This is a genomic window from Kitasatospora sp. NPDC053057, from assembly GCF_044546945.1.
Lineage (GTDB): Bacteria > Actinomycetota > Actinomycetes > Streptomycetales > Streptomycetaceae > Kitasatospora.
In genome coordinates this window covers 113,127-168,906 of record NZ_JBITZP010000017.1, presented here as the reverse complement: position 1 = coordinate 168,906, position 55,780 = coordinate 113,127, and the positions used below count along the sequence as shown (strand labels likewise).

At 72.9% G+C, this 55,780-nt stretch carries 50 protein-coding genes and 2 pseudogenes (2 of these 52 only partly in view); 22 read left to right on the top strand and 30 right to left on the bottom strand.

Annotation, left to right across the window (positions count from 1 at the left end; all coding sequences use genetic code 11):
• Window positions 1-1,148 carry the 3' portion of a glutamate synthase subunit beta gene (locus ACIG5E_RS19855; protein WP_396534949.1) on the top strand. Its footprint begins 367 nt before the window's first position, so only the last 1,148 of its 1,515 coding nucleotides appear in the window; the start codon falls outside the window, past its left edge; its stop codon occupies window positions 1,146-1,148.
• 39 nt (window positions 1,149-1,187) lie between these two features.
• On the opposite strand, the gene ACIG5E_RS19850 is transcribed toward ACIG5E_RS19855, so the two are convergent.
• Window positions 1,188-1,757 (bottom strand): hypothetical protein, encoded by a 570-nt coding sequence (locus tag ACIG5E_RS19850; RefSeq protein WP_396534947.1) that lies wholly within the window; start codon window positions 1,755-1,757, stop codon window positions 1,188-1,190.
• 421 nt (window positions 1,758-2,178) lie between these two features.
• On the opposite strand from ACIG5E_RS19850, the gene ACIG5E_RS19845 reads away from it, so the two are divergent.
• The 3 genes from ACIG5E_RS19845 (at window position 2,179) to ACIG5E_RS19835 (ending at window position 6,786) form a co-directional block, all read left to right on the top strand.
• Window positions 2,179-4,893, top strand: a complete 2,715-nt coding sequence (locus ACIG5E_RS19845) for a hypothetical protein (protein ID WP_396534945.1) — start codon at window positions 2,179-2,181, stop codon at window positions 4,891-4,893.
• A 73-nt stretch (window positions 4,894-4,966) separates the two neighbouring features.
• Complete coding sequence (locus ACIG5E_RS19840) at window positions 4,967-6,175, top strand: hypothetical protein (protein WP_396534943.1); 1,209 nt, start codon at window positions 4,967-4,969, stop codon at window positions 6,173-6,175.
• A 224-nt stretch (window positions 6,176-6,399) separates the two neighbouring features.
• Entirely contained in the window at window positions 6,400-6,786 is a 387-nt protein-coding gene (locus ACIG5E_RS19835; RefSeq protein ID WP_396534941.1) for a hypothetical protein, read from the top strand.
• A gap of 8 nt (window positions 6,787-6,794) precedes the next feature.
• Here the strand turns inward: ACIG5E_RS19835 and ACIG5E_RS19830 are convergent, their stop codons facing one another.
• Window positions 6,795-7,031, bottom strand: a complete 237-nt coding sequence (locus tag ACIG5E_RS19830; RefSeq protein ID WP_396534939.1) for a hypothetical protein — start codon at window positions 7,029-7,031, stop codon at window positions 6,795-6,797.
• On the opposite strand from ACIG5E_RS19830, the gene ACIG5E_RS19825 reads away from it, so the two are divergent.
• Both ACIG5E_RS19825 and ACIG5E_RS19820 read left to right on the top strand, forming a co-directional pair.
• Window positions 7,026-7,424: a TetR/AcrR family transcriptional regulator C-terminal domain-containing protein gene (locus tag ACIG5E_RS19825; RefSeq protein WP_396534937.1), complete on the top strand. Its 399-nt coding sequence runs from the start codon at window positions 7,026-7,028 to the stop codon at window positions 7,422-7,424. The genes ACIG5E_RS19830 and ACIG5E_RS19825 overlap by 6 nt on opposite strands.
• Complete coding sequence (locus tag ACIG5E_RS19820; RefSeq protein ID WP_396534935.1) at window positions 7,421-7,933, top strand: isochorismatase family protein; 513 nt, start codon at window positions 7,421-7,423, stop codon at window positions 7,931-7,933. The genes ACIG5E_RS19825 and ACIG5E_RS19820 overlap by 4 nt, the downstream gene beginning before the upstream one ends.
• 18 nt (window positions 7,934-7,951) lie before the next feature.
• On the opposite strand, the gene ACIG5E_RS19815 is transcribed toward ACIG5E_RS19820, so the two are convergent.
• Window positions 7,952-8,605 carry an SAM-dependent methyltransferase gene (locus ACIG5E_RS19815; protein WP_396534933.1) on the bottom strand — a complete coding sequence of 218 codons (654 nt, stop codon included), beginning with the start codon at window positions 8,603-8,605 and terminating at the stop codon, window positions 7,952-7,954.
• A gap of 133 nt (window positions 8,606-8,738) precedes the next feature.
• On the opposite strand from ACIG5E_RS19815, the gene ACIG5E_RS19810 reads away from it, so the two are divergent.
• The gene (locus tag ACIG5E_RS19810) at window positions 8,739-9,311 is read left to right on the top strand and encodes a helix-turn-helix domain-containing protein (RefSeq protein WP_396534931.1); all 573 of its coding nucleotides are present in this window, start codon (window positions 8,739-8,741) and stop codon (window positions 9,309-9,311) included.
• 69 nt (window positions 9,312-9,380) lie between these two features.
• On the opposite strand, the gene ACIG5E_RS19805 is transcribed toward ACIG5E_RS19810, so the two are convergent.
• Window positions 9,381-9,887: an ArsR/SmtB family transcription factor gene (locus ACIG5E_RS19805; RefSeq protein WP_396534929.1), complete on the bottom strand. Its 507-nt coding sequence runs from the start codon at window positions 9,885-9,887 to the stop codon at window positions 9,381-9,383.
• Between the two features lie 57 nt (window positions 9,888-9,944).
• Here ACIG5E_RS19805 and ACIG5E_RS19800 point away from each other — a divergent pair.
• Window positions 9,945-10,733, top strand: a pseudogene (locus ACIG5E_RS19800) (S41 family peptidase); the annotation flags it as partial.
• Between the two features lie 49 nt (window positions 10,734-10,782).
• Here the strand turns inward: ACIG5E_RS19800 and ACIG5E_RS19795 are convergent.
• Window positions 10,783-10,926 (bottom strand): annotated as a pseudogene (locus tag ACIG5E_RS19795) (IS5/IS1182 family transposase); the annotation flags it as partial.
• Window positions 10,927-11,385: 459 nt separating this feature from the next.
• On the opposite strand from ACIG5E_RS19795, the gene ACIG5E_RS19790 reads away from it, so the two are divergent.
• Window positions 11,386-11,892 carry a DUF6193 family natural product biosynthesis protein gene (locus tag ACIG5E_RS19790; RefSeq protein WP_396534927.1) on the top strand — a complete coding sequence of 169 codons (507 nt, stop codon included), beginning with the start codon at window positions 11,386-11,388 and terminating at the stop codon, window positions 11,890-11,892.
• A 124-nt stretch (window positions 11,893-12,016) separates the two neighbouring features.
• On the opposite strand, the gene ACIG5E_RS19785 is transcribed toward ACIG5E_RS19790, so the two are convergent.
• Window positions 12,017-12,379 carry an erythromycin esterase family protein gene (locus tag ACIG5E_RS19785; protein ID WP_396534969.1) on the bottom strand — a complete coding sequence of 121 codons (363 nt, stop codon included), beginning with the start codon at window positions 12,377-12,379 and terminating at the stop codon, window positions 12,017-12,019.
• Window positions 12,380-12,409: 30 nt separating this feature from the next.
• Between ACIG5E_RS19785 and ACIG5E_RS19780 the strand changes: the two genes are divergently transcribed.
• Window positions 12,410-13,243: an NAD(P)H-binding protein gene (locus tag ACIG5E_RS19780; RefSeq protein WP_396534925.1), complete on the top strand. Its 834-nt coding sequence runs from the start codon at window positions 12,410-12,412 to the stop codon at window positions 13,241-13,243.
• A 180-nt stretch (window positions 13,244-13,423) separates the two neighbouring features.
• Here the strand turns inward: ACIG5E_RS19780 and ACIG5E_RS19775 are convergent, their stop codons facing one another.
• The 8 genes from ACIG5E_RS19775 to ACIG5E_RS19740 form a co-directional block, all read right to left on the bottom strand.
• The gene (locus ACIG5E_RS19775) at window positions 13,424-13,957 is read right to left on the bottom strand and encodes a hypothetical protein (protein ID WP_396534923.1); all 534 of its coding nucleotides are present in this window, start codon (window positions 13,955-13,957) and stop codon (window positions 13,424-13,426) included.
• A gap of 83 nt (window positions 13,958-14,040) precedes the next feature.
• Window positions 14,041-14,946 carry an N-acetylmuramic acid 6-phosphate etherase gene (gene murQ / locus ACIG5E_RS19770; protein ID WP_396534967.1) on the bottom strand — a complete coding sequence of 302 codons (906 nt, stop codon included), beginning with the start codon at window positions 14,944-14,946 and terminating at the stop codon, window positions 14,041-14,043.
• A gap of 140 nt (window positions 14,947-15,086) precedes the next feature.
• Window positions 15,087-15,767, bottom strand: a complete 681-nt coding sequence (locus ACIG5E_RS19765) for a DUF6445 family protein (protein WP_396534921.1) — start codon at window positions 15,765-15,767, stop codon at window positions 15,087-15,089.
• Window positions 15,768-15,861: 94 nt separating this feature from the next.
• Window positions 15,862-16,866, bottom strand: coding sequence for a hypothetical protein (locus ACIG5E_RS19760; RefSeq protein ID WP_396534919.1), 1,005 nt, complete (start codon window positions 16,864-16,866; stop codon window positions 15,862-15,864).
• A complete protein-coding gene (locus tag ACIG5E_RS19755) occupies window positions 16,863-17,828 on the bottom strand; it encodes an ABC transporter ATP-binding protein (RefSeq protein WP_396534917.1) in 966 nt (321 codons plus the stop codon). The genes ACIG5E_RS19760 and ACIG5E_RS19755 overlap by 4 nt, the downstream gene beginning before the upstream one ends.
• A 90-nt stretch (window positions 17,829-17,918) precedes the next feature.
• The gene (locus tag ACIG5E_RS19750) at window positions 17,919-18,374 is read right to left on the bottom strand and encodes a GntR family transcriptional regulator (RefSeq protein ID WP_396534915.1); all 456 of its coding nucleotides are present in this window, start codon (window positions 18,372-18,374) and stop codon (window positions 17,919-17,921) included.
• A 121-nt stretch (window positions 18,375-18,495) separates the two neighbouring features.
• Window positions 18,496-20,082 (bottom strand): DUF2079 domain-containing protein, encoded by a 1,587-nt coding sequence (locus ACIG5E_RS19745; RefSeq protein ID WP_396534913.1) that lies wholly within the window; start codon window positions 20,080-20,082, stop codon window positions 18,496-18,498.
• 231 nt (window positions 20,083-20,313) lie between these two features.
• Window positions 20,314-20,976 (bottom strand): TetR/AcrR family transcriptional regulator, encoded by a 663-nt coding sequence (locus ACIG5E_RS19740; protein WP_396534911.1) that lies wholly within the window; start codon window positions 20,974-20,976, stop codon window positions 20,314-20,316.
• Between the two features lie 126 nt (window positions 20,977-21,102).
• Between ACIG5E_RS19740 and ACIG5E_RS19735 the strand changes: the two genes are divergently transcribed.
• The 3 genes from ACIG5E_RS19735 to ACIG5E_RS19725 all read left to right on the top strand — a co-directional run bounded on the left by ACIG5E_RS19735 (window position 21,103) and on the right by ACIG5E_RS19725 (window position 24,090).
• Entirely contained in the window at window positions 21,103-22,551 is a 1,449-nt protein-coding gene (locus ACIG5E_RS19735; protein WP_396534909.1) for an MDR family MFS transporter, read from the top strand.
• Window positions 22,552-22,613: 62 nt separating this feature from the next.
• Window positions 22,614-23,510, top strand: coding sequence for a mycothiol conjugate amidase Mca (mca, locus tag ACIG5E_RS19730; RefSeq protein WP_396534907.1), 897 nt, complete (start codon window positions 22,614-22,616; stop codon window positions 23,508-23,510).
• Window positions 23,511-23,541: 31 nt separating this feature from the next.
• Window positions 23,542-24,090, top strand: coding sequence for a PaaI family thioesterase (locus ACIG5E_RS19725; protein ID WP_396534905.1), 549 nt, complete (start codon window positions 23,542-23,544; stop codon window positions 24,088-24,090).
• 149 nt (window positions 24,091-24,239) lie between these two features.
• Here ACIG5E_RS19725 and ACIG5E_RS19720 read toward each other — a convergent pair whose 3' ends face one another.
• The 3 genes from ACIG5E_RS19720 to ACIG5E_RS19710 form a co-directional block, all read right to left on the bottom strand.
• On the bottom strand, window positions 24,240-25,238 hold the full coding sequence (locus ACIG5E_RS19720) for a YdcF family protein (RefSeq protein ID WP_396534903.1): 999 nt from the start codon (window positions 25,236-25,238) through the stop codon (window positions 24,240-24,242).
• An 85-nt stretch (window positions 25,239-25,323) separates the two neighbouring features.
• Entirely contained in the window at window positions 25,324-26,286 is a 963-nt protein-coding gene (pip, locus tag ACIG5E_RS19715; protein ID WP_396534901.1) for a prolyl aminopeptidase, read from the bottom strand.
• 79 nt (window positions 26,287-26,365) lie between these two features.
• A complete protein-coding gene (locus tag ACIG5E_RS19710) occupies window positions 26,366-26,530 on the bottom strand; it encodes a hypothetical protein (protein ID WP_396534899.1) in 165 nt (54 codons plus the stop codon).
• Here ACIG5E_RS19710 and ACIG5E_RS19705 point away from each other — a divergent pair.
• Window positions 26,511-27,032, top strand: coding sequence for a hypothetical protein (locus ACIG5E_RS19705; RefSeq protein WP_396534897.1), 522 nt, complete (start codon window positions 26,511-26,513; stop codon window positions 27,030-27,032). The two genes, ACIG5E_RS19710 and ACIG5E_RS19705, sit on opposite strands and share 20 nt — an antisense overlap.
• Before the next feature lie 50 nt (window positions 27,033-27,082).
• Here the strand turns inward: ACIG5E_RS19705 and ACIG5E_RS19700 are convergent, their stop codons facing one another.
• The 6 genes from ACIG5E_RS19700 to ACIG5E_RS19675 all read right to left on the bottom strand — a co-directional run bounded on the left by ACIG5E_RS19700 (window position 27,083) and on the right by ACIG5E_RS19675 (window position 37,559).
• Window positions 27,083-27,955 (bottom strand): lysophospholipid acyltransferase family protein, encoded by an 873-nt coding sequence (locus tag ACIG5E_RS19700; protein ID WP_396534895.1) that lies wholly within the window; start codon window positions 27,953-27,955, stop codon window positions 27,083-27,085.
• Window positions 27,952-28,785, bottom strand: coding sequence for a GNAT family N-acetyltransferase (locus ACIG5E_RS19695; RefSeq protein WP_396534893.1), 834 nt, complete (start codon window positions 28,783-28,785; stop codon window positions 27,952-27,954). Before ACIG5E_RS19695 ends, ACIG5E_RS19700 begins: the two co-directional genes overlap by 4 nt.
• A 297-nt stretch (window positions 28,786-29,082) precedes the next feature.
• Complete coding sequence (locus tag ACIG5E_RS19690) at window positions 29,083-30,483, bottom strand: serine hydrolase domain-containing protein (RefSeq protein WP_396534891.1); 1,401 nt, start codon at window positions 30,481-30,483, stop codon at window positions 29,083-29,085.
• A gap of 77 nt (window positions 30,484-30,560) precedes the next feature.
• Entirely contained in the window at window positions 30,561-31,922 is a 1,362-nt protein-coding gene (locus tag ACIG5E_RS19685) for a M1 family metallopeptidase (RefSeq protein ID WP_396534889.1), read from the bottom strand.
• 98 nt (window positions 31,923-32,020) lie between these two features.
• Entirely contained in the window at window positions 32,021-35,938 is a 3,918-nt protein-coding gene (locus ACIG5E_RS19680) for a Pls/PosA family non-ribosomal peptide synthetase (RefSeq protein WP_396534887.1), read from the bottom strand.
• 445 nt (window positions 35,939-36,383) lie between these two features.
• Window positions 36,384-37,559, bottom strand: a complete 1,176-nt coding sequence (locus ACIG5E_RS19675) for an FAD-dependent monooxygenase (protein WP_396534885.1) — start codon at window positions 37,557-37,559, stop codon at window positions 36,384-36,386.
• A 170-nt stretch (window positions 37,560-37,729) separates the two neighbouring features.
• Between ACIG5E_RS19675 and ACIG5E_RS19670 the strand changes: the two genes are divergently transcribed.
• Both ACIG5E_RS19670 and ACIG5E_RS19665 read left to right on the top strand, forming a co-directional pair.
• Window positions 37,730-38,344, top strand: coding sequence for a TetR/AcrR family transcriptional regulator (locus tag ACIG5E_RS19670; RefSeq protein ID WP_396534883.1), 615 nt, complete (start codon window positions 37,730-37,732; stop codon window positions 38,342-38,344).
• 45 nt (window positions 38,345-38,389) lie between these two features.
• Window positions 38,390-39,196, top strand: a complete 807-nt coding sequence (locus ACIG5E_RS19665) for a pyrroline-5-carboxylate reductase family protein (RefSeq protein ID WP_396534881.1) — start codon at window positions 38,390-38,392, stop codon at window positions 39,194-39,196.
• Between the two features lie 102 nt (window positions 39,197-39,298).
• Here the strand turns inward: ACIG5E_RS19665 and ACIG5E_RS19660 are convergent, their stop codons facing one another.
• Window positions 39,299-39,973 carry a TetR/AcrR family transcriptional regulator C-terminal domain-containing protein gene (locus tag ACIG5E_RS19660; protein WP_396534879.1) on the bottom strand — a complete coding sequence of 225 codons (675 nt, stop codon included), beginning with the start codon at window positions 39,971-39,973 and terminating at the stop codon, window positions 39,299-39,301.
• A 128-nt stretch (window positions 39,974-40,101) separates the two neighbouring features.
• Here ACIG5E_RS19660 and ACIG5E_RS19655 point away from each other — a divergent pair, with 128 nt between their 5' ends.
• The 3 genes from ACIG5E_RS19655 to ACIG5E_RS19645 all read left to right on the top strand — a co-directional run bounded on the left by ACIG5E_RS19655 (window position 40,102) and on the right by ACIG5E_RS19645 (window position 44,161).
• A complete protein-coding gene (locus ACIG5E_RS19655; protein ID WP_396534877.1) occupies window positions 40,102-40,434 on the top strand; it encodes a hypothetical protein in 333 nt (110 codons plus the stop codon).
• 238 nt (window positions 40,435-40,672) lie between these two features.
• Window positions 40,673-42,295: an alpha/beta hydrolase gene (locus tag ACIG5E_RS19650; RefSeq protein WP_396534875.1), complete on the top strand. Its 1,623-nt coding sequence runs from the start codon at window positions 40,673-40,675 to the stop codon at window positions 42,293-42,295.
• Between the two features lie 345 nt (window positions 42,296-42,640).
• Window positions 42,641-44,161: an FAD-dependent oxidoreductase gene (locus ACIG5E_RS19645; protein WP_396534873.1), complete on the top strand. Its 1,521-nt coding sequence runs from the start codon at window positions 42,641-42,643 to the stop codon at window positions 44,159-44,161.
• Window positions 44,162-44,343: 182 nt separating this feature from the next.
• On the opposite strand, the gene ACIG5E_RS19640 is transcribed toward ACIG5E_RS19645, so the two are convergent.
• Complete coding sequence (locus ACIG5E_RS19640; protein WP_396534871.1) at window positions 44,344-45,078, bottom strand: ABC transporter ATP-binding protein; 735 nt, start codon at window positions 45,076-45,078, stop codon at window positions 44,344-44,346.
• Window positions 45,079-45,487: 409 nt separating this feature from the next.
• On the opposite strand from ACIG5E_RS19640, the gene ACIG5E_RS19635 reads away from it, so the two are divergent.
• The 3 genes from ACIG5E_RS19635 (at window position 45,488) to ACIG5E_RS19625 (ending at window position 52,699) form a co-directional block, all read left to right on the top strand.
• Window positions 45,488-48,793 (top strand): FtsX-like permease family protein, encoded by a 3,306-nt coding sequence (locus tag ACIG5E_RS19635; RefSeq protein ID WP_396534869.1) that lies wholly within the window; start codon window positions 45,488-45,490, stop codon window positions 48,791-48,793.
• Window positions 48,790-51,621: a hypothetical protein gene (locus tag ACIG5E_RS19630; RefSeq protein WP_396534867.1), complete on the top strand. Its 2,832-nt coding sequence runs from the start codon at window positions 48,790-48,792 to the stop codon at window positions 51,619-51,621. The genes ACIG5E_RS19635 and ACIG5E_RS19630 overlap by 4 nt, the downstream gene beginning before the upstream one ends.
• An 88-nt stretch (window positions 51,622-51,709) precedes the next feature.
• Window positions 51,710-52,699 (top strand): ABC transporter ATP-binding protein, encoded by a 990-nt coding sequence (locus ACIG5E_RS19625; RefSeq protein ID WP_396534865.1) that lies wholly within the window; start codon window positions 51,710-51,712, stop codon window positions 52,697-52,699.
• Window positions 52,700-52,706: 7 nt separating this feature from the next.
• Here the strand turns inward: ACIG5E_RS19625 and ACIG5E_RS19620 are convergent, their stop codons facing one another.
• The 5 genes from ACIG5E_RS19620 to ACIG5E_RS19600 form a co-directional block, all read right to left on the bottom strand.
• A complete protein-coding gene (locus tag ACIG5E_RS19620; protein ID WP_396534863.1) occupies window positions 52,707-52,889 on the bottom strand; it encodes a hypothetical protein in 183 nt (60 codons plus the stop codon).
• 151 nt (window positions 52,890-53,040) lie between these two features.
• Window positions 53,041-53,847, bottom strand: a complete 807-nt coding sequence (locus tag ACIG5E_RS19615; protein ID WP_396534861.1) for a class I adenylate-forming enzyme family protein — start codon at window positions 53,845-53,847, stop codon at window positions 53,041-53,043.
• Entirely contained in the window at window positions 53,751-54,275 is a 525-nt protein-coding gene (locus tag ACIG5E_RS19610) for an AMP-binding protein (RefSeq protein ID WP_396534859.1), read from the bottom strand. The genes ACIG5E_RS19615 and ACIG5E_RS19610 overlap by 97 nt, the downstream gene beginning before the upstream one ends.
• A 431-nt stretch (window positions 54,276-54,706) precedes the next feature.
• Entirely contained in the window at window positions 54,707-55,246 is a 540-nt protein-coding gene (locus ACIG5E_RS19605) for a GNAT family N-acetyltransferase (RefSeq protein WP_396534857.1), read from the bottom strand.
• A 78-nt stretch (window positions 55,247-55,324) separates the two neighbouring features.
• Window positions 55,325-55,780 carry the 3' portion of a methyltransferase domain-containing protein gene (locus tag ACIG5E_RS19600; RefSeq protein WP_396534855.1) on the bottom strand. It continues 438 nt past the right edge of the window, so only the last 456 of its 894 coding nucleotides appear in the window; the start codon falls outside the window, past its right edge; the stop codon is at window positions 55,325-55,327.

Here is a 55,780-nt window from a genome sequence, read left to right as displayed (position 1 = left end):
CGATCGCCGACCGCGCCTGGGAGGAGGGCTGGGACGGGCCGCTGCCGCCCGAACGGCGGGGCGCGGTCCGTCGCGTGGCGGTGATCGGCTCGGGCCCGGCCGGGCTGGCAGCCGCCCAGCAGCTGACCCGGGCCGGGCACGCGACCACGGTCTACGAGCGGGCCGACCGCCCGGGCGGGCTGCTGCGCTACGGGATCCCGCCGTTCCGCCTGGAGAAGCACCGGCTGGACCGGCGGCTCGACCAACTACGGGCCGAGGGCACCGAGTTCCGCACCGGGGTGTGGGCCGGGCGGGACGTCACGGGGGAGCGGTTGCGGGCCGAGTACGACGCGGTGGTGGTCGCGGTGGGTGCCGCCGCCTGGCGGGAACCGGCCGTGCCCGGGCTCCGGCTGCCCGGGGTGCATCCGGCGCTGGAGTACCTGACGTGGGCGAACCGGGTGGACGAGGGGGACCTCGCGGCCTCACCGCTGTCCGCGGAGGGGCGGCGGGTGGTGATCGTCGGCGGCGGGGACACCGCGGCCGACTGCCTGGGGACGGCGCTGCGCCAGGGCGCGGCCGCGGTCACTCAGTTGGACATCAACCCGTGCCCGCCGCAGGGCCGGGCGCCGGAGCAGCCCTGGCCGGTCCACCCCAAGGTGTACCGGGAGACCACCTCGCACGAGGAGTCGGGGGCGGTGGCGGCCGGGCCGGGGCCGTCGGGGGCGGAGTCCGGTCCGTCGGCGGCCGACGGCCGGGTCTTCGAGGCAGTGACGGTCGGGTTCGAGCCGGGGCCGGACGGGCGGCTGGCGGTCGTCCGCCTCGCCTCGTGCGAGGCGGACGACCGCAGCCCCCGGGCGGGCACCGAGCGGGTGCTGCCGGCGCAGCTGGCACTGCTCGCGCTGGGCTTCACCGGGCCCGAGCCGGACCAGCCGCTGTTCGCCCAACTCGGCCTGGGCCTCGGGCCGGAGGGCGCGTTGGAGCGGGACGACGGCTTCGGCACCGCGGTCGACGGGGTGTTCGTCGCCGGGGACGCTGGGCGGGGCCAGTCGTTGATCGTCTGGGCGATCGCCGAGGGCCGGGCTGCGGCCGCGGCGGTGGACCGCTATCTGCGCGGACGGACCGAACTCCCGGCACCGGTACGGGCGTCGGCGCGGACGCTCACGCTGTGAGGGCGTGGGCGCCCGCGCCGGACGGTCCGCGGCTTGTGATCAGCTGAGGCCGAGGACCGAGAGGGCGGTGGTCCAGTCGCTGGCGATGGCCTGCTGGGCGGGCACCAGGTCCACCTGGTGGTTGCAGACGGCGCGGTAGAGCTTGTACTCCACGGTGTCCTTGTCGGTGGAGGACAGGCCGCTCGCGCCGGTGGCGTAACGCGGCTGGGGCCAGAGGTTGTTCGGGTCGGTGGGGTTGCCGCCGAGCGACAGCGGGATGAAGTGGTCCTCCTCGTAGTCCGCCGTGCTGGTGTCGGCGTAGCCGTACTGGGCGATCTGCTGGACCTTCAGGCGGTTGGTGTAGGTGCTGGACGGGCGGATCGAGGTACTGTAGCCCGAGACGCAGATGGTGGAGTCGATGGTGTCCTGGGTGACGTCCGGGTTGGTGGCGCCGGGGGTGCAGGACGGGTCGGGCAGCGGCAGGTAGGCCTGTGAGCAGGTCGCGTCGAGGGCGGCGCGGGTGTGCGAGGCGGTGGTGGGGGCGGCGTGCGCGGTGCCGGCGGTCGCGAGGGCGGCCGCGGCGAGCACCACGGTGGCGACGGCGGGGGCGATGCGGTGGGCACGAAGCATGTGGGGAGCTCCCTGTCACGGGCCCGGCACGGGGCGCCGGGCGGTGTGTGTCCATGCCACCATCAGCGGGTCTATGCGGGTAGACCGGAAATGGTGAATAGTTGACAAAGCGTCAGTCAACGAGGCCGGGGCAAGATTTCGCTTGACGCGGACCCGGCAGGCCGGCAGGCGTGTGCGCAGACGAGCAGGCGTGTGCATGATGAAGGCGGCGTGCGATGGGACCGCCCGCCGGTGCTCACCTCCGCGCAACCCGGGGTGCCCCGCGAGCCGTCGCCCGCGTCGCGTGGCCGTCGCGACCCCGGGTAGGTGCCGGGCAGCAGACGGACGGAGGGGGACCGCCATGCCCGACCGACTTCCCGGGGTGCCCGCGCAGCCACCGGCGCAGATGCCTGCGGAACCACTCGCGCAGGTGGCTGGGCAGGTGGCCGCGCAGCCACCCGTGCCCGCGCAGGTGGCCGCGCAGCCACCCGTGCCCGCGCAGGTGACCGCGCAGCCACCCGTGCCCGCGCCGGTGCTGCCGGAGGTGCCGGCGGTGGCGGGCCTGCCCGTGCCTCCCGTGCCACCCGTTCCGCCCTGGTCGGGTGGCGGTCAGTCGCCGCCGGTGCTGGGGCACGCGGCCCGCAGCATCCCGAAGGCCACCCTCGTCTCCCTGAAGGTGGACGGCCCGCCGCACAGCCCCGGCTTCGTCAAGCACGCCTATCTGCGCCGGCTCGACCTCCGGCCGGACGAAGTGGCCGCGCTGCACGGGCGGTTGACGGCCGAGGTGCCCTGGGACCTGCTCGCCGCCTCCGCCGCCGACCCCGGCGACCGCCTGCTGCGGGCCGCCGTACTGGCCGCCGTGCCCGGCCCCGCGCTACGGGAACTCGGCGGCGCGCTGGAGGGGTTGCGCCGCGCGGACGCCACGGCCGAGGGTCGGGCCCGGGCCGGGCGGGCCGCCGCCGCGAACGCCGCGTACGACCACAACGCGGCCGTCGAGCCGATCGGCATGCTGAACCTGGAGCGCCTGGAGATGGCCCCGGCCGGGATCGAGCGCGGCGAACTGGTCGCCACCGTCCCGCTGGCGCCGCTGGAGGAGACGGCCGTCACCCAGAAGGAATGGTCCGTCACCTCCAAGGAGTTCAGCTCGATCGTCACCGACTCGCTGGAGAACGTCAGCGAGACCGGCGTCACCGACAACACCGAGCTCGCCCAGTCCACCACCAACCAGCTTCAGCACAGCAACCAGTTCAACGTCACCGGCACCGTCTCCGGCGGCATCTCGCTGATCTCCGGCTCCGCCAGCTCCGGGATGACCAGCCAGAGCGCCGACTCGCAGTCCGCCACCGACAGCCGCAAGCACGCCACCACGATCACCCAGAAGGCCTCCGCGCGCACCAAGCAGGAGCACAAGGTCACCATCACCACCACCACCGTGACCGGCTCCTCGGAGACCACCACCCGCACCCTCAAGAACGCCAGCCCCACCGACGCCGTCCGGATCGACTACTTCAGCATGATGCGCAAGTGGCGGGTGCGGCTCTACCGCTCCGGGCTGCGGCTGACCTACGACCTGGCGATCCCCGAGCCGGCCGGCGCGCTGCGCCAGTCGTACGCCGAACTCGCGGCGCTGGAAGCGCGGTTGGGGCCGTTCCGGTTCGACGTGCCGCACTCCGACATCACCGAGGAGGTCCGCCCCGGGGAGAACCAGGCGCACTACCTGGTGCTCGCCGAGCGGTACGGCGCCGCGGTGCCGCTCGCCCCCGGCCCGCACCCGGACATCCACGTCAACGTCACCGCGCCCAACAACGACGGCGCCGCCATCTTCGACGCCCCGCCGCTCAACGTCCCGGACCGGTACTGGATCAAGAACCTGCAGTTCCAGTTCACCTCGGAGAGCCGCACCGGCGACTACCACTACAACCTCAAGGTGCTCGGCAGCAGCATCCCCGAATGGAACGAGCCGTTCGGCACCCACGGCCCGGTCGACCTCGCCGACCCGCTCAACGGCTCCCTGCTGGCGCACGCGAGCGGGCCCTGCACCGTGAGCTTCCGCCTGGTCAACAACCGGCAGACCTGGCTCAGCCTGACCGCCGTCGTCGAACCCACCGACGAGGCGCGCCGGCAGTGGCAGAACGACGTCTGGGCGGCGCTGTTCAACGCCGCCCAGACCAAGTACTACGCCGAACAGCAGGACCTCGCCGCCCGCGCCGCCGCGCTGCGCGAACGCCTCAACGGCGTGGACACCCTCACGCTCCGGCGCGAGGAGAGCGACGAGATCATGAAGGGCGTGCTGCGCTTCCTGCTCGGCGTGGACTACCACCTCATGCCGTCGGAGGTCGTGGACGCCTTCAAGGCCTCGGTCGGCAACGACCCCGACCGGCTGGGCCACGGCGCCGGCTTCACCGGCGACGACACCGGCGCGCTCGGGCTGAGCGCCGCGGCCTGGGCGGCGGTGCTCGGGCACGAGGCGGAGGCGGCCTTCGTCAACCAGGCCATCGAGTGGGAGAACGTGGTCACCTTCCTCTACTCCTACTTCTGGGACACACCTGCCGCCTGGCCCTTCGTCAGCCGGATCAGCCACCCCGACGCCAACCGGCAGGCCTTCCTGCGGGCGGGCAGCGCCCGGGTGGTGCTCACCGTGCGCAAGGGCTGGGAGGAGGCCTGGGTGCGGTTCGCCGAGGGCGGCTTCCGCGGAGCCCCGCTGCCCGCCGACCACCCGTACCTGACGATCGCCCGGGAGATCGCCGCCTACGACGACCGCAACTATCCGGGCATCCCGCCGGCCAACCCGGGCAGCAGCTCGCTGCTGCTGGAGGACGAGGTCGTGACCACCTGCCAGGCCGTGGTCGAGCCGGCAGCCGGGGGAGCGCCGGTGCTGGTGCCGGTCGCCTCCAGCGCGGGCTTCGACCCGGACACCATGGTGGTCGTGGACGAGTACGACGACCGGCGGATCCAGGAGACCGCAACGGTGGTGCGGGTGCCGGACGACGGCCACCTGCTGCTGGCCGGGCTGACCCACCGGCACGACGGCAGCCTGACGCCGTTCCCGATCCGCCGCCCCGGCCACCGGGGCACGCTGATCGCGGAATGGAACGAGTACACGCCGACCTCGGGGACGGACATCGCGGTGAGCAGCCCGTTGAAGGACATCGCGTGAGCGAGCGCAGCGAGCGAACCATCAAGAGGTGCGTGTGGGCGAATGCCCCTGCCGAGCGCAGCGAGGCGGGCGCATGAGCTTCCTCAGGGACCAGGACACCTGCCTGTTGTTGGGCAAGGCGCGCGAGGAGCCGCCGACGGTCTTCGAGTACCTGGCCGCCGAGCTGTGGGTGCGCCACCACTTCGGGGTGGACTTCGACGCCCGCCCCGGCGCGACCTGGGTGACCTTCCAGCTCGACCGGATCGCCGAGTGGTGGGGCACGCCCGGCCGGGACCGGCTCGGCCCCGAGGAGGCGCTGCCGTACGGGCGGCTGACCGCCCAGCCGCAGGACCCGGTGCTGCGGATGGTGCTCCAGGTGCTGTCGGAGGACCTTCGCAACACCTTCCCGGCGGCCAAGGTCGACGCGATCAAGCGGATGCTGAAGGACCGCAGCACCCCGGCGGTCAAGCTGGTCAGGGCCGTCCGCGAACTCACCCCGGGCGGTGCGCTCAAGCCGGACCTGCTCGGCCTGCAGAACCACGTCCCCGAACTGCGGATGGAGGCCCTGGAGGTCGGCACGGAGGGCGGTGCCCTCGACACCTACCGCGAACTCCAGGGCAAGATCGCGGTGTTGCGCGACCCGTGCGGCCGGGTGATCGAGAACCGGCTGGTCGCCATGCAGCGCACTGCCCTCCAGCAGCTGCCGTACTCGGTGGTCGCCGCCGGTACCGACTGGCGGCTCGGTGCCGGGCTGAAGATCCTGCCGATGCCGGTCAACGTCACCGAACTGAACGGGGAGACGTACGTCGACTGGATCTGCTACTGGCCCACCGACCGGGCCGAGTTCCGCGAGTACCCGAGGCCGGCCAACGGGCGTCCGGGGTACGACGGGCTGGTGCTCTACCACATCCACCGGGTGCCGCTGCGGGCGGTGCAACTGCCCGACAGGATTCGGGAGGCGATGCTCAACCTGGTACGGGCCCGGCAGCGGCCGGCTCCGCTCGGGCCCACGCTGGTGCCCGAGTTGGCGCTGTCGATCGAGCGCGACCAACGGCTGTTCACCCACGAGGGCGAGCTGTTCCTGGCCGGGCTGGGCGCGGTCGGGCTGCTGGCCCTCGGGGTGTGGGCGGCGATGGGCACGGGCGTGGTGGCCGGGCTGGGGGTGGTGGCCAAGGGCGGGCTGGTCGCCGCGGCGAACGCGCCCGAGCTGTTCGTCGGGGCGGTCGCCGCGGCGGCCCGGCTGGCGGACCAACTGTGGTCGGTGGTGTCGCAGTTGGGGTACCTGTTGCCGGCCTTCGGGTAGCGGGCGGGCGGCGGTCGGGGCTTTGCGAGCATCCCGCGGCACCTGCCTGATGAGAGGTCGTGCGGGATGGATTCGGGCGGGAGGACGGGGATGGTGGAGCTGCGCTACACACCGACGGCCGAGGACTTCCGGGCGGCCTTCGCGGCCCGCGCCCGGGGACCGTCGCGGGCCGCCGGGAGCGGCGCGACACTCACCTGATCGCGGGTGGCTCGGCGGTCGGTGGGATGCTGTGCTCGCTCGACGCGGGGTCGGTGAAGCCGCAGTCGGTGCTGTTCGTCCTGGTCGTGCCGGCGGTGCTCGGGCTGCCCCGGTGGCAGGTGCGGCAGGCGATGCGGGCGGTGGCGGACCGCGGCGAGTTCCGGGTGATGCTGGACGACGCCGGGCTCACCGTCGCCAACGCGGAGTCCGTCACGCCGCTCTCCTGGCCGGAGCAGCGCTACCACCTGGAGGCGCCCGAGCTGTTCCCGCTGCTGGGCGGTGACGAGGAGATCGGCGTCATGACCGTGCTGCCCAAGCGCGGCACGGACGATCCCGGCCGGCTCGGCGAGCTGATCGCCCGGCACTCCTCGGCGCTTCCGCAGGCGACCTTGAAGGGGTTTCCGCAGGGCTGAGCGGGCGGTCACGGGACCAGCTCCGGCCGGTGCGCGCGCTGGTCGTAGCGCCAGAGCGCGGGGAGGGCGGCGGCCAGGACGGCGCCGCCAGTGCACGCCGAGCTCACCGGCTCGCCGCTCGCCGTCGGCGCGGTCGGCGCGGTCGAGCTCGTGCCCACCATCGTGTTCGGCCCGAGTGGATCGCCGCCGACGCCCGCGCCGAGCGCACCGCCCTGCTCGCCTGCCGCGACGGCGCCGGGGTGCACGCCGGCACCCTGCGCACCGAGGGCGAACTCCCATCCATCAAAGCCCAGTTGAGCGCACGGTGCCGAGCCGGACTGCGCCCGCGCACCGCGCTGCGACTGCTGCTGACCGTCGACCGGTACATCATGGGCTGGGCCACCGAGGAGCAAGCCTGGCGGCAGGACGTCGCGAAGCGCACCCGGCCGCCGTTCCCGGACGAGGCCTGCGCGACCTCCCGCTGCTCAGCGAGGCCGCCGAGGCTGCGGATGACCGACCACGACGCCGACTTCGACTACGGGCTGCGGGTGCTGATCGAGGGCTTCCGGGCGGAGATCTGCGCGGGAGGCGGGGGAAGGCTCCACCTGAGCGGGGAGAGCTCCCACCTGACGGGCGATGGGTTAGCGTGTGCGCCATGACCACTCTTGATCCCCGCACCACGGCCCTGGTCCTGATCGACCTGATGGAGCGGATCGTCGGCTACCAGCTCGCGCCGTACACCGGTCCGGAGGTCGTGACGGCCTCGCTGAAGCTGGCCGAGGACTTCCGCGCCGCCGGTGCGCCCGTCGTCGCGGTGCGGGTCGAGCGGCCGGGCGTCACCGAGCAGCCGCCCGGCAGCGAGCTGGTGGCCGAGGTCGAGGCGGCGGCCGACGAGGTCGTGGTGAAGCGCACCATCGGCGCCTTCGAGGGCACCGGGCTGCACGAATTGCTCCAGGCCCGGGGCGTCGAGACCCTGGTGTTCACCGGGATCGCCACCAACCTCGGCGTGGAGTCGAGCGCCCGCGCGGCCGCCGACCGCGGCTACCGGCTGGTCTTCGTCGAGGACGCGATGACCGGGCTGACCGAGGCGGAGCACCGGGCCTCGGTGGACCTGGACTTCCCGCGGCTGGGGGACGTCGTGGCGGCGGCGGACCTGCGGTTGGGATAGTGGACGGCGCCGGGGTGCTCAGGCCGTCCGGCGCAGCGCGATGACGTTCTCGGTGACGGTCGCGCTCTGGCCGCCGGGACCGGTGGCGGTGCGCCGGGGTGCGTGGCAGCGCTCGGTGCGCCAGCCGTCGCCGAGCCGCAGGGAGGCGAGGACCTCCTCCGGCGTGGGGAACTCCACCTCCTGTCCGGCCTGCCAGGACCAGGGCGCCACCGAGGCGTGGTCCACCACGATCAGCAGCCCGTTCGGCGCCACGGCCTGCGCGGCGCGGCGCAGGACCCGGGTGCGCGGGATCTCGACGGGCGTGTGGAAGTAGCTGGCGCTGACCAGGTCGAAGCTGCCCGAGGGGAAGGTCCGCGCCAGGTCGTGGCGGACGGGACGGACCCGGGCGGACAGGCCGGCGGCCCTCGCAAGCTCGGCGACGCGGGCGAGGGCGGTCGGTGCGACGTCGACGGCGGTGACGTCCCAGCCGAGGGCGGCGAGCCGCAGCGCGTCGCCGCCGTGTCCGCAGCCCAGGTCCAGCGCCGTGCCGGGGACGGGCGCGAGTGCGGTGACGAGGCCGTCGAGGACGGCGTTGGGCCGGGTGCCCCACTCGGGGTCGAGGCGGGAGTAGTGGTTCTCCCAGAAGGTCGCGGAGTCGGCGTGCTCGGTGTGCCCGGTGTGCTCGGTGTGCATGGGGTGCCCTTTCGGGGGGTGGGGGTAGCGGCGGTTCGCGCCGCCGGCTTCGCGGGTCGGCCCCGCTGCTACGACGGTGCCCCGCGCCCTGCCCGACTTGCAACGCTCCATGCCGTTTCGGCAACCTGAGGGCATGGGCAACGCGAAGAAGGACGTCCTGGACGCGGTCGGCCCCCGCCTGCGCGAGCTGCGTCGCCGGCGCGGGATGACGCTGGCGGAACTCGCCGAACGGACCGGGATCAACGAGAGCACCCTCTCCCGGCTGGAGGGCGGCACCCGCAAGCCCACCCTGGAGCTGCTGCTGCCGCTCGCCGAGGTCCACGCCGTCCCCCTCGACGACCTCGTGGGCGCGCCCCGCACCGGGGACCCGCGCATCCACCTGCGCCCGGTGACCCGGGACGGGATGACGTACGTGCCGCTCAGTCGCCCCGGCGGCGTCCAGGCCCACAAGCTGCTGATCCCGCCCCGGCCCGGCACCGAGCCGGAACTGAAGACCCATGAGGGATTCGAGTGGGTCTACGTGCTCTCCGGCAGGCTGCGCCTGCTCCTGGGTGACCAGAGCCTGGTCCTCACGGCGGGCGAGGCCGCCGAGTTCGACACCCACGTACCGCACTGGCTCGGAGCGGACGGCGACCGGACCGTCGAGCTCCTCGTCCTCTTCGGGCACCAGGGCGAACGGGCCCACCTGAGGGCCCGCACCGCCTGACCGCGTGCGGACCAGGCGGTTTCCTTCCGTTTCCTTCCGATCAGCGGATCGATCTTCAGCAGACCGACCCTACGCCCCGGCCTGCTGGTAGAGCGTCACCAGGAGGCCGTGCACCGGCTCGCCCTCCGGATCCTCCTCCGTCTCGTCGACCAGCGCGGCCAGAGCCTCGGCGAGCCGCGCTGCCTTGGCCGGGCTGATCCGGATGTGGCGCAGCGTCAGGAGGTGATCGGCGGGTGAGCGGTCCAACTCCTGGGCGACGGCGCCGAACAGCGCGGCCGTCCCCTCGGCCTGCGGTTCGGCGACGAGGAGTCGCTCGGCGGTCCGCCGGTAGTACTTCTCGGTGCCGCCGCGCACCCGTCGCGTTCCCGCGTCCTGGACCAGCCCCGCCTCGCACAGCACCCCGAGGTGGTGCGAGACGCTGCCCTTGTTCACTCCCAGCTGCGCGGCGAGCCGGCTGATCGTCGACGGCCGGCCGCTCAGGGCGAAGAGCAGGCGTTGGCGCATGGGGTGGGCGAGTGCGGTGTGCTGTCGAGGCGTGCTGATCTGCTGGACGCCCTCGTCTGGTTGATGGCTCACCAGATCAAGCGTTAAGTACGTTTGACGGTTTGGCAAGCCGCTGGTCTACTCCCTCCCATGACCTCCACCACACTGCCACTTGCGTTGGACGCCGTTGCCGTCGTCGAGTCGATCGCCGACCTGGTCTGCGAGAACTACGTCTTCCCCGATGTCGCCCGGCAACTCGCGGCCCTGCTGAGGCGCCGGAGTGTCGAGGGATCCTACCGGGCCGAATCCGCCCAGGAGTTGGCCGAAGCGGTCACCGCGGACCTGCGGTCCGTCAACGGCGACCTGCACCTGGCCCTCAAGTACCACGCCGTGCCGGTGCCGCCGGAGCAGGGCGCGGCGGTACTCGCCGCGATGCGGAGGGAATTCGACGCCTCCCTGGGCGGTGTTCCGCGCGTGGAGCTCCTCGACGGCGGCGTCGCGCTCCTGGAGATCGCACCCAAGATGTTCCCGCTGGACTGGGCGGCGCGGCCGCTGGCCGCGGCGCTCTCACTGGTGGCACCCGCCCGAGCCCTCATCCTGGACCTGCGCCGCAACACCGGTGGCGATCCGGACACGGTCGCCTTCATCTGCGGCTACCTGCTCGACGGCCGCACGCACCTCAACACCATGCTCTCGCGGCAGGGGGAGGTGGCCGAGCAGTCCTGGACGCCCCCGTTCGTACCGGGTGCCCGCTTCGGCGGCACCAAGCCGCTCTACGTGCTGACGAGCGGAAACACCTTCTCCGCGGGCGAGGAGCTCGCCTACGACCTGCAGCAGCTCGGGCGCGCCGAGGTCGTCGGGGAGGCCACCCGGGGCGGCGCGCACCCGCGCCAGGGCTGGACGGTGCACCCGCACCTGGAGCTCAGCGTGCCCGTCGCCCGCGCCGTCAACCCGGTCTCGGGCACCAACTGGGAGGGCACCGGCGTCCGGCCCGATGTGCCGTGTGACGCCGAGGCGGCGCTCGACCGCGCGCTGCCCCTGGCCGTGGCGCGCCTGACCTGAGCGCAACGGTCGGCAGCGGCCGTCCGCGGCCGTCCGCGGCGAGGTGGATTTTCGTGGTCAGCCCGCCGCGGAGCGTCCGACCGGGCGAGCAGGGCGGTGAAGACCTGCTCCCAGGTGCCGTCGATCGCCCACGCGATCGCGTCGATCACCTGCCCGCGGTCACGCCACCGCCCGCCCCGCTTTGGCGTCCGTCGTCCGTCGTCCGTCGGGCAACAAGGGCTCAATCCGCGCCCACTGCACGTCAGTCAACGGCACGACCGGACCGGTGATCCGGTGATCGGAAGGTAGCGGTCATTGGGCGGGGTGATTCGGGCACACTGGGGCGATGAACTTCGGGGCGGGGCTCGGCGAGGATGGCTGGGACGATGACGGGGCCCTCCGGGCTGCGCTGAGGCGTACGGCCGAGGGGCTCGGGCTCGTCCTGCCCGAGTCGGACGGGAGGTGGGGTCGCCTTGCGGAGTACGTCGACGCGGGGAGCGGTCGGCGCGTGATGGTGTATCCGCCAGGCGAGAGGCACCGGACTTTCCAGGTGAATCTCCAGGACAACAGCACGCGCCTGGCCTGGGGGTGGACCGCAGACCTGGCCGAGGTGGTCAGGGCGACGGCGGCGTGGACGGGCGGCGCGGGGCTCGAGGAGACCAGCGCGCACGCCCCGTTCGTCCGGTTCAGGCCCTGGGCCCTCGTCCACGAGCGGGAGCCGTTCGGTGTCGTCGAGTTGGAGTGGCGCGTCAAGCTCGACCGCATCCACATGCCGCCGTACGACCGGCACCCGCGCCCCCACGCGCTGCTGGCGGCGGCGTACGCCCAGCCGGTGCTCCGCCGGCTGATGCCGGTCAACAGCCACTTCAACCTCTGGTTCTCCACCAGTGTCGAGGAGTTCTGGAGGGCGCGGGTCGGGTACATCATCTGCCCGTACGACGAGGGGCTGTACGGGGTGCGGAAGGAGGGCGAGCTGGTCGCGCGCACCGAGACGCCGGAGGAAGCCGTCGCCTTCGTGGTGGCCGCCCTCCCGGAGGGGCTCGGGCCGGCGAACTGAGGCAGCGCCTGGAGGCCGCCTGCACCAAGGCCATCACGGTCGGCGACCCGTCTACCGCACCATCAAGGGCATCCTGATCGCCGGCACCGAGACCGACCCCGAACCGGAGACCGGCGCCGCCGGGTTACACCTTGCTCGCCTCTCGGACGGTGTGGAGGCGGACCAGGACGTTGTAGGCCCGGCCGATGGCGAGGTAGTCCGCGCCCAGGGCGTCGTGGAGGAACACGCCCTGGGTCTTCGGATACGTCGTGGGGGTCGGTGCGGTGTAGCCGACATGGTCGTCGGCGGCCGACAGCAGGATCCTGCCGCCGGTGCGCCGCTGCCACCACACCGTGGTCTCGGCCATCACCTGGTCGCGGGAACAAAGCCACAGCGGGTGTCCGGCGTACCCGTGATCCTGCTCAGGCAGGTACGGATGAACGTGCCGGTGAACCGTCGACGGCCGCCTTGACTTAAAGTGCGCTTCACTTTCTAGGGTTCCTTCCAGTTGATCATCCGACGAAGGGGGAAAGCGCTCGTGATCCTCGTGACAGGAGCCACCGGAAACATCGGAAGTGCTCTGCTCAAGGAACTGCAGGCGTGCGGTGCCGGACCGCTCAGGGGGCTCACCCGTGATGCCGCACGGGCAGCGTTCTCCGAAGGGGTCGAGGTCGTCGAGGGTGACTTCGCCGAGACGGCGTCACTGAAGCCCGCGCTGGAGGGCGTCCGCTCCCTTTTCCTCGTATCACGCCTGGGTTCGGACGCCGACATCCTCGACGCCGCCCGGCAGGCGGGCGTGGAGCATGTCGTGCTCGTCTCGTCCATCACCGTCCAGACCCATCCGCACCTTGGCCCTGCGGGCGAGAACCTCGCTGTCGAGCGGCTGCTCAAGGACAGCGGCATGGCCTGGACGATCCTGCGGCCGACACAGTTCGCCTCGAACGCGATGATGTGGGCGGCGTCGATCCGCGACGGGCAGACGGTCCGCATGCCGTACGCGGACACCGGCCTGCCGACGATCCACCCCGCGGACATCGCGTCCGTGGCGCGCGTTGCCCTGACCGAGCCCGGCCACCGGGGCCAGACGTACGCACTGACCGGCCCGGAACGGGTGACCGTCCGTCAGCAGGTCGAGTCCATCGCGGCGGTACTCGGGCGGGAGGTGCCGTTCGCCGAGATCAGCCGGGAGGAGGCCCACGCTCAGATGACCGCGGTCTTCGGAGCCGGGGCTGCGGACGCGGTGCTCGACGTGACGGGCGGAGACGTCAACGAAGCGCTGCTGCAGGTGCGCGACACGGTTGCGCAGGTCACCGGCTCAGTGGCTAGGCCCTTCCAGCAGTGGGCATCGGAGAACGCCGCAGCCTTCCGCTGAGCTCCTCGCCCTGAGCATGTCTACCCGTATGCGGCTGGGCACGTCCCGGTGTACGCCGACAAGGGGCATGGACCCCAAGCTCGTCGCGGCCGCCTTCGGAATGAATCCCGAGGCCACCCTCATCTACCTTGCTGATCACATTGACCCAGGATGATTTTCGGATCAGCACGAACGGACGCCCTAGGTCTGGGTGCCGGGGACCTGCTCGTCCGCAGCCTCGGTCATGGCGAGGCCGGCGCTGACGGCCTGCCTGTCATCGATTCCGACGTGCCGAAGGTAGGCCCACCGATCCAGCTGAGTGCATGCCCAGTTGGGATCGTATGCTGCGGTGGGCAGCTGCGGGATGCGCTTGCGACCGGTTTCATCCAGTCGGTACGGCTCCTCGAACGCGTTGTTCCACGCCTGGATAGCGGGGGTGTACCGCTGTTCGGCCTCCTCGGCGCTGATCCCCAGGTAGGCCGCTATCTGTGCCCAGGAACTCCCACGTTCGACTTCGTAGATGACGGCCGATTTCAGAGTCCGTTCGGCCAGGTCGACGAGCTGCCGGGCTTGGCTGACTCGACCGCCGAATCCGGTGTCGGCATCATTGCGGGTGCCCACCAGCCCCGAGGCGCCGTCAGCCACCTCCGTGGCGTTGTCGGCGAGTACGAGTCGGGCCAGCCCTTCGCGGGAGTATGCGGCTCGGTCGCGGTCATAGGGGGTGGGCTCACTCATGAGGGACAGAGTCCCATGTCCGCCTCGATCCGGTTGGGCCAGGAGTTGTTGGTCGACGGGGCGATTGCTGCCGGATGCTGCACTCAGTTCCTCGGCAGTTCCAGGGCGTCGCGCAGTCGTCCGTCCGAGGCGGCGAGGAGCCGGGCGGCGGTGGGTGCGTCGACGTCGGCGAGCAGGACCAGGACGGCGTCCTTCGTCCGGCCGTCGGTGGCGGTGAGGGCGCGGCGGACGGCGTCCTCGTCGGCGCCGGTGGCCTCGGCGACGATCCGGCGGGCGCGGTCGCGCAGCTTGGCGTTGGTGGCCCGCAGATCGACCATCAGATTTCCGTACGTCCGGCCGAGGCGGACCATCACGGCCGTGGACAGCAGGTTGAGCACCAGCTTCTGCGCGGTGCCGGCCTTCAGCCGGGTGGACCCGGCCAGCACCTCCGGGCCGACCTCCACTTCGATCCCCAGCTCCGCCGCCGCCACCAGTGCCGAACCCCGGTTGCACGCCAGCCCGACGGTGAGTGCCCCGGCCGCCCGCGCGGCGCGGACGGCGGCCAGCGGGTACGGGGTGCGGCCCGAGGCGGAGACGCCCACCAGGGTGTCGGCCGGGGTGAGGCCGAGCGCCGCGACGTCCGCCTCGGCGAGGTCGGTGCGGTCCTCGGCGCCCTCGACGGCCCCCGTCACGGCCGTCCGGCCGCCCGCGATCAGGCCGACCACCAGGGCCGGATCGGTGCCGAAGGTTGGCGGGCACTCGGCGGCGTCCAGCACCCCGAGCCGCCCGGCCGTGCCCGCCCCCGCGTAGACCAGCCGCCCGCCGCGCGCCATCCGGGCGGCCACGGCGTCGACCACGGCGGCGATCCGCGCCAACTCCCCGGCGACGGCGGCGGGGACGGTGCGGTCCTCGGCGTTCATCAGGCGGAGCAGGTCGAGCGTGGGCAGCCGGTCGATCCCGGCCCAGTCGGCGCGGACCGTCTCGGTGGGGGGTACGGCGTCCTGGGTCATCGCGGCCTCGGGGGTGTCCAGGGGTGCCAACGGATGGTCCCCGCGATCCTACGGGCGCCGCCGGTCCTCGCCGGTGCCCGGCAGAGGTTCCGGCCGAGGATCCGGCCGAGGAGGCGTCAGATGGCCTGCCGGTTCGCTGCTCAGGCCATCCAGAAGAAGACCGCCGTCATCCGGCGGTCCGCCAGGTCGGTGCCGTAGTAGTTCGTGGCGCTGTGGATCAGGTTGGCGTGGTAGAGGAGCAGTTGGTTGTAGCGGTTCGGGACGCGGACGTCCTCGGTGAAGTGGTCGGCGGGGACGTGGCGGGTGCCGAGGGCCTCGACCAGGTTGTTGTGCGGGGCGTTGACCAGGTTGCCGCCGAGGCGGCCGCCGGGGAACTGCTGCCGGTAGAAGCTGGTTCCGGCGTCCTTGGGGGCGCCCGGGCTCAGGTAGAGCACGGCGGCGTAGCGGCAGAGCGCGCGGGAGTCGGTGTGGGGGCGGGACTCCGACTCCCCGGCGCCGACGACCTGGACGCAGTTGTGGTTGAGCGTGCCGCCGCCCGGGGTGCTCTGCACCCACAGCCGGGAGGCGCCGGTGGCCTTGCGAACCTGGGCCTCTACCCGCGCCAGCTCGTCCGGCTCCAGGCCGGGCATGGTGCGCAGGCCGGGCCAGGTCTCGGGGCGGTACGGGTAGCCCTCGGTCCAGTCGCCGCGGGCCAGAACGCGCTCGCGGACCGCGTCCGGATCGGGCAGGACGTTGTCCAGGACCCAGTAGTCCCGGCCGCGGGTGGGCTTGCGGTAGGGCAGGACCGGCAGTGCGGTGGGCCTGATGGGCTGTGAGGGCATGGGCCGACCATAGGGGCGTCCCGCGTCAACTATCTGCCGTGAACAGGTCAACCTTTCGTCAAGTGCTGCGCAGGTGGGAGCGGCCCCGGGGCCCTCATCGGCGGATGCGGAGGAAGACGCCCGTGAGGATGAGGAGGGTGAGCGCCAACAGGATTCCGGCCTCGACGAGTTGGATCGGGACGAGGTGGGCGGAGGGGTGGTACTGGAGCCAGGTGCCGGTGGCTCCGTCGCACCGGTGCGTGGTGATGCACGCGTCGGAGCCGATGCGGCTGCCGTCCGGCATGATGGCCTCGCGGTTGATCAGCCACGCGTTGGTGGGTTGCGAGGCGTGCAGGGGAGCCGTCTCGTCGACGGTGGGGTAGAAGGACGGGCGGGCCCAGCGGATCAGGCCGTGGGCGGTCGCGACCAGCGCGCCGGTGAGGAACATCGCGGGCAGGGTCCGGCGCGTCAACTGGCCGACGAGGACGCCCAGGGCCAGGGCGAACAGGGACCAGGCGACCGGCGCCACCCCAAGGGCCGGGTAGGTGAAGAACTGGAACGGCGGGTCGAAGGCGACCGGCCCGTGCACGATGTCCTTCCACCACACCCAGCTCATCAGTGCGGCGAGCACGCCGGTGACGGCCAGAACGGCGAGGCCGGGTACCGCGAGGCGGGCGGCCAGCCAGCGGACCGGGCTGACGGACTGTGCGCGGATCAGGCGAATCGTGCCGCGCTCGTGCTCCTGGGCCAGCAGCGGCGCGCCGATGAACACGCCGATCAGCAGCGGGACGGCCGTGACCGCGGGCTGGAGCACGGAGATGTACCAGAAGTTCGGTCGGTCGATCGGCGAGAGCAGCGCCCAGCACTGGGCGCTGTCCCAGCTCTCGGGGCTGTAGCAGCCCGTCCGGCGCAGCACGCCCACGGTGTGGCTGCAGAGGACGTGGATCCAGATGAGGTCGGCCGCCACCAGGATCAGCAGTGCGGCCAGTGTCCGGAGCATCACGCGACTTTGACGGATCGTCAGCCAGAGCAGTCCGCGCAGTCGGGGGGCGGCGGAGCGATCGCGGCTCATCGGTGTGGGGGCGGGCTTCGCCTGGTCGGTCAGGACGTTGGTGCTCATGCCGCCTTCTCGTCGTTGGCCGGGGTGGCGCCCGGTCGGGAGTCAGTCGGTCGGGGGGCGGTTGGTCGGGAGTCAGTCGGTCGGGGGTCGGCCGGTCGGGGGTCGGCCGGCGCGCGGAGGTAGCCGAGCAACAGCTCGTCCAGGCTGGGGCGTTCACTCTCCCAGGGGCCGTCCAGGGGCTCACCGGTGCGCACCAGGGCGGTCGCCCGGCGGCCGCCGACCCGCTGCTCGACCACCAGGTCGGCCGGGAGCGCGGCGCCCTCGGCGGGCCCGGTGAGCAGCTGGTGCCCGTCCAGGATGTCGTCCAGGTCGCCGGCCAGCCGGATCCGTCCGCCCTGGACGAGCAGCAGGTGGTCGATGACGCCGTCCAGTTCGGGGAGGATGTGCGAGGACACCACGATGGATGTGCCGCGCTCGGCGGCGGCCGACATCAGGGTGCCCATGAGCTGGTGCCGGGCGAGCGGGTCGAGGTCGGCCATCGGCTCGTCGAGCAGCAGCAGGTCGGGGAGCTTGCCGAGGGCGAGCGCCAGGGAGACCCGGGTGCGCTGGCCGCCGGAGAGTGAGCCGATCCGGGCCTTGGGGCGCAACTCGCCCTGGTCGACGATCTGTTGTGCCGTCTGCTGGTCCCAGGTCGGGTTGAGCTCGCGGCCCATCCGGAGCGTCTCGGCGACGGTGAGGCCCGGGTAGAGCGGCTTGTCCTGCGCCACGTAGGCGACGCGGGCGCGCTGCTCCGGTGTGGCCGCCGGTTCGCCGAATACCATCAACTCTCCTTCGGTGGGTTGGAGTTGGCGGGCGGCGAGGGAGAGCAGGGTGCTCTTGCCCGCGCCGTTGGGGCCGACCACGCCGCAGATCCGTCCGGCCGGGACGGTGAAGTCGCAGCCGTGCAGGGCCCATCCGCCCCGGTACTGCCTGCCGAGCCCGACGGCCTCCAGTGCCGGAGCTGCGGTTGTCGGGTCGTTCACCCGGTCCCCCCAATGTTTCGGTTGGTGTTGGCCGAGGGGCGCCCCCGCTGCCCCTGGGTTCGGTGGTGCCCGGGGAGACCCCGGAGTCCGTCAGTTCGGTGGTGCCGGGGAGACCCCGGAGTCCGTCAGTTCGGTGGTGCCGGAGAGACCCCGGGGGGCGACCCCGGTGTCGAAGCGCTGCTCCAGTGCGGAGGTCATCAGCGCGGCGATGTCCTCGCGCTCCAGCCCGGCTTCCCGGGCCCGGTCCACCCAGCCGACCAGGTCCGCGCGCAGCGGTCCGTCGGCCGCCGCCTCCGGCCGGGCGAGCGAGCGTCGGACGAAGGTGCCGAGCCCCGGGCGGGGCTCGACCAGTCCCTCGCGTTCGAGCTCGCGGTAGGCCTTCAGCACGGTGTTGGGGTTGATCGCGGTCAGCTCGACCACCTCACGGGCGGTCGGCAGCTTGTCCCCGGGCTGCAGCATTCCGAGCCGCAGCGCCTGCTTGGTCTGCTGCACGATCTGCTGGTAGGTGGAGACGCCGCTGCGCCGATCGATGCGGTACTCGATCACTCCCGTTGCGGCCTTTCACTAGTGCAATAGTGGAATGGTGGCCCACTGCGGCGCGCGGGTCAAGCCGGACCGGGGGCGGGAGGGGCGGGAGAGGCTGAAGGGCGGGAGAGACGGGGCCGGGTCAGGGGCGTTTGAGTAGGAGCAGGCCGTCCTGGTCGACCAGTCGCTGGTAGCCGTGGTTCTGGTAGGCCGCCAGCATGCGGGCCGTGGCGGCGGTCGCGCACGGGGACTGCACGCTCGGATCGTGCAGGTCGACGGCCACCCACTGCGGGCCGGGCCCGACCGGCTCCTGGCAGACCAGGGTGACCTCCGCCCGGCCGGTGAGCTGGGCGGCCAGCCGGTTGGAGGCGGCCACGCTGGCGTCGTCGGGTATCAGGTGGAGCATCGCCCGGGTCTCGGTCAGCCGGGGCGAGGTGCGCCACGCCTCGGGCATCGCCACCTCGTGCAGCGGATAGATCGCCAGTGTCACGGCCGTCACCAGGGCGGTGACGGCGAGTGCGCGTCGGACCCGGCGGGTGGTCTGGTGGTGCGGGGCGGTGGAGGCGGGTGCGGGAGCGGGGCGGCCCGCGGGGGCGATCGGGTGCATGGCGTCGGGGCCTTCCGCGATGTCGGAGCGGTGCACGGTGTCGACGCGTACTGCCGGGGTGGTGCGGCGTACCGCGTCGGCGGGTACTGCGGGGGTGGTGCGGCGTATGGCGTCGACCAGGGCGGCGAGGACGATCGGCATCAGCACCGCGCTGTAGTGGTAACTGACGCCCCAGTAGTGAGGGTTGGTCGACAGCAGCCGCCAGGCCAGGGTCGGCAGGCAGAGCAGGATGAGCGGTGAGCGCAGACCGAGGAAGCCGCCGGTCGCGGCGAGCAGGAACAGCAGCAGCCACTTGATCGGCGGCCAGCCGAGCCGCAGGGGCAGGGCAGAGAGCGGGGAGTGCCCGCCGCCGTCCAGCTGCTGCCAGTAGTCGAAGCCGCCGCTGGGGTTGAAGGCCGGCAGTACGACGAGGAGAGTGAGCGCGGTCGCGGCGACCCCGGCGGTGGCGAGGGCGAGGCCGGGCACCGGAGTGCGTCCGTTCTGCCGGGCCTGCCAGGCGATCAGCAGGCCGACGGCGGCGACCGTCAGCCCCATGTCCTCCTTGACCAGCAGCAGTGGCAGGGACCAGAGCGCGGCGGCGAGCGGTCGGCGCCGGCCGAGTGCGGTGGCGGCGAAGGCGAGCAGCGGAACGGCGAACGCGATCTCGTGGAAGTCGTCGGCCGCGGCTCGGACGATCCCCCAGGACGCCCCCGTGGCGCAGCCGACGAGCAGCGCCACCCTCGGCCCGGCCACCTGATGGGCCCAGCGGGTGAGCGGGACGACGGCCAGCGCCATCAGCAGCGCCTGGGCGACCAGGAGGGTGAGCGGGCTCGGGAAGGCCCGGTAGGCGGGGGCGAGGAGGGCGATCAACGGGTGGAAGTGGTCGCCGAGCAGATCGTAGCCGGGTGCCTTGAGCGGCACGATCGGCTCGCGGCCGTGTGCGTACGCCCGGACGGCTTGCTCGAAGATCCCCAGGTCATAGGCCTTGGTGAGGCCGCGTCGGTGCCGGTTGACGGCGACGCAGGTGTAGAGCGCGGCGAAGCCGGCCGCCAGGCCCCAGGCCAGCGCGGCGGGGCGGCGCGGGGGAGGGGCGGCGGATGGAAGGGCGACGGGCGGGTTGAGCGCGGTGACAGTCACGGGCATCGGCAAAGTACCCTTTCACTATTCGATTAGTGGAAGGGTGATGGAAGCCCGAGCGGGCGTCAAACCCGGTCCGGCGGTGCCGATCGGGCCTTTGGTGTGCTCGTTTTCAGGCGGCGTTGCGGGTGGTTCCGGGTGGTTCCGCGCGTGTGGGGTGGGCGCGGTATCCGGTTGCGGGCTGCCGTTCGCCGCCCGCAGGGCGCCTGCCGGCCCCGGTCGGCGGTCCGGCTCGGTCTAGCTCTCGCGGACGGCGTAGGAGCCGAGGGCGCCCTCCAGTCGGTCGAAGGCCTGGGCGGCGGAGGGGTGTACGGCGGTGGCGATGGCGGCCTGATCCTCGCCGGCCAGGGTGCGGCGGAATACCTCGGAGAGCACCGCCCGGTCGACGGCGGCGAGCAGGGCGGCGGCGACCCGGCTCTCGAAGTCGACGCCCTGGGCGTCGTCGGGAGTCGCGTGCACGGCCTCGGCCAGCGCCTCGGCGAGTGCGGCCTCGCTCTGCTCGTGCAGTTCGCGCAGTCGGGCGCCCAGGGCGGGACTCTCGGCGATGGTGCGGGCGAAGTCGGGGCCGGAGAAGCCGAGTCGCGGATCGTGCCGCTCCAGCCCGGCCAGGCAGTCGCGGCGCAGTGCGGCGAGGGCGGACTCGCCGGGGGCGCGCTCGGCGACGGCGAGGGGGAGCCGGTCGACGATCTCCTCGTGCAGATCGAAGAAGAGGTCCTCCTTGCGCGGGAAGTGGTTGGTGACGGTCATCTTGGCGACCCCGGCGGCGGCCGCCACCTCGGCGATGGTCGTGCGGTCGAAGCCGCGCTCGATGAAGAGCCTGGTCGCGGCGTGCGAGATCGCCTCGCGGGTGCGGCGCTTGTTGAGCTCGCGCAGATTCGGGGTGGTGCCGGTGTCGGTCATGGTCCGAGCCTAGCGCAGCTCGCTGGGTCGAGCACAGAAATTAGGCTTGACCCAATCAATGGGTCCGTCCTAAGTTCTTTCCGGGCGGTCGGGGCGGCCGCCGGAGGAACGACCCGGGGAGGGCACATGACCATGTCGGTCACCACGAAGGGCAGGACGGGCGAGGTGCGGCCGGAGCGGCCGGAACCATTGCCACCGGGCCTGTGGAAGATTGGCGTGGTGCTCGCGCTGGGCCCGATCCTGGCCCTGCTGGACGCCACGATCGTCAACGTCGGCATCGATTCGGTCGCCCGCGATCTGCACAGCTCGATGGAGGCGGTGCAGTGGGTGGCCGCGGGGTACCTGCTGGCGATATCGCTGACCATGCCGCTCTCGGGCTGGGCCGCCGGTCGGTTCGGGGCCCGGCGGGCCTGGCTCGGCTCGGTCGTCCTGTTCGTGCTCGGATCCGCGCTCTGCGGCCTGGCCTGGTCGACGGGCAGCCTGATCGCCTTCCGGGTGCTCCAGGGCATCGGCGGCGGAATGATCCAGCCGCTCGGGCAGACGATCATGGTGCAGGCGGCCGGGCCGTCCCGGATCGGCCGGGTCATGGGCACCCTGCTGCTCCCGATCAGCCTCGCCCCGGTCCTGGGGCCGATCCTCGGCGGGCTGGTGCTGGAGCACCTGGACTGGCGTTGGATGTTCCTGCTGAACGTGCCGGTGGGGATGTTGACCGTGCTGCTGGCGGCCCGCTGGCTCCCGGCCGAGGCGCGGTCCGCACTCCCGCGGCCCCGGCTGGACGTGACCGGCCTGGTGCTGCTGTCGCCCGGCCTGACCGCACTGGTCTACGGACTGTCCACAGTCGGCGAGGGAAGCACGGCCGGCCCGGTGGCGGTCGCGGCGGGAGCGGTGCTGCTGGCGGCCTACGGGCGGCACGCGCTGCGGGTCGGGCGGCGTGGCGAGCGGGCTCCGCTGATCGACCTTCGGTTGTTCGCGCGGCGGGGCTTCGCCGTGGCGACGGCGAACAGCTTCCTACAGGGAGCCGTGCTGTACAGCTCGATGTTCCTGGTGCCGCTCTACTACCAGCAGGTGGAGCACGCCGGAGCGGTGGCGGCCGGGCTGCTGCTCGCACCCCAGGCGCTCGGTACGGCGGGCACCTCGCTGCTGTCCGGCCGAATAGCCGACCGCTTCGCGCCGCGCCCGCTGATCCTGGTCGGCATCGGCTGCTCGCTGCTCGGCACCCTCGCCTTCACCCAACTCGGCCACGGGTCCGGCCCCGCCGACTGGCTGGTCGTCGGCTCGCTGGCGCTGCGCGGGGTGGGCATGGGGATCATCGTGATCCCCGGGATGGCGGCGGTGTACGGGAGCGTCGAGAAGGCCCAGGTGCCTGCGGCCGCCGTTGCGATCAACGTCCTCAACCGGCTCGGCGGGGCGCTCGGTACGGCGGTGCTGACGCTGGTTCTCCAGCAGACCCAGGCGGGGCACCCGGGTCATCCCGGGGCGGCTTTCGGCGCGACCTTCTGGTGGGTGCTGGCCCTGTCGGCGCTCTCGATCACACCGGCCCTGCTCTACCCGGGCTCCGCCCGTAAGGCGGGCTGACCGGGCCGCAGCCCTTGATCATCCATCATTTCCGTTCGACCGTTTCGACCCTGGAGGTACCCGTGTTCACCAAGCGCCCCGCTGGCCTGCGGCTGCTCACCGTGCACGCCCACCCCGACGACGAATCCAGCAAGGGCGCGGCCACCCTCGCCCGGTACGCGGCTGAGGGCGTGGACGTCCTGGTCGCGACCTGTACCGGTGGCGAGCGCGGTTCGGTGCTCAACCCGGCGTTGGACCGGCCCGAGATCCGCGCCGACCTCACCCGGATCCGGCGCGAGGAGATGGCCGCCGCGCGTGAAATCCTCGGCGTGCGGCAGCAGTTCCTCGGCTTCGTCGACTCCGGGATGCCGGGCCCGGACGAACCGCTGCCGGAGGACTGCTTCGCCGCCCAGCCGGTGGAGGTCGCGGCGGCACCGCTGGTCGCGCTGATCCGGGAGTTCCGTCCGCACGTCGTGATCACCTACGACGAGACGGGCGGGTACCCGCACCCGGACCACGTGATGACCCACAAGGTCGCCGTCGAGGCCTTCGAGGCCGCTGCCGATCCGAAGCGCCACCCCGAGGCGGGCGAGCCGTGGCAGGCGGCGAAGCTCTACTACCACCTGGCGCTCTCCCGGGTCTGGTTCCAGACGTTGCACGACGCCATGACGGAGTGCGGAGTTCCCTCGGAGATGGGTGAACTGCTCGCCGGCTGGCCGGACATCCCGCCGGCCCTCGCGACCACCACCCGGATCGCCTGCGCCGAACAGTTCGCCGTACGGGACGCAGCGATGCTGGCGCACGCCACCCAGGTCCAGCCCGGTGTCGCGTTCATGGCCCACCCACGGGACATCGAGCGCGAGGTCTGGCCGACCGAGGACTACCACCTGGCGCGGAGCTTCGTGTCCGACCCCGGCGGCCCGGTCGGGGCGGTCGAGAACGACCTGTTCGCGGGGGTGCGGGTGGCGGAAGGGGCTTGAGCCGGGCGTTCGAACAGGGCAGGTTGATCTCATGACAACTCCCCAGCCTGCCCCCGACGAGCAGAAGCTTACGATCGGTCAGGAGTCGCGGACCCGGACCCACAGCTGGACGCAGGGTCCGCCGATCGCCGAGTTCTCGCACCTCACCGGTGAGGAGATCCTGCTGGAGTGGATCGCCGGGCGGATCCCGGAGCCCTCGATCTGCAGCACGATGGGGTTCCACCTGACCGAGGTGAAGCCCGGAACGGCGGTGTTCGAGGGTGAGGTGGGAGACCACCTCTTCAACCCGATGAACACCGTCCACGGCGGGTACCTGGCCACCCTGCTCGACTCGGCGCTCGGCTGCGCCGTGCTGAGCAAGTTGCCGGCCGGGGTCGGGTACACCACCACCCAGCTGAACGTCCACATGCTGCGCCCGCTCTTCGCCGACTCGGAGCTGCTGCGCTGTGAGGGTGTGGTGCTGCACCAGGGCCGGACGATGGCGACGGCGGAGGCCAGGGTGGTGGGCGCGGAGAGCGGCAAGCTCTATGCGCACGCCACCACCACCTGCGCGATCCTGACGCCTCGCCCGGCGGCCTGACCTTCCTGCCCCCAAGGCCCGGATCGCTGCTGCTGCCGCTGTTGCTACCGCCGCTGCCATGGTCACTGCCGAGGCACGTGAACGGGCCCCGGCTATCGCGACAGCAGGGGCCCGACCCGAACACCCCCGAGAACCAGGGGGTGGGGCGCTCAGAGCACCGCCAGCACCCCACAGAGCGCAAGGAGGCCACAGATTCCGAAGTTGACCAGCTTGTGCGATAGGAAGATCGCCGCGAACTCGCGGATGGTCGCGCTCGGCCAGTAGTAGCGGGCGGTGGGCGAGCCGAAGACGTGCCCGTTGACGCCGGTCTTGCGGGCGGTCAGCGCCGCCCGGAAGGCATGGAAGTTGTTGGTCACCACGACGCAGCGGTAGTCGGGCTTGGCCCGTTCCATGATGGCCCTGCTGAAGAGCAGGTTCTCCTCGGTGGTGCGCGAGCGGTCCTCCCGCTCGATGTGCTCGGCCGGGAAGCCGCGCTCGATCAAGTAGTCGGCCATCGCGTCGGACTCCGGCAGCTTCTCGTCCGGACCCTGGCCGCCCGAGGTGATCAGCACCGGCGGGTTGCCACGCGCAGCCTGCTGCTCGTACACCTCGCGGCCCCGGTTGAGCCGGCTGGCCAGCAGCGGCGGCACGCGCTCGCCGCCGATCAGGCCGGACCCGAGGACGACCACGAAGTCCACGTCCCGGCGCGGCCGGTGGCGACCGTACAGGAAGGCGTAGCCGACGAAGCAGACGAACAGGAAGGAGATGTAGCCGACCACCAGTACGGCGGTGCCCGCCAGGATGGCGAGCCGCGGTGAGCGGGTGGCGATGGCGGCGAGGAGCAGCGCGATGACGGCGATGATGCCCAGCCCGGCGAGCAGGGAGAGCAGATTGGCCGGGCGTCGGCCCTCCTTGCGGATCATCGTCACGCCGTTGGCGAGCAGGAACCAGACCAGGGCCACCGTTCCGACGGTCGGCAGCAGGATGATCGCCACCGCCGCGAGTTCCGCCACCAGCGTGGGCGCCTTGCGGAGTTCGGCGAGCAGGGCGAGGGCGAGGAGCGAGACGGCGATGCCGAGCAGGACGGCATTGCTGAATCGGCGGCGGTCGCGCAGTACCCCGATCCCGCACAGCAGGAAGAACAGGGCGGCTGGGGCATAGGCGAGCATGGGTCGTATCGTAGGGGGAGCGGATGTGTGGATCATCTGTACGAACGGACCGTGGTCCCAAGTCGTTCCGCCCCTCATCCGCCCCTCAGGCGAAGCGTTCGACGGCGGCGAGGAGGGCCTCCTCCATCCGGGGGCTTCCGGTGTGTCCGGCCTCGTCGATCACCGTCAGCCGCGCGTCCGGCCAGGCCTTGGCCAGCTGCCAGGCGGTGTGGAGCGGCCCGCCGAGGTCGAGCCGGCCGTGGATCAGCTCGCCCGGGATTCTGGCCAGTCGCCCGGCGTTGCGCAGCAGTTGGCCGTCCGACAGGAAGGCCCGGTGCGAGAAGTAGTGCGCCGTGATCCGGGCGAAGGCCATCAGGGCGTCGGAGGGTCGGTCGGAGTAGGCGTTCGGCTTGCCCAGCACCTCGTGCGAGATGACCGCGTCCTCCCAGGTGGCCCAGGCCCGGGCGGCGGCCCGACGGACCTTCTCCTCCGGGCTGTTGAGCTGCCGGCTGTAGGCGGTGAGCAGGTCGAACACGTCGCCGTCCCGGTCGGCGGCGGGCAGGAAGTCGCGGAACTCCTCCCACGGACCGGGCAGGAAGCGGCCGACGCCCTGGTAGAGCCACTCGGTCTCCTCCGGGCGAGTCATGGTCACCCCGCAGATCACGATCCCGGAGAGCCGCTCCGGGTGGGCCTGCGCGTATGCCAGGATCAGCGTGGATCCCCAGGAGCCGCCGTAGAGCAGCCACTTGTCGATTCCCAGGTGCTCGCGCAGCCGCTCCAGGTCGGCGATCAGGTGCGCGGTGGTGTTGTGCTCCAGCCCGGTCGACGGGTCGGCGGCGTGCGGCAGGCTGCGCCCGCAGCCGCGCTGGTCGTACTGGACGACGCGGTAGCGCTGCGGGTCGAAGTACCGCCGGGAGCCCGGATTGTGGCCCGAGCCGGGCCCACCGTGCACCACCACGGCCGGCTTGCCGGCCGGGTCGCCGGAGGTGTTCCAGTGGATCCGCTGCCCGTCGCCGACATCCAACAGGCCTTGCGCGTACGGCTCGTCGTGGTGGTACGGCTCGGGCATCGGTCACTCCTCCGTGGACGTTTGGACGGGTCGCCGGGCGAGCCTACCTGCCGTCAGGTCCGTGAGGCCGTCGGATTCGTCAGAGCCCGATGTTCAGCCCGAAGGCGGTGTCGAGGGCGGTGTCGAGAGCGGTGTCGAAGGAGGCGTAGAGGACGCAGAGGAACAGCCAGAGGCCGAGCGCACCCGTGCCGCCGGCGGTGATCCGGCAGAGCCGGCTGCGCCGCGTGGGCGCCGCGCTGCTCACCCTGGTCTACGCCCTGATCGAGGGCCCCTCGCGCGGCTGGACCGACCCCCGGGTGATCGGCTGCGCCGTCGCCGTCGTCCTGCTGGTTGCCTTCCTGCTGCTCGAACTACGCCTGGCCGAGTCGATGCTGGAGCTGCGGCTGTTCCGGGACGACACCTTGAGCGGTGCCCTGTTGAGCGGTTTCGTGGTCAGCTTCGGGATGTTCGGGGCGCTGTTCTTCCTGCCGCTGTCGATGCAGGGCGTGCTCGGCTGGTCCCCGTCCGGCTCGGCCTACGGCGGGCTGCCGATGACCGCGATGCTGGTGGTCGCGGGCCCGCTGTCCGGCCGCCTCGCCGCCCGGTACGGCCCCCGGCCGCCGATGGTGTTCGGTCTCGCGATCGGCCCGATCGCGGACGCGCCCACCGGCGCGGCACACGGCGGTGGCGGCGCGGCCGGAGCGCTGCCCGCGCCGCGATCGAGCCGGGACCGCGCCGCGACTGCGCCCGGACGGCGGCTGGACTGAGCCCGGGGCGGCGCGGATACAGCGCGGATACAGCGGCGCGGCACAGCGCCTCAGCGGATCCCCTCCACCGCCGCCTGCGCCGCCCGGGCCAGCTCCCGCCGGGCCCCGGCCCGGGTGGGCTGCGGCCCGGGCGGCGGGATCGGCGGCAGGAAGGTGACGTCCGCGACCAGCCCGCGCACCGCGACCACCCGGGCGAGCGAGGTGAGCAGCCCGTCGTCACCGATGAAGGCGGGCGCACTGGTCGGCCGCCCGTCCGCCAGCCGGTAGCGGATCGTCACCGGCTGGACGAAGGCGCCCGCCTCCACCGCCGCCTGGAACAGCGCGGGCCGGAACCGGCCGCTCTCCCGCCCGCACCAGGTCGACCCCTCCGGGAAGACGATCACCGGGTGACCGGAGCGCAGCACCTCGGTCACCGCCGACACGGTGTCCGGGAGCGTGCGCAGCCGGTCGCGGTCAAGGAACACGGTGCCGCCCCAGGCGACCAGGTGCCCGAGCACCGGCCACTTGCGGACCTCCGTCTTGGCCAGCGAGCGGCCCGGCCGCCCGGCGGCGAGCAGCGGGATGTCCAGCCAGGACACGTGGTTGGCCACCACCAGCGCCCCGTCGGCGCCGACCGCACTGCCGCCGCCCGCTCCGGCCGACCCGGGCACCCTCGGTGTCCCGGGCGTCCCGGGCGTCCCGGGTGTCCCGAGGTGGACGGTCACCCCGAGGGTGCGCAGCAGCACCCGCGCCCAGAGCCGGATCAGCTGGTCCCGGGCGCCGTACGGCAGCAGCCGCACCGGCAGGCTGAGCAGTACGCCCGCCAGCACCGCGAGCAGGCAGGCGGTCAGCCGCAGCACCCGCCGGGGGTGCGAGACCTCCGGCGCGCGCTCGCCCAGGCAGGTTTCCGGTCGGCAGGGCGCGGTCGGCAGCCAGACGCTCATGACGAGGCGCCCAGGGCGGGTGCTCCGGACAGGAAGTGCCGCAGGTAGCGCGGGTCGGTGCGCTCCAGCGACAGCAGCACGTACAGGTCGGCGCAGTCGAAGTCCGGGTCGTACGCGGGCTCGCCGCAGACCCAGGCGCCGAGCCGCAGGTAGCCGCGGAGCAGGGCGGGCAGGGCGCCGCGCTCGGCGCGCGGCACGCCGGTGGCGTCCCAGCGGCGGTGCGGGGCGACCCGGTACTCCTCGGGGGCCAGGTACTTGGCGCTGACGGTGTCCCAGACCCGGGCGGCGGTGGCGCCGCCGTCCTCGAGGCCGATCGAGCAGCAGCCGCCGACCCAGGTGTTGCCGGTGTCGGCGAGGTAGCGGGCGATGCCGCCCCACATCAGGTTGATGACGGCGCCGTTGCCCCGGTGGTCGGGGTGGATGCAGGAGCGGCCGAGCTCGACCAGTCCGGGCCGTACCGGCGCCAGCGCGGAGAGGTCGAACTCGCCGTCGGAGTACAGCCGTCCGGCCCGACGGGCGGCCTCGGGGCGCAGCAGTCGGTAGGTGCCGACGACGGCGCCGTCCTCGCCCTCGCGGACCAGCAGGTGGTCGCAGTACTCGTCGAAGGGGTCGATGTCGAGTCCGGCGACCGGGCTGTGCAGGTCGGCACCGAGTTCGGCGGCGAAGACCTGGTGGCGCAGCCGCTGGGCGGCGCGCACGTCGTCCTCGTCGCGGGCGAGGGAGACGGTGTAGGCGGCGGCCGGGGTCGGCTGGGGGCGAGGGGCGGGGACCGCCGGGGCGTCGTGGGTGGGGGCGACTGCGGACGGAGCGTACGTGGGGACGGTGGTCATGGCGGACCCTCCAGGGCAGCACGATCGGCGGTGCCGTGGATCGCCATGGCACCGTCCCGGCCCGCAGGAGCTGGGCATGGATGCGAACCGGTCCCCGTATGTGTCTCCAAGCCGGTTGGCATTCACGTTGCGGCCCGGCGGAGCGCAGATGTGCACCTGTTGAATGGGACCCCCCGCAGCCTGCCGGTCATCTGCCCGGCACCGGGCGGTCGTTCGTGCGGGGTGGACAACGGGGGCGCGTATCTGCCTCGCGCGCCCCCGCCGTCACGCTCCTTGGATGTCGACGGGCCGACAGACTCAGAACGCCTGCCAGCCCTGCGGGTCGACGCCCCCGGGGACGGCGGCGGCCGGTCCGTACGGCTCGCGGGTGTAGACGAAGGAGCCGACGTCCAGGTGGCTGACCGTGCCGTCGGCGCGCCGGACCACCCGCAGCGTCTCGCCCGCGTAGTAGTTGTCCAGGCCGAGCCAGCTGCCGTCCGGCTGAGGCCGGAAGCGCGAGCCCCGGCGGCCGCCCGCGAGTTCGGTGAGCTCCAGGACACCTTCGGCCCGCAGCCGCAGGACGTTGGGCGCGGCGCCCCAGTACCAGGGGCCGGTGAGCGCCAGCAGTTCCTCGTCCACCTCGGACAGCGGGCGCCAGGGCGCGGGCAGCCGGGGCTCGTGGGTGGCCGTGATGCCGATCAACTGGGCGGCGAGCAGCGGGGTGTTGGCGCCGCTGGTGGCGTTGGACAGGGCGAACGCGGCCAGGCCGTCGTCCGCGCTGACCCACAGCCCGGCCGTGAAGCCGGGCATCGAGCCGGAGTGGCCGTACAGCAACCGGCCCTCGTGGCGGCGCAGTTGCAGGCCGAGGCCGTAGCCGGAGGTCCACTCGGCGTCCTCCGGGCCGACGGCGGGGCGGCGCATCTCGGCTAGGGTGTCGGCCTTGAGCACCTTGTCGTCGCCGGCGGCGAGGAAGGCCGCCCAGCGGGCCAGGTCGGCGCCGGTGGACCAGAGCTGGCCGGCCGGGCCCATCAGGCCGGTGTCGGTGAGCGGTTCGGGCAGCATGACGTCGGCCCACGGGTGGACGGCGAAGCCCCCGGCGTGCGGGTGCTCGGGCAGCAGGGTGGTGCGGTCCATGCCGAGCGGGGCCAGCACCTCGCGGCGCAGCACCTCGCCCCACGGTTCGCCGCGCAGCTTCTCGACCAGCGCGCCGAGCAGCGCGTAGCCGGGGTTGGAGTAGTGGTGGCGGCGCCCGGCCGGGTGCTTGAGCGGGCTCTCCTCCAGCAGGTCGCCGAGTTCGGGCCGCAGGGCGCCGTCCGTCCGCTCCCACCAGGGCTCGGGCGTCTCGGCGGCGAGCCCGCCGGAGTGGGCGAGCAGCTGGGCGACGGTGGCGTCGTCGGCCGGGGTGCCGGGCAGGTGGCGGCCCAGCGGGTCGGCCAGGTCGAGCAGGCCCTCGTCGCGCAGCCGGAGCACCAGCACCGCGACGAAGGTCTTGGTGAGCGAGCCGATCCGGTACTGGACGTCCGGGTCCGGCGCGTGCCCGTCGATCATGCTGCGGGCACCGCTCCACACCAGTCGGCCTTCCCGCACCACCCCGGCCACCAGCGAGGGGGTGCGGCCCTCGGCCTGGGCGACGGCGACGCGGTGCAGCAGGGCGCGGCGGGTGGTCGGCAGCAGTTGGTCGGGCTGGTCGGTCATCTGATCGTCTGAGCTCATCGGCATGGACGGACAGTAGCCCAGCCGGGCCCCGGACCAGCACGAATAAACCCGCCGGCAAATCCCGTCAGCCGGTCAGCCGGTCAGCCCGTCAGCGGCGGCAGTTCCGGCCGCTCCAGCCACGCCTCGAACAGCGGGCCGAGCGGGGTGGTGGTGTACCGGGAGGCGTGCGCGAGCAGGTCGGAGGTGGCGACCACGCCGTGCCGGTTGACGCCCGCCCAGTCCCGCAGCATCGCGAAGAACGCGCCGTCGCCGAGCGCCAGCCGCAGCGCGTGCACCGTCAGGCCGCCGCGCTGGTACAGCCGGTCGTCGAACATCAGCCTGCGGCCCGGATCGCCGAGCCTGAGGTCCTGCGGCAGCCCGGCCAGCAGCCGGTGCGCGGCGGCGGCGTGCACGGCCGCGCCCGGGCCGCCGGCGTACTCGGACCAGAGCCACTCCGCGTACTTGGCGAAGCCCTCGTTGAGCCAGATGTGCCGCCAGTCGGCGATCGAGACGCTGTTGCCGAACCACTGGTGGGCCAGCTCGTGCGCGATCAGCCGCTCGCGCTCCCAGCCGCCGCCGAGGTGGTTGGTGCCGAAGGTGGCCACGCCCTGCGCCTCCACCGGGACGTCCAGCTCCTCGTCCGCGACCACCACCGCGTACTCACCGAACGGGTACGGCCCGAAGACCTCGGCGAAGTACGCCATCATCTCCGGCTGCCGGGCGAAGTCCCGGGCGAAGGCTTCGGCCAGCCGCTGCGGGACGTACCCGGTCTGCGGCACGTGCCCGGCCTGCGCCCCGAAACCGGCCTGTGGGTGCGCGGGGCGGGCGGCCAACGGCACCGGCTGGTAGTGCCCGATCGAGACCGTCACCAGGTACGACGAGGTCGGCGCGCTCTGCTCGTACACCCAGGTGGTGCTGGACGCCCGGGTGGTCCGGGTGAGCAGCCGCCCGCCGGACAGCACCGTGAACGGGGACGGCGTGGTCACCGCCACCTGGTACGTCGCCTTGTCCGCCGGCCGGTCGTTGCACGGGAACCAGGACGGCGCGCCGACCGGCTGACTGGCCACCAGTGCGCCCTCGGTCAGCTCCTCCCAGCCCAGCCCGCCCCACGGGCTGCGCACCGGCCGGGGGTTGCCGGTGTAGTGCACCTCGACGGTGAAGGCCGCACCCGCCGCGAGCGCCTTCGCCGGGCGGATCCGCAGCTTGCCGCCGCGGTGGGTGTAGCGGGCGGTCTTGCCGTCGACCAGCACCCGCCCGATCCGGAACTCGGCCAGGTCGAGCGCGAACTCGGCCAGCGCCGCGTTCGCGACCGCGCTCAGCCGGGCCGAGGCGGCCAGCCGGTTGGGCCCGGGCCGGTAGTCCAGGGCGAGTTCGTAGCGGTGCACCCGGTAGCGGTGGTCGCCGCTGTTCGGGAAGTACGGGTCCGGACCGCCGACGGCCGGCGGGGCGTGGTGGGGCTTCACGGGGGCGGGCGCTTCCTGCGGGCCGGGACGGGTGGTCGTGGCTGGACGGGTCGTGCCCGGGCTGGTGGTCCTGCCGGGGCGGTCGGTCGGAGGGGTGGTCACGGCGCGGTCTGCCACGCCTCGATGGGGTTGCCCAGCCACCGCGTGTCCGCGGGGACGGACTCGGCGCGCATCACCAGCGAGGCCGGGCCCAGCGTGCTGCGCGCGCCCACCGTGCTGCCGGGCAGCACGATCCCGCCCGGGCCCAGGGTGGCGCCCTCGCGGAGGACCACAGTATCCATCCGCATGATTCGGTCGTGGAAGAGGTGCGTCTGCACCACGCAGCCCCGGTTGACGCTGACGCCGTCCCCGAGGGTGACCAGGTCCGCTTCCGGCAGCCAGTAGCTCTCGCACCACACGCCGTGCCCGACCTTGGCGCCGAGCGCCCGCAGCCACAGGTTCAGCACCGGGGTGCCGGGCACCGCGCCGACCAGCCAGGGCACCGCCAGTACCTCCACGAAGGTGTCGGCGAGCTCGTTGCGCCACACGAAACCGCTCCACAGCGGGTGCTCCACCGCCCGGAAGCGACCGACCAGCAGCCACTTCGCGGCCACCGCGACCAGGCAGGCCGCGCCGCCCGCCGCCAGCAGCACCGGTCCGGAGAGCAGCGCGGCCAGCAGGGGGGAGCCCGCCGCCAGCCAGGACAGCGCCGCCACCGTCGCCAGGCCCAGCGCCCCCGAGGCGAGCACCGGCACCAGCCGGGCCAGCTCGACCAGCCCGCGCGCCCACCGCAGCCGGGCCGGCGGCTCGTAGGTCAGGCTCTGGTCCGCCTGGTCCGCCGCGCGCGGCAGCCGCATCGGCGGCATGCCCAGGTACGAGCCGCCCTTCTTCGCCTTCTCCGGCGTCGCGGAGAGCACGCCCACCAGACCCCGCTTGGGCACCGAACGGCCCGGCGCGGTCATCCCCGAGTTGCCGAGGAAGGCCCGGTCGCCGACCTTCGCCTCGCCCAGGCGCATCCAGCCGCCGCCCAACTCGTACGGTGCGATCAGGGTGTCGTCGGCCAGGAACGCGCCGTCCCCGACGGTGGTCAGGCTGGGCAGCGCCAGCACCGTGGACACCTCGGCGCCCCGGCCGACCCGCATCCCCAGCGCCCGCAGCCACAGCGGGGTGACCAGCCCGGCGTACAGCGGGAACAGCACCTCGCGGGCCCGGTCCATCAGCTGGCTGACCGTCCACGCCTGCCAGCTGACCCGGCCGTGCAGCGGGTGCACACCCGGTACCAGGCCGACGCTCAGCAGCCGGACCAGCACCACCAGCTGCGCCGCGTACAGCGCGCCGTACGCCAGGGTCGCGGGCAGCAGGCCGAGCAGGGCGCCGCCGAGGGCCGGACCGAGGTCCGCGCCCTGGTCGACGAAACGGGAGAGCACGGCGAGGGCCGCCGCGGCGGGCAGCACCGGGAGCAGTCCGAGCAGGGCGTCGCCGGCGCCGTACAGCGCGGCCCAGGCGGGCCGGCGGACCGGCGCCTTCCTTGACCAGGACCACTCGGCCCGGCCCAGCTTGACGGCGGGCGCGCCGCCCCAGCGCTGGCCGGTCGGCACCTGGCCGGTGACGCTGGACCCGGGCAGCACCTGGGCGCGCTTGCCGACCCGGGCACCGGGCAGCAGCGTCGAACGGGTGCCGACCACCGCGTCGGCGCCGACCTTGATCTGGCCGACCTCCAGCCGGTCGCCGTCCAGCCAGTAGCCGGACAGGTCGACCTCGGCCTCGACGGCGCAGCCCCGGCCCAGCTTGAGCATCCCGGTGACCGGCGGCAGCGAGTGCAGGTCCACCTCGCGGGCGACCTTGGCGCCCAGCACGCGGGCGTAGGGGACCAGCCAGGCGCCGGACAGCTCGGTCGCGCCGCTCAGCTCGGCGAGCCGCTCGGCCGCCCACAGCCGCAGGTGCACGGCGCCGCCGCGCGGGTAGCTGCCGGGACGCAGGCCGCGCAGCAGCAGCCGGGCGCCGCCGGCGCCGATCGCGAGCCGGCCCGGCGAGCTGTACAGCACGAGCGCGCCCGCGCCGACCGCCCACCAGGAGGCGGTGGGCGCCCACGGGTAGTCGCCGAAGTGGGAGAGCAGGTTCCCGGCGGCCAGCAGGGCGACCGTCCAGCGCAGGCCGACCACGGTGAACAGCGGGATCAGCAGGAGCAGCTGGAGCAGCTTGGCCCGGGTCGGCACCAGGGTGACGGTACGGGCCTCGCCGCCCTCGGCGGCGCCGCGTTCCAGGTGGCGGGCGAGCTTGCGCAGCGTCGGGTGCTGGTAGATGTCCAGCACGGCGGCGCTCGGGTAGCGGGTGCGCAGCAGGGTGGTCAGCCGGGCGGCGGCCAGGCTGCTGCCGCCGATCGCGAAGAAGTCGTCGCGCGCGCCGCCCACCTGTACCCCGAGGATCTCGGCCCACTGCTCGGCGAGCCAGGCCTCGGTGCCGTACAGCTGCTCGCTCGGCCCGGCGGCCTCCAGCTCGGGCAGCGGCCAGGGCAGGGCGTTGCGGTCGACCTTGCCGGAGGTGCGGGTGGGCAGGGTCTCGACCGGCGCGAGCAGCGGCACCAGGGCGGCCGGCAGCTCGGCGCGCAGCCGCTCGACGGCCTGCTCGCGGTCGAAGCCGTCCTGGACCACCAGGTAGCCGACCAGCAGCTGGTTGCCGCCGCGCGCGGTCCGCACGGCGGCGGCCGCGCCCGCCACGCCGGGCAGTGCCTGCAGGGCGGCGTCCACCTCGCCGAGTTCGATCCGGCGCCCGCCGAGCTTGATCTGCTCGTCGGTGCGGCCGAGGAACAGCAGGCCGGCCGGGTCGGCCTGGACCAGGTCGCCGCTGCGGTAGGCACGCTCCCAGCCCAGCGAGGGCAGCGGCGCGTACTTCTCGGCGTCCTTCTCCGGATCGAGGTAGCGGGCCAGGCCGACCCCGCCGATCACCAGCTGACCGGTGCCGCTGGGGGCGACCGGCTGCCCGGCCTCGTCCACCACGGCGAGGTCCCAGCCGTCCAGCGGCAGGCCGATCCGGACCGGGCCCTCGCCGGTCAGCAGGGCGGCGCAGGCCACCACGGTGGCCTCGGTCGGACCGTAGGTGTTCCACACCTCGCGGCCCTCGGTGACCAGGCGCTGCACCAGCTCGGGCGGGCAGGCCTCGCCGCCGAAGATCAGCAGCCGGACCTCGTTGAGCGCCTCGGCCGGCCACAGCGCGGCCAGGGTCGGGACGGTGGAGACCACGGTGATCTCCTGCTCGGCCAGCCAGGGGCCGAGGTCGGCGCCGCTGCGCACCTGGGAGCGGGGGACGGGCACCAGGCAGGCGCCGTGCCGCCAGGCCAGCCACATCTCCTCACAGGAGGCGTCGAAGGCGACCGACAGTCCGGCCATCACCCGGTCGCCGGGTCCGATCGGCTCCTCCCGGAGGAAGAGCGCGGCCTCGGCGTCGACGAAGGCGGCGGCGTTGCGGTGGGTGACGGCGACGCCCTTGGGCTTGCCGGTCGAGCCGGAGGTGAAGATGATCCAGGCGTCGTCGGCCGGGGTGGGGCGGCGCTGCGGGGCGGGCGCGCGCTCGCCGGTGGCGCTCAGGGCGCGCCCGGCGCCGAGCACGGCGGCGACGGCGGCCTCGCCGAAGACCAGCTGGGCCCGCTCGTCCGGGTCCTCGGCGTCCACCGGGACGTAGGCGGCGCCGGCGGCCAGCACGGCGAGGATCGAGACGTACAGGTCGTTGGTGCCGGAGGGCACCCGGACGCCGACCCGGTCGCCCGGGCCGATCCCGGCGGCGGTCAGCCGGCGGCGCAGCTGCTCGACCTCCGCGGCCAGGGCGCGGTAGCTGAGCACGGTGCGGCCGTCGTCCAGGGCCGGCTCGTCGGGGTGGGCGCGCACGGTGGCGTCCAGCACGTCGACCAGGGTGCGCGGGGCGGCGGCCGGGCGGCCGGGGAACAGGGCCTGCGGCTGTGCGGCCCGCGGGGGTGCGGCCTGCTCAGGTGCGGGCCGCAGTGGCGTGGCGTTCTGCTTCGGGTGGCTCGGTTCAGCTGTCATGGCAGCCCGTGCGCTCCTCGTCCTCGCCCCGTTCCGACCGATGTCCGGCCCTTGGGGCGGTGAGAGCACCCGCTTGACGGGAGACCCCACTCCGGGGCCGGAGCGGACAACCCGACCGATGGTAGCCCCGGGTCTCCGAGCCGGCAGGAGCTGAAACTCGACCCAACTGGGGCCGGAGTTGGCGGATCTGACGTCACATCAGGCAATAACTGATGTCTATTGCCGTAGATGTGACGATCGGTCAGTCAAATTGACGGTTCGTCAGGTCGAAATCTCGATCGTGATCCATGCCACAGGAAATGCTGCTCCCTTCGGGTGGTGGGCCGGGCCGGCCGGGGACTGCGGCTGTGCTTTCCCCGGCCGGCTCGGCCTCGGGGCGCTGCGTCATGGACGTCGTACGGCGCCTCGTCTGAAGGTCGGGACAGGCCGGACCGGCGGTCCGCGCCTAGGCGGCGCGGGGAGCGATCCGGGGCGGCGTCCAGTCGGCGTGCTTCAGGACCGTCCGCATCATCGCGCCGGGCGGGGTGAGGCGGATCGCGGCGTTGCGCAGGCCGACGGCCAGCGGGTTGGCGAGCTGCTGGCCCATCCGGCCGGCCCGGCGGGCGTCACGGGCCACGGTCTGGCTGCGTGGACGGCGGGCGGCGTCGTAGCGGGCGAGCGCACCCTCCACCGTCGGGCCCCCGGCGACCGCCGCCGCGAGGGTCGCCGCGTCCTCCAGGGCCTGGCAGGCGCCCTGGCCGAGGTGGGGCGTCATGGCGTGCGCCGCGTCGCCGAGCAGGGCGATCCGGCCCGAGACGTACGAAGGGAGCGGGGTGACCAGCTCGTTGACGTCGTGGTGCAGCACCGCCTCCGGGTTGGTGGCGGCGAGAAGTGCGGGGATCGGGTCGTGCCAGCGCGCGAAGCGGCGGCGGACCTCGGTCAGCGGGTCCCGGTAGCGCACCCCGGCCGGGGAGTTGAGCACGGCGTGCCACTCGGCCCGGCCGTCCGGGAAGGCGATGTGGCCGAACTCGGCGCCGTGGCCCCAGGTCAGCTCGAAGTCGGAGGTCAGCCCGTCGATCGGGCGCTCGGTGATCGCCCGCAGCACCGTCGAGCCGCTGTAGACCGGCCCGGGGTGGGCGGGGAAGAGTCGGCGCCGGATCCGGCTGTTGATGCCGTCGGCCGCCACCAGGAGATCGGCTTCCAGGGTGGTGCCGTCGTAGCCCACCGTGACCCGGGCGGGGTCGGCGGTGTGGATCTCCGTCACCTCGGCGCCGATCACCAGGGACTCGGCGGGCAGCGCCTCGCGCAGGATGCGGTGCAGGTCCGCCCGGGGGATGCCGACGATCGGCGCCCCCAGCTCCCGCTCCAGCGCCCTGCCGTCCATCAGGGCGAGCCGGCGGCCGTCCGGCGTGCGCGTCCCGCCGGTGTACTGCCGCCGCGAGGCCGCCTCGACGGCGTCGCCCACCCCGAGGATCCCGAGCGACCGCATGCCGTTGGCGTGGAGCGAGATCCCGGCCCCGGCGTCGTCCAGTACGGCCGCCCGCTCGATCACGGTCACGTCCCACCCCGCCAGCCGGAGCCCGATCGCGGTCGCCAGTCCGCCGATGCCGCCCCCGACCACCACCGCGCTGTTGTTGCTCATGCCCGGTCCTTCCCGTGTTGCCGTGCTGTTTTCTACAGCTGTAGAAGGAGCGTACTACGGGCTTATCGGAGCCGACCGGAGGGGAGGGGCAGGCTCCTGGACTGCGGCGACGCCTGCTTCGGAGGCGGCCGGATGGGCGAGGTGGGGCCCCGGCCCGGTAGAAAGGGGGGATGCGGCGAGACCAGGAGCAGAAGCAGAGCGGCACGGGCGGGGCGGGGCGGCCGGACCGGCGGACCGTGCTGGCGGATGCGGCGATCGGCGTGCTGGCGGACGCGGGGGTGCGGGGGCTCACCCATCGGGCGGTCGATGCGGCGGCCGGGCTGCCGGTCGGCACCACCTCGGCCTATCTGCGCACCAGGCAGGCGCTGCTGACCGCACTGGTGCGACGTCTGGTCGAGCTGGACCAGGGGGAGTTGCAGGCGATGGGGGAGCGGGCGGCGATCCGTTCGGCAGGCGAACTGGTCGAGAACATCACCGAGTTGATGCGGCATCGGCTGACCGGCGCGGGGCGGCGGCGATCGCTGGCGCGGTACGCCTGCGCGGTGGAGAGCGTGCGCGATCCCGAGCTGCGGGAGATCCTCGTGCCGCGCGAGAACGCGGGCCGGGCCGTCGTCCGGGCCTTCCTCGCCGACCAGGGCGTCGCCGACCCGGACGGGCGGACCGCCACGCTGCTCGCCTGCATCGACGGACTGGTCTTCGACCGCCTGGTGGGCGGGGGCGAGACCGGGGCCGACGAACTCCAGGGCCTGGTGGCGGCCGCCCTGCGCGGCGCGACCGGGGCTTAGGACTCTGCCGGTCACAGGTGATCCGGATCTGCGATGCTTGCGGCCATGGGTGAGCTCCGAAGGGTGGGGATCGTCGGCCTGGGCCGCATGGGCCAGACCTTGGCGGCGGCTTTCAGCCGGGCGGTCGGGCCGGGCCGCCTCTACGCCAGCGGGCGCTCCGCTTCGAGCATCGCGCGGTTCGAACAGGTCGTCCCCGGCGCGCAGATCGCGTCAGTGCAGGAACTGCCCGGCTCCGCGACGCTGATCATCCTGTGCACGCCGCAGGCTGCCCTGCCCGCCGTGCTCGATGACCTGCGACCGCGGCTGACCGCCGACCACATCGTGCTCACCATCAGCAACCGGCAGCCGTTGTCCGCCCTGGCCGAGGCGGTGCCGGGCCCGGTGGCCAAGCTGATCCCCAGCGCGGGCAACGAGATCGGCGCCGGCGCGACGCTCCTGGTGCCCGGGCCCGGTATGACCGAGCCTGCGATCGAGGACCTCCTGACGCTGCTGCGGACGTTCTCCACCCCGTTCGTCATCACCGAGGAACAGGGCCGCGCCGCAACCGACCTGGCGTCCTGCGGCCCGGCCCTACTGGCAGCGGCCGCAGCGGCGATGGCCCAGGCTCAGTGCCGGCGACAAGCCCCGTTGCCGGGAGAGGTGGCGGAGCGGCTCGTCATGTGCAGCCTGGAGGCGGCGGGCCTCCTGGTCGGGGGCGGCGCTTCCTTGTCCGATGTGATCGACCGCGTCGCGGTTCCCGGCGGCAATACCGCCGCCGGGATCGATGCAGCCCGCGACGGCCTCATCGCGGCATGGCGTGCTGCTTTCCAGGCAACACAGGACAACGAACGGTCCGGTCGGCACCTGCACTGACCTCGGGGCACGAGGGCCGGCCGGCGCATTCCTCCGGTCCCGGGCTGCGCCCGACCGGTACCCCACGGGAACCATGAGTCCTCGGCCGGGCGTGCCGGCCGGTCAGGAACCGGCTCCCTTCGCGTGCTCCAACTCGGCGGCGTAGCCGGCGAGCAGGATGCGGAGCGTGCGGTGGAAGCGCTGCTCGGAGTCCAGGCCCTCGCCGGTGTCGAAGGCCTGGGCGAGGTGGGGGTAGATGGTTCGGTCCAGGGCGGAGAACTGCTCGGGCTGGGGCTCGGTGCCCTCGTGGTGGGGCGTCTCGCCGACCTCACTGAGGGTGTGGCCGAGGGTCCACATGACCACCGAGTTCAGGACGTCGAGCGCGTCGGCCAGCGGGACGCCGTCCTCGCGGAGCACGGTGATGCCGCGTTCGAGCAGGGCGAGCGAGGCGGGAGTGGCGGCCGGCCGGGTGGCCAGGACGGTGAGTATGGCCGGGTGGTCCAGCAGCATCCGGCGCAGTGCGACGGCGAACTCGCGGACGACCTCGGTCCACGGGCCGTTCGGTTCGGCGAAGAGGTCCCCCGCTGAGAACTCCAGTAGGCGTTCGACCATCCCGTCGAGCAGGGCGGCCTTGCTGGGGACGTAGTGGTAGAGCGTCATGCCCTCGCAGCCGAGTGCTGCGCCGAGCTTGCGGTTGGAGAGCGCGGCGAGACCGTGTTCGTCGACGTAGTCGAGGGCTGCGTCGATGATCTTCTCCCGGGTCAGGCCCGTCCTGGGGCGTGCGCGTCGTCCCGGCATGTGCTCCTCCTGGCTCCAGGTCGGCCCGGCGAGGTGCCCCGATCGGGCCTTGACAATTCTTGCAGTGCAAGAAAACAATAGCCGACGTCAACTTCTTGCACTGCAAGAAACGCACGGGGGAGGACGTCATGCAGCTGGTCGCCGTGATGGTGCGCAAGCTCAACGAGGGTGTGGAGTACTCGGAGTTCCGCAAGGGATGGATCCCGGACGAGGTGTTCCCGGACGACCCGCGGACCCGGGTGATCACCGCCACCGCGCTGGAGGACTCGCGGGAGGTCATCACCATCGCGTTGATCGAGGGCGACCACGGGCCGGAGTCCATCGGGGAGTGGATGGAGCGCCTGGGTCCGGTCGAGGAGCGCCGCTTCGAGCGGATCAAGGACCTGGTCGGCCCGCCGACCCTGAATGCGGTCTACCAGGTCGTTGCCGAGGACAACCTGTCGCAGCCGATCGCCGAATAGCGGTCGACCCCCGGGCCGTGGGCGACGCCGGAGCCCACGGTCCGGGCTGACAGCCACCGCCCGTCAACCGCCATGATTGAGCTGCCGTCAAGTCAATCAACCGTCAAGTTGGTTCATTCACAGAATGTTTCGACCGGATGTGGCATGGAACTCGAAAGATTTCCGCTGCTTCGAGGTCTTCACATGGAGTTCTCAGACTGACAGGCTGGGGCCGCCCTTTCAGTACGGAGGAGGTTCCTTGTCCCGCATATCCACGTTGGCCGGAGCGGTCACCTGCGCGCTCGCCCTTGTCACCGGAACCGCTGTGGCCGCGTCGGCCGCGCCGTTCGACCAGGCCCCGGGTGCGGCGGCCGCCGAGGCGAAGGTCGACCCCGTCGACTGGAAGCCTTGCAACCCCGACCCGAGTAAGCCGGACCCGGGCATCTACGACTGCGCCGTCTACCCCGTGCCACTGGACTACGACAACCCGTCCGGTGAGAAGGTCGGCATCGCCATGATGCGGCGGCGGGCGAGCGACCCGTCGAAGCGGATCGGCTCGCTGTTCCTCAACCCCGGTGGCCCCGGCGGCAGCGGCTACATGTGGGCGACCACGGCCCGCTTCGGCGCCGAGGTGCAGGCCAAGTTCGACCTGGTCGGCTTCGACCCCCGCGGGGTGGCCCGGAGCAACCCGCTCAAGTGCTACAAGACCCAGGAAGAGGCCGACGCGGTCAACAACCGCATGGTGGGCGTGCCCGTCACCAAGGCCGAGGTCGACGACACCCTGGACGCCGACCAGGACTACACCGACGCCTGCAGCAAGAACGCCGGACCGCTGATCGAGCACATGTCGACCATCAACGTGGTGCGTGACCTCGACCGGATGCGCCGCGCCGTCGGTGACTCCCAGCTCACCTTCGCCGGCTTCTCCTACGGCACCCTGATCGGTTCGACGTACGCGAACATGTACCCGAACAAGGTGCGCGCGATCATCATCGACGGCAACGTCGACCCGAACCTGCGCCTGCACAACGGCCTCGAGTACGACCGCCAGCGGGCGGGCGGCTTCGAGCTGGCCCTGGACGAGTTCCTGAAGCGCTGCCAGACCGCCGGCGCCCCGCGCTGCGCCTTCGGCGACGGCGACACCCGGGCCAAGTTCGACGAGCTCCGCGACCACCTGCGGACCAGCCCGATCGCGCTGTCGAACGGCTCCCAGGTGACGCTGAGCAGCTTCACCAGCGAGGTGGCCAACGCCCTGTACTCGCAGGCCAAGCTGGCTCCGCTGGCGAAGTCGCTGCAGGCCACCTACCAGGTGATGAAGAAGCCGGCCGCGGCCGCCCTGCTGGCGCCGAAGGCGAACGTCCCGGACGACGAGGCCAACCAGCTCACGGTGAACGTCCCGCGCGCGCTGCGCGAGGCCCCGGCCGACTCCGAGTACGCCGGTGACGACTCCTACATGGGCGTCAACTGCCAGGACAAGCCGTACCCGTCGAACGACCGGGTGTTCGCCAACGTCGCCCGGGCGTGGGAGAAGGAGTCGCCGACCTTCGGCCGCTACCAGGCCTTCGACGCCCCGGCCTGTGCGAGCTGGCCGGCCCCGGCCCGGGACGCCGAGCGCTTCAGCGGCCCGTGGAACAAGAAGACCTCCAACACCGTGATGGTCATCGGCAACCTCTACGACCCGGCCACCCAGTACAAGTTCGCCCAGCGGATGCAGCAGGAGCTGGGCAACGCCGTGCTGGTCAGCGTCGACTCGATCGAGCACTGCGCCGTCGGCCGCAGCAAGGCGCTGAACACGATGGTCACCCGCTACCTGGTGGACGGCACCGCGCCGCAGCCGGGCCAGTTGCTCAAGCCTGACGCCGAGATCTTCCCGGCGGTCTGAGGGCTCTCCCCTCGAACGCCCGGCCGTTGAGGCCGGGGCTGTGGTGGTCGGCGGTTCCGCCGGCCACCACAGCCGTGTTCCCCGGCCCAGCGCCCGGAGCGCGCGGAGAATGCGGCAGAAGATCGTCATCGAACCTCCCGTGGAACGGATTCTGCGGAGTTGTCGTGGACCGTAGTCGATGCCACTGACAATCGGCCCTCGGGCAGGGGCCGTGGTGAGTATTCAGCGAGACAAGGGAAATGGCGTACTGTCACATTAATTCGTAAATGAATTCACAAAGCTGAATGGGGGTGTTAGCGTGCGGCCCGCCAGACTCTCTCGAACCTGAGAAAGTGAGGGAAGGGCATGCGACACGAATTCTCCGGGCGGACGGTCCTGCCGGGCGATCCCCGGTACCGGACGCTCAGCCAGGGCTTCAACCAGCGTTGGCACAGCAGTCCCGCCTACATCCGGCTGGTGGCGGACGAGGCCGACGCGGTGGCCGAGTTGAACCGGGCGCTGGACCGCGGACTGCGCCCGACCGTGCGCGGCGGCGGGCACTGCTACGAGGGCTTCGTCGACAACGACCGGGGCGTGATCCTCGACCTCAGTACGATGCGCGGGGTGGCCGCCGGGGCGGACAAGTTCGGCCGGCCCACGTACTGCGTCGAGGGCGGCGCCACCAACTGGGACGTCTACACCACGCTGTTCCGGGAGTACGCCGTCACCCTGCCCGCCGGGTCCTGCTACTCGGTCGGTGCGGGCGGGCACATCTGCGGCGGAGGGTTCGGGGTGCTCTCCCGCCGGCACGGGCTCACGGTCGACCACCTCGTCCAGGTCGACGTGGTCACCGTCCGCGGCGGCCGCGCCGCGGTGACGCGGGCGAACCGGGAGGACGCGAGCGGCTCGCCCGAGCAGGACCTCTTCTGGTCCCACACCGGCGGCGGTGGCGGGAACTTCGGGGTGGTGCTGCGCTACCACTTCGCGATCGACGTGCCCGAGCCGCCGCCGCGGGTTTGGATCAGCAGCGTGGCCTGGCCCTGGGGCGAACTGATCGACCGCCCCGGCGACTTCGAGAGGCTGCTGACCAACTTCGGCGCCTTCCTGGCCGAGCACAGCGGCCCGCGGGAACCGGTCTACGACGGGCTGTTCGCGATCCTCAAGCTGACCCACCACTCCAACGGGAACGTCGTGCTGTTCAGCCAGTGGGACGGCGACGACCCGACGCCGCTGGACGAGTTCGTGGCGGCGGTCGAGCAGGGGATGGCGACCCGCTCGGTGGTCCAGACCCACAGCGTCGCCGGGCTGTTCCTGCCGTTCCCGGAGCGACGGCGCCAACTGCCGTGGTTCCAGGCGACCATGACGCTGAACCCTTCGGGCGACAACCAGCGCGGCAAGTACAAGTCGGCCTACCATCGGGAGCCGTTCGACCGGGCCCGCATCGCCACCCTCTGGGACTGGCTGACGCGGGACGTGGGCGGGGTGGACCTCAGCAAGACGCTGGTGCAGATCGACTCCTACGGCTGCCGGATCAACGCCCGCCGGCCCGAGGAGACCGCGGTGCCGCAGCGGGACTCGATCATGAAGCTGCAGTACCAGACCTATTGGACCGACCCGGCCGAGGACGCCGACCACCTGGCGTACCTGAGCGGGCTCTACCAGGAGATGTACCGGGAGACGGGAGGCGTTCCGGAGGTCGACACCGCGACGGACGGCGCCTACGTCAACTACCCGGACGTGGATCTGGGCACGATCGATCAGCCCGACCCGGCGTACCCGAGGCTCTACTACAAGGAGAACTATCCACGCCTGCAACGCACGAAGGCCTACTGGGACGGAGAGGAGGTGTTCCACCATGCCCAGTCGATCCGGCCGCTCCGGGCCTGAGCCCCGACCTGCGATGCGCTGAGCTGAGCCGGGCGCTTCGGGGAGGTTCGGTCCGGTTGAGGAGGTCCGGAAGGCTGGGCACCCCACGGGCCCGTAGCCCGACCGGGGCGGCGACCCGGTCGGGTGTCCCGGCCAGCCGGCCCCTGGGCCCGCAGCCCCGCAGCCCTACTGCCCCGCCATCGCTACGCGGCCTGCTCCGCGCCCTCCTCGATGATCCGCCCGTCGTGGAGCTCGATCACCCGGTCGGCGAGCCCCATCAGCGTCGGGTCGTGGGTGGCGACGAGGACGGTGACGCCCTCGCTGCGGACCACCGCGCGCAGCAGCTCCATGATCGAGCGGCCGGTCTCGGAGTCCAGCTGGCCGGTGGGCTCGTCGGCGATGATCAGGCCCGGGTCGTTGGCCAGTGCGCGGGCGATCGCGACGCGCTGCTGCTGGCCGCCGGAGAGCTCGCCGGGCCGCTGGTTGGCGTGGTCGGCCAGGCCGACCAGCGCCAGCAGGGTGTGGGCGCGCTCCTCGCGCTCGGCCGGCGGGACCTTGCGCAGTCGCATCGGCACGCCGACGTTCTCGGCGGCGGTGAGCATCGGGATCAGTCCGAAGGACTGGAACACGAAGCCGATCCGCTCCCGCCGCAGAGCGAGTCGGCGGTCCTCGTCCAGCCCGCCGAGGTCGATGCCGTCCAACGCGATGCTGCCGCCGGTCGGCGCGTCCAGTCCGCCGACCAGATTGAGCAGGGTGGTCTTGCCGGAGCCGGACCGACCCTTGAGCGCGGTCAGTTCGCCGCGCGCGATCGAGAAGTTGATGCCGCGCAGGGCGTGGACGGTCCGCTCGCCGGTGCCGAAGCTGCGCCGGAGATCGGTCACGGCCACCATCGGGCCGGTGGTCGTCAGGGCGGTGTCGGCGGCCTGGTGCTGCGTCATGCGGCGTCCCCCTGTGGGCGGTGGCTACCCGGTTCTTGTCCGGGTCAACGGTTGAGGTGGGTTCGCGGGTTCACCGCCCGAGCAGAGAATTCGAGAGAGGGAAGTCCCTGCTCAAGTGCGTGCGGTGAAGCCGAAGTTATGAAGTGTGCATGGCATTTCAACGGCTTGTTACCGGCGGGGATCCTATCAATGCAAGGAATTTGCTCATTACTTACTTGATTCGCGCAAGTCCCTTCCGTTCCCGGATCGAATCTGACAGCATCGTCCGCTATCCGGCGATCGATTGCCGGTGATCACTGCGCCGGTATGCCCGTGAAGTGGCCGTCTGTGGCCGATATGTGCCCGGAATGGATCGGATCGACGGGCGGGGCTGGGATGCGACCGGGGACGCGACCGGGGGAGGAACTTGATGCTCGGCTTCGTCGTGCGCAGACTGCGCGGGCGACTGCCGCTGGCTGCTGCCGTCCTGTTGACGGTGTTGATCACCACGGCGGTGCTGACCGCCTTGGTGACCTTCAACAGTGGTGTCGGTCAGGCCGGTCTGCGGCAGGCGCTCCAGGGCTCGGGCCATGCCCGGACCACGGTGGTGGTGACCGCCGAACACGGCCGGGACCAGCGGCAGAAGGACGAGGAGGCCCTCGCCTCCTACCGGCAGAAGCTCTTCGGTGATCTGCCCGTTCGCACCGACAGCCTGCTCCGCAGCCGCTCCTTCGGCCTCCCGGGCGGCGACGCCGCGGCGGCGGGCACCGCAGCGGCCGGGACAACGGCGGGCGGGACCAGCACGGCCAAGGTCGACCTGACGGTGCTCGCCGACCTCGACCGCAACCAGGTCCGGTTGACCGCCGGTGCCTGGCCGGGCGCCGCCACCGGGCCCGTCCAGTCCGCCGCCCCCCAGGTCGCCGTTCCGCAGACCATGCTGGCCCGGCTCGGGCTCACCGCCCAGGCGCTGCCTGCGGACGTCCAGTTGGCCGATCGGTTCGACGGCACGCCGCTGACCGTCCGGATCACCGGTACCTACCGGGCCGTCGACCCGTTCGCCCCGTACTGGCGCATCGATCCGGTCGGCGGCCACGAGATCGAGGTCGGCGGGTTCACCACCTACGGCCCGATGATGGTCGACCAGAGTGCCTTCACCGCGGGCGGCCTGCCGCAGAGCAGCCGCGGCTGGCTGCTGGACGCCGACTTCGCGGGCGTCGACCAGGACACGGCCCAAGCCGTCGGCGACCGCGCCCCGGGCCTGGCCGACGACCTGCGGAAGACCTCCTCGCTCAGCGCCAAGACCGAACTCCCGGACGTGGTAGCTGAGCTGTCGGCCGGTCTGATGGTCGCCCGTTCCACCCTGCTGATCGGCGCCCTGCAACTGGCCGTGCTCGCCGCCGCGGCCCTGCTGCTGGTCGTCCGGCTGATCTCGACCCGTCAGGAGCGGGAGAACGAACTGCTCGCCGCCCGCGGCGCCTCCGGTGCCCGGCTCGGCGCCTTTACCGCCCTGGAGTCGGTGCTGCTCGCCCTCCCGGCGGCGGTGTTCGCGCCCTTGCTCACCCCGTTCCTGGTCCGTGTCCTGGCCGGTCTCGGCCGCTCCCACCAGGTCGCCCTGGACACCCGACTGCGCTGGACGCTCTGGCCGGTGGCCGTGCTCTGCGCGCTGGTCTGCATCGTGCTGGCCACCGCGCCCAGCCTGCTGCGCGGCGCCGGAGCGGCCCTGCGCCGCAAGGCCGGTCGCCGCCAGGCGGTGGTCTCCGGGATCGCCCGCAACGGCGGGGACCTCGCGGTGCTCGCCCTGGCCGTGCTCGCCTACCAGCAACTCGACCAGTACGGCGGCGGATTGTCCACCGACTCCTCCGGCAAGCTCGGCGTCGACCTGCTGCTGGTCGCCACCCCCACCCTGGCGCTGTGTGCGGGAACCCTGGTGGTGCTGCGGCTGCTGCCCCTGGTGGCCCGGCTCGGCGCCCGGGCCGCCGCCCGGGGCAGCGGCCTGGGCCCAGCCATGGTCGGCTGGCAGCTCGCCCGCCGGCCCGCCCGGGCCACCGGGCCCGTCCTGCTGCTGGTGATGGCCGTGGCCACCGGCGTGCTCGCCTTCGGCCAGCACGCCACCTGGACCGCCTCGCAGCGCGACCAGGCCGCGTTCGACACCGGCGGCGGCCTGCGCATCTCCGCCTCGCACACCGCGTTGATGGGCCAGGGCGGCCGCTACGGCGCGCTGCCCGGCGGCGACCGGCTGGTCCCGGTGGCCCGCGAGGAGCAGGCCCTCCCGAACGGCACCGGACAACTCCTCGCCGTGGACGCTGCCGCCCTCGCCGACCACGTCCCGGTCCGCAGCGACCTGCTCGACGGGCACTCCGCGGGGGACCTGTTCCGCCCGCTCGCCGAGCCCGCCCCGACCGGAGTGGCGGCCGGGGTGCCCCTGCCCGGCCGCCCGCTGCGGATCGACGCCGACCTCTCCATCCGCCAGACCTTCCGTGGGCAGGTCCGGCTGCCCAACACCGTGCACATGATGGCCGACGCTCCCCCGGAGGTGGCGCTGCTGCTGCGGGACCGCTTCGGCTACGTCCACAAGGTGCCGTTCGCGGGCCTGCCGGTCACCGGCGACCTCCGCGCCTCGGCCCCGCTGAGCACGCTGGTCGACGCCCCGATGGGGTCCGCCGCCGCACCGCTGACCCTGGTCGGGGCGACCGTGTCCTACAGTGACCGCGCCGACGGCGAGGTCACCGTGCGCCGGTTGGCGGTGTCCGACAGCGCCGACGGTCCGGCGGCCGACGTCCCGCTGCCGGCCGGCCTCTCCTGGACGGTCGGGGGCAGCCAGTCCGGGCCGCCGGCCACCGTCCGGTCCGAACCGGCCGGCGCCGAGCGGCTGTTCACCGTTGGCTACAGCGCCGCGAACGGCACCGGCGACACCTTCCGAGCCGTCCTCAGCCCGGTCGGGGCGACCGCCCCGACGGCCGTGACCGGCGTCGCCACCCGGGACTACCTGAAGCTCACCGGTGGCTCGGTCGGCTCAACCATGCAGGTGCCGTTCGCCGGGATCACCCTGCCGGTCAAGGTCACCGGGGTGGTCGAGGCCGTACCGGTGGCCGGCCGCACCGCACTGGTCATCGATCTCGGCACCGTGGCACGGCTGTTGGCCGCCCAGGGCCGCTCCCTGCCCAGCCACGCCGAGTGGTGGCTGCCCGCCACCGGCCCGGGCGACCACGCGCCGGCCGAGGCCGCCGCCGCGCTGCGGGCCGCCCCCGGCTCCCAGGACGTCCAGCTCTACGACGAGGTCGCCGAAGGCATGCTCAGCGACCCGGTGGGCGCGGCCCCGCAGAACGCGCTGATGGCCATCGCGGTCGTCACCGCCCTGCTCGCCGCGATCGGTTTCGTGGCCGCCGTGGCCGGCTCCGCCCACGAGCGCGCCCGGGACTGCGCGCTGCTGCTCGCCCTGGGCGCGCCGCGCAAGCAGGTCAGCCGCACCGTCGCGGTCGAACAGGCGCTGCTGGTCGGGCTCGGCGGCACGGTCGGGCTCGCCCTGGGCGCCCTGCTCGTCCACCTGATCGTGCCGTTCGTCGTCTTGACACCCGCCGCCCGCCGACCGATGCCCGAGGCGTTGATCGACCTGCCGGTCGGCCAAGCGCTGCTGTTCGCGGCCGCGATCGCCGTCGCCCCGCTGCTGTCGGCCTTCCTCATCGGACGCCGCCGTCGAGACGTGGCCAACCGGCTGCGCCACGTGGAGGAGATGTGACCACCCAGGCCGGCACCAGCGTGCCCACCCCTGAGAGCACCAGTGTGCCCACGCCCGAGACCGTCCACCGCCCCGCGCCCTGGGTCCGCACCAGGCTGCGGGCGAGCCCGCAGGCCGCGGTGCTCATGGCGGCCCTGGCCCTCGTCACCGTCTTCCTCGCGGCGGCCTTCCCCCGCATCGCCGACCGGGGCGCGGACGCGGCGCTCCGGGACTTCGTCAGCCAGAAGGGCCTCAACCCGACCAGCCTGCAGACCACCTCCAAGACCCGGGACAACGACAACGCCGCCGAACTCGACCGGGTGCACCAGCAGCTCGCCGAGACCGTCGGACAACAGCTGACGCTGTCCCAGCCCGGCCAGGCCTACGGCACCCGCGCCCTGGGCGACCGCGGCATGGGCAATCCGGAGTACGCCCGGATCTCCGACGCGAACTCCCCCATGCTCAGCCTGCTCTACCTGCACGACCTGGCCGCTCGGGCCACCCTCACCGACGGCACCTGGCCGACCCGGGGGACGGGCGGTGGCCCGCTGCCGATCGTGATCAGCAAACAGGCCGCCGAGACCATCCACATCAAGCTCGGTGACGTCATCGACAACGGCGTCGAGGGTTCGGGTGCCAAGCGGACCACCGTGGTGGTCGGCCTCTACCAGGTCAACAGCCCCCAGGACCCGTTCTGGGACGACCTCGGCTGCCCGGCCCGCGCCTGTCTGAACGCCGCCCCCGACCACGAGCACTGGATGACCAGCGGATTCGTCGACGGCGACAGCCTGCCCGCGATGGCCCACTGGGGTTCGAACGCCGAGAACTTCTGGCGACTGCCCGTGGACACCGCCTCGCTGCGGGCCGACCAGCTCGACCGAACCCGCAACACCGTCAGCTCGTTCCTGACCGGGCCCGGTGCCACCGCCCTGATCGGCGCGACCGGGCGCGCGGATCTGCACAGCGTCTCCAGCCTGCCCGACATCCTCACCCGGGCCGACGACCGCTACCAGGCCTCGCTGCCGCTCAGCACGATCGGCCCGGCCGGGGTCGCGGGCGTCGCCACCGTGGTGCTGTGCCTGGCCGCGGCCCTCACCACCGACCGGCGCACCGGCGAGATCCAGCTGCTCCGGGCCCGCGGCGGCTCCCGGAGCGGGGTGCTGCTGCGGTTGATCGGTGAGGGCGCGGCCACTGTGCTGCCCGCCGCCGTGCTCGGGACGGCCCTGGCCCTGGTGCTGCTGCCCACCCCCCGGTGGGGCCCATCGGTACTGGCGGCGCTGGCCGCGGCGCTGCTCGCCCTGCTGGCCTTCCCGGCCCGCGCGGCCCTGCTGTGGTCGCGTCGTAGGGCGGTCGGCGGTCAGCGCCGGTTGGTCGGCGAGCTCGCCGTCCTGGTGGTCACCACCGCGGCCGTGGCCGAGGTTCGGCGTCGGGGCGTCGGTCACTCCGGGGCCGGACTGGATCCGCTGCTGATCGCCGCGCCCCTGCTGCTCGCTGTCACCGGCGGGCTGCTGCTGGCCCGGCTCGAACCGGTGGCGGTCGGCTGGCTGGCCAAGCTCGCGGGCCGGGGCCGCGGTCTGATCGGCTTCCTCGGCCTGGCCCGCGCCGCCCGGGACAGCTCGGGCCGGCGCAAGCCCTCCGTGCTGCCGCTGCTCGCCCTGCTGATCGCCGTTACCACGACCGGCTTCGGCGCCACCGTGCTCGACACCGTCGACCATGTCCGGACCCGCGCCGCGCGCATCGCCACCGGCGGGGACGTCGGCGTCTCCCTCCCCGACTACGCCACCCTGCCCGAGTCCTTCACCAAAGCCGCCGCCGCACTGCCGGGCGTCCGGGCCTCGACCGCGGCCTGGGTCGAGCCCAAGGCCCGATTCGTCGGCGCCGACCAGGACTACACCGAGGCCTATCTGGTGGTGGTCGATCCGGCGGCATACGCCGAGATCTCCCGCACCGTCGGGGTCGGCGAGTTCGATGCGGCGAAGCTGGCCGGGACGTCCGGCGGCCGGGACACCCCGGTGCCCGCGCTGTTCAGCCGTGACCTGGCCAAGCGCCTGGCCGCCGGCCCGGCAGAGGTGCGCACGCCCAACGGAAACGGTCTGCGCACCACGGTCGCCGGGATCGTCTCGGCCACCCCCGCGCTGCCGGACCCGGGCAAGCCGTTCGTTGTGGTGCCCGCCGGGCCCGCCTGGGAGCGGCTGCCGGACGCCAAGCGGATCAACAAGTGGTTCGCCGTCGGCGATGTCGACCCCGAGCAGGTCAGGTCGACACTGCGGGACAACGGCGGGGGCCAGCCGACCGGCGTCGCCAAGCTGATCTCCGAGGATGCCGCGGCCGCAGGCAAGGCCACCCATGGCCTGCCTCCGGGCTACACGGTTCACAGCAGCTGGCAGACGGCCGCCGCGCTCGGTGACGACCCGCTGCAGCACGCCGCCGGACGACTGTTCTGGTACGCGACCGCCGCCGGAGCCGGATTCGCCCTGCTCGCCGTCCTGCTGACGCTCTTCCGGGCCGCACCCGAGCGCACCGCCGTACTCGCCCGACTGCGCACCATGGGCCTGCGACCCCGCCAGGGCCTGGCGCTGATCATGACCGAGGCACTGCCCCAGACCCTGACAGCCACCATCGGCGGCGGCCTGACCGCCCTCGCGGCGGTCGCCCTCCTGGGCGGCGCCTTCGACATCTCGACCCTGGTCGGCGCCAAGGTCGGAGACGTCATCACCCCCACCCTGATACCGGTCCTGCTGCCCACCGCCGGCCTGGCACTCCTGGTCGCCCTCGCGGTGGTGGCGGAGACGCTGGTCGCCGGCCGCCGCCAGATCGCCACCGAACTACGTGCGGGAGAACAGGCATGACACCGCGACCAGCGGCACGGACCGCGACAGCCCAGAACACCCGGCAGACGGCCACAGCCGGACAGGCTGTCAAGACAGGAGACCAGCCGTGAAGAGCACCCCCCAGGAACGGCCGGCCGTGGAGGTCCCCAGCCTGCAGGAGCTCCGGCAACGGGCCCTGGCCGCCGCCTCCCCCAAAGCCTACGGAGAAGGCGCGGCCATCGTCTGCGACCGCCTGGTACGGATCTTCAGCGCCGAAGGCATCGAGGTCCAGGCCCTCCAAGGCCTCGAACTGACCATCCAGCAAGGCGACCTGGTCGCCCTGGTCGGCGCCTCCGGCAGCGGCAAATCCACCCTGCTCACCATCCTCGCCGGACTCGACGTGCCCACCGCCGGCACCGCCACCGTCGCCGGCTGCGACCTGCTGGAGATGTCCACCCAAGAACGCCTGCGCTACCGCCGCGAAGTGGTCGGCTTCATCTGGCAGCAGACCGCCCGCAACCTGCTGCCCTTCCTCACCGCCGCCGAGAACATCGCCCTGCCCATGCAACTACGCGGCCGCCGAACCACACCCGCCGGTTCGAAGGGGCAAGCCACCCGCGTAACCGAACTGATGGAAGCGCTGGAAATCGGCAACCTCGCCCACCGACGCCCCAACGAACTCTCCGGCGGCCAGCAACAACGCGTCGCCATCGCGGTCGCCATGGCCAACAACCCACCCGTACTGCTCGCCGACGAACCCACCGGCGAACTCGACTCCGAAACCGCCGCAGTCATCTTCGAATCCTTCCGCACCGTCAACCGCGAACTCGGCACCACCGTCGTGATCGTCACCCACGACCCGATGGTCGCCGGCGAAGTCCGCCGCACCGTCGCCATCCGCGACGGACGCACCAGCAGTGAAGTACTACGCCGCACCGTGACCGACGAACACGGCGAGGAATCCGTCAACGAACGCGAGTACGTGATGCTCGACCGCACCGGGCGCGTACAGCTGCCCGTCAAGTTCCTGGAAGCCCTGGGCATGGAACACCGCGTCGCCATCGACCTCGCAACCGACCACATCGAAGTCCGCCCCGACGACGTCACGGGAGGCTGACCCAGCCTCAGCCGTCACCACCCATCCGCGGGAAGAGGCCGCTGCCCTCGGCGTCCTTGCGGAGGTCGGGCGGCGCGGCCCCGGCGGTGTGCTCCCCCCGGGGGCTCGCGGTGCAGCGGGCGAAGACGAGCAGGGCACCGGCCGCCACGGCGAGGATGCCCAGTGCGGTCAGGACGCGGAGCCAGGTCAAGGTAGTGCCTCCTGGGGACGGTGCGAGGGAGCGCCGCCGGGGTGTATCGGCAGCTCGGCCCGCACGGTCGAGTGCCCACGGTCGGTCTCTTCCCGCCGTCCACCGCGCGACAGGTGGTCCGCGCGGGCGCTCGAAGCACCGGTGGGGCGCGTCACACCACCTCGCACGCCCCCAGTGCGGTGACCGGCCGCCCGCTCCGCTCCCCGGCCAGGGCGCGGAGCGCCGGCAGGTCAGGCTTGCCGAGCCCGTTCAGCGGGATCGCCGGGAGGACCAGCACGGTGTCCGGGGCGCACCGGACGTCCCCGTGCTCCCGCGCCCAGCGGCGCAGCTGCTCCTCCGTCACCCGCGCGCCCGGTCCGACGGCGACCGCGGCGTGCACGCGCTCCAGCCGGTCCGGGTCGGAGCTCGAGAACATCACCGCCTCGCGGACGTCCGGGTGGCTCCGCAGCGGCTCCTCGACCTCATGGGGGAACACATTGTGCCCCTTGACGATCGCCATGTGGTCCCGTCGGCCGGCCACCGTCAGATACCCCGCCGCATCCAGACTCCCCAGGTCGCCGGTGTGCAGCCAGCCGTCCCGCAGCACCCGCTCGGTCCGCTCCGGGTCGCGCCAGTAGCCGGCCATCGCGGTCGGGGTGCGGACGCAGATCTCCCCGGTCCGGCCCGGCGGCAGCGGCGCGCCCTCCTCGTCCAGGATCCGCACCCCGGTGTCCGGGAACGGGCGCCCGGCAGTGGTCAGCAGCCGAGGGTCCAGGTGCTCGTCGGGGCTCAGCCGGAGCAGGGCGGGCCGGGGCGGCCGGGCGAAGCGGCGCAGCACGCCCTTCGGGCGCCCGGTGGTGCCGCTGGTGAACCGTACGGCCATCACGTCCTCGGGCCGGTAGCGCGGCTCCAGCGGGGCGGGGAGCAGGCCCGGGGCGAGCTCCAGCAGGTCCGTGCCGAGGTTCGGCCCGCCGGGCACCGCCGGGCACCGCCGGGCACCGCCGGGCCGAGGGCGAAGACGCCCGCGGCCGGGAGCGCCCGGGCCACGGCCTCGGCCGACGGGCCGCAGCGCAGCGGGTCGTACACGAGCGCCGTGGTCTCCGCGAACGCCGCCAGCGCCACCAGATCGGCCGCCGGCCCGTCCGAGTGCGGCATCGCCACCCGGCAGCCCAGCTGATTGGCGGCAAGCCGCACAAGCAGCGCCTCGGGGGTGTTCCCGGCGAGCACGGTGACCCCGTCCCCGCGCCCGAGCCCGGCCCGGTCCAGCGCGCGGGCCATCCGGTACACCGCGTCCAGGCACTCCTGGGCGGTCAGCGTCACGCCCCCGCAGCGCAGTGCCACCCGCTCCGGATCCCGCGCCAGCCCGTCCAGCACCAGCCCGGTGTACGTCCGACCGGCCTCCGCCATGCCCGCCCTTCCCGCGACTGACGAGGCGTCAGCCTCGTGGGTGGCGGCGCCCCGGGTGCTCGCCGCTCCATGGGGCAGCGGACCACGAAGAATGTGGCGGGGGAGTTCGGACGCCGAGAGATCGAGGCGGACCTGACGTCAACGTCCTTGCCGTTGTCGACGTTTGCCACCGTGTACAGGCCGTCTTCCAACGGCCCCGGCGGACTGCAGTCGGCCTGGACGGCGCCGGCCGCCACGCGGATCCCGTCGAGGAGCATGGTATGGAAGGCGGGGTCGGCGTAGGACTCCTGGGCGTGGCCCATGGCGGTGTACGAGGACCGGCCGCCCGACTAGGCCGCGAAGCTCAAGAAGCGCGGCAGCTCCGGTGGCCCGGCCGGTCTCACACGACGCGACACCGTACAAGGAACGCAACACCGTGGAACGTCGCAAACTCAACTGCACGGCGTGACCGGAGACCACATGCCGAGCCACTGCTCGGCACCCCATGCCTCGAACCGCTCTACCTCAGTGAACCCCAGCTTCGCCGCGAGACGCATCGAGCCGACGTTGGCGCTCTGGGTGGTGAGCACCACCGGTTCGCCGGGAAGCGCGCCGACGAGCCAGCCGAGTGCCGCCGCACACGCCTCGGCGGCGTACCCGAATCCCCACGCCCGCGGCAGGAACAGGTAGCCGAGATCGGCCTTCCCCGCGGCAACTGGGCGACGGTGCCCCGTTGCTCTCCTGAGCAGGATCTGGCCGATCATCGACCCGTCGAGATCAACGACGAAGCTCCCGGGCCACCGCTCGGGCGCCCCGGACATCTCGCGCTCAAGCTCGTCACGCGGCCGGGGGCCGCCGAGGTAGGTGTGCACCTCTGGCGAGGCGAGCAGCTCGATGAACGCCGCACGGTCCCGGGGCTCGGGCTCACGGAGCACGAGCCTCTCGGTCCTGATCGGCTCAGGCGGCCAAGCCACGGGTCCCAGATCTTCCATCAGTGCACGCTAACAGGTGGTCAAACCAGCCGAACCGGAAACGCTTAACTCCACCTAGAACCGGACGCCAGACTGGACCTAACCGAGTGCCGGAGGGTGCTCGGCCGGACGGCGTCCCCAGGCCGAGATCAGCGGCGCGAGTGTCAGGTCGAGTTCGCCCGCGTGGATGGCGGCCAGGTGCGCGTCGATCTCGGCGTCGTCGGCCAGGCCGGCCGCGAGCAGCTCGCCGCGCACGTGTCGGATGGTCGCCGCCTCCAGCCGGTCGCAGGCCGGCCCGCCGACCGGGAAGGAGCCCGCCGCGGCGACGTCCACCAAGCCGGTCTCACGCAATGCCCGCGGCAGTGTCCGGCCGTAGCGCAGGTCCGCGCCGCGGCGCGCCAGCAGCTCCCGGACCGCGTCGCGCAGCCGGTTGGCCCGCCGCTGCGCAGGGCCGCTGTCGTCCAGGCATGCCAGTGGCTGCAGAGCGGTATCGGCGTCCTCGATCAGCAGCCAGCCGCCGGGTCGTAGCGCTGCCGCCATCGTGGCCAACGCGTG

Bases quoted from the DNA above. Each gene is read 5' to 3' on its own strand.
- ACIG5E_RS19695 (WP_396534893.1), bottom strand. From the start codon at position 28,785: ATGACCACCGTCCCCACGTACGCTCCGTCCGCAGTCGCCCCCACCCAC.
- ACIG5E_RS19735 (WP_396534909.1), top strand. From the start codon at position 21,103: ATGACCATGTCGGTCACCACGAAGGGCAGGACGGGCGAGGTGCGGCCG.
- ACIG5E_RS19815 (WP_396534933.1), bottom strand. From the start codon at position 8,605: ATGCACACCGAGCACACCGGGCACACCGAGCACGCCGACTCCGCGACC.
- ACIG5E_RS19820 (WP_396534935.1), top strand. From the start codon at position 7,421: ATGACCACTCTTGATCCCCGCACCACGGCCCTGGTCCTGATCGACCTG.
- ACIG5E_RS19690 (WP_396534891.1), bottom strand. From the start codon at position 30,483: ATGCCGATGAGCTCAGACGATCAGATGACCGACCAGCCCGACCAACTG.
- ACIG5E_RS19720 (WP_396534903.1), bottom strand. From the start codon at position 25,238: ATGCTCGCCTATGCCCCAGCCGCCCTGTTCTTCCTGCTGTGCGGGATC.
- ACIG5E_RS19700 (WP_396534895.1), bottom strand. From the start codon at position 27,955: ATGAGCGTCTGGCTGCCGACCGCGCCCTGCCGACCGGAAACCTGCCTG.
- ACIG5E_RS19680 (WP_396534887.1), bottom strand. From the start codon at position 35,938: ATGACAGCTGAACCGAGCCACCCGAAGCAGAACGCCACGCCACTGCGG.
- ACIG5E_RS19660 (WP_396534879.1), bottom strand. From the start codon at position 39,973: ATGCCGGGACGACGCGCACGCCCCAGGACGGGCCTGACCCGGGAGAAG.
- ACIG5E_RS19640 (WP_396534871.1), bottom strand. From the start codon at position 45,078: ATGACGCAGCACCAGGCCGCCGACACCGCCCTGACGACCACCGGCCCG.
- ACIG5E_RS19610 (WP_396534859.1), bottom strand. From the start codon at position 54,275: ATGGCGGAGGCCGGTCGGACGTACACCGGGCTGGTGCTGGACGGGCTG.
- murQ (WP_396534967.1), bottom strand. From the start codon at position 14,946: ATGACCCAGGACGCCGTACCCCCCACCGAGACGGTCCGCGCCGACTGG.
- ACIG5E_RS19740 (WP_396534911.1), bottom strand. From the start codon at position 20,976: ATGACCGACACCGGCACCACCCCGAATCTGCGCGAGCTCAACAAGCGC.
- ACIG5E_RS19810 (WP_396534931.1), top strand. From the start codon at position 8,739: ATGGGCAACGCGAAGAAGGACGTCCTGGACGCGGTCGGCCCCCGCCTG.
- ACIG5E_RS19745 (WP_396534913.1), bottom strand. From the start codon at position 20,082: ATGCCCGTGACTGTCACCGCGCTCAACCCGCCCGTCGCCCTTCCATCC.
- ACIG5E_RS19645 (WP_396534873.1), top strand. From the start codon at position 42,641: ATGCGACACGAATTCTCCGGGCGGACGGTCCTGCCGGGCGATCCCCGG.
- ACIG5E_RS19760 (WP_396534919.1), bottom strand. From the start codon at position 16,866: ATGAGCACCAACGTCCTGACCGACCAGGCGAAGCCCGCCCCCACACCG.
- ACIG5E_RS19765 (WP_396534921.1), bottom strand. From the start codon at position 15,767: ATGCCCTCACAGCCCATCAGGCCCACCGCACTGCCGGTCCTGCCCTAC.
- pip (WP_396534901.1), bottom strand. From the start codon at position 26,286: ATGCCCGAGCCGTACCACCACGACGAGCCGTACGCGCAAGGCCTGTTG.
- ACIG5E_RS19655 (WP_396534877.1), top strand. From the start codon at position 40,102: ATGCAGCTGGTCGCCGTGATGGTGCGCAAGCTCAACGAGGGTGTGGAG.
- ACIG5E_RS19775 (WP_396534923.1), bottom strand. From the start codon at position 13,957: ATGAGTGAGCCCACCCCCTATGACCGCGACCGAGCCGCATACTCCCGC.
- ACIG5E_RS19850 (WP_396534947.1), bottom strand. From the start codon at position 1,757: ATGCTTCGTGCCCACCGCATCGCCCCCGCCGTCGCCACCGTGGTGCTC.
- ACIG5E_RS19675 (WP_396534885.1), bottom strand. From the start codon at position 37,559: ATGAGCAACAACAGCGCGGTGGTGGTCGGGGGCGGCATCGGCGGACTG.
- ACIG5E_RS19670 (WP_396534883.1), top strand. From the start codon at position 37,730: ATGCGGCGAGACCAGGAGCAGAAGCAGAGCGGCACGGGCGGGGCGGGG.
- ACIG5E_RS19840 (WP_396534943.1), top strand. From the start codon at position 4,967: ATGAGCTTCCTCAGGGACCAGGACACCTGCCTGTTGTTGGGCAAGGCG.
- ACIG5E_RS19635 (WP_396534869.1), top strand. From the start codon at position 45,488: ATGCTCGGCTTCGTCGTGCGCAGACTGCGCGGGCGACTGCCGCTGGCT.
- ACIG5E_RS19665 (WP_396534881.1), top strand. From the start codon at position 38,390: ATGGGTGAGCTCCGAAGGGTGGGGATCGTCGGCCTGGGCCGCATGGGC.
- ACIG5E_RS19605 (WP_396534857.1), bottom strand. From the start codon at position 55,246: ATGGAAGATCTGGGACCCGTGGCTTGGCCGCCTGAGCCGATCAGGACC.
- ACIG5E_RS19725 (WP_396534905.1), top strand. From the start codon at position 23,542: ATGACAACTCCCCAGCCTGCCCCCGACGAGCAGAAGCTTACGATCGGT.
- ACIG5E_RS19835 (WP_396534941.1), top strand. From the start codon at position 6,400: ATGCTGTGCTCGCTCGACGCGGGGTCGGTGAAGCCGCAGTCGGTGCTG.